The sequence below is a fragment of the Streptococcus pseudopneumoniae genome, from assembly GCF_001073085.1.
Taxonomy (GTDB): domain Bacteria; phylum Bacillota; class Bacilli; order Lactobacillales; family Streptococcaceae; genus Streptococcus; species Streptococcus pseudopneumoniae_M.
Map to the genome: position 1 here is coordinate 1 of NZ_JVFV01000032.1, position 57671 is coordinate 57671.

General features: G+C 38.2%; 52 protein-coding genes (1 of these 52 running past the window's edge). 1 reads left to right on the plus strand and 51 read right to left on the minus strand.

Annotated features, from left to right (window positions below; genetic code table 11):
• Positions 1-6: 6 nt before the first annotated feature.
• The 31 genes from ADH90_RS10860 to ADH90_RS06760 form a co-directional block, all read right to left on the minus strand.
• Positions 7-842 (minus strand): IS630 family transposase gene (locus tag ADH90_RS10860; RefSeq protein WP_152904485.1). Its coding sequence is split into 2 segments (ribosomal slippage): positions 7-536 and positions 536-842, totalling 837 coding nucleotides; the frame shifts between segments, so codons are not numbered across the junction.
• 193 nt (positions 843-1035) lie between these two features.
• Positions 1036-3828 carry an isoleucine--tRNA ligase gene (gene ileS / locus ADH90_RS06615; protein ID WP_049530510.1) on the minus strand — a complete coding sequence of 931 codons (2793 nt, stop codon included), beginning with the start codon at positions 3826-3828 and terminating at the stop codon, positions 1036-1038.
• A gap of 255 nt (positions 3829-4083) precedes the next feature.
• Positions 4084-4869, minus strand: coding sequence for a DivIVA domain-containing protein (locus tag ADH90_RS06620; protein ID WP_049530511.1), 786 nt, complete (start codon positions 4867-4869; stop codon positions 4084-4086).
• Positions 4870-4878: 9 nt separating this feature from the next.
• Entirely contained in the window at positions 4879-5664 is a 786-nt protein-coding gene (locus tag ADH90_RS06625) for an RNA-binding protein (protein WP_049530512.1), read from the minus strand.
• Positions 5661-5924: a YggT family protein gene (locus ADH90_RS06630; RefSeq protein ID WP_000576492.1), complete on the minus strand. Its 264-nt coding sequence runs from the start codon at positions 5922-5924 to the stop codon at positions 5661-5663. Before ADH90_RS06630 ends, ADH90_RS06625 begins: the two co-directional genes overlap by 4 nt.
• Positions 5924-6475, minus strand: coding sequence for a cell division protein SepF (locus tag ADH90_RS06635; protein ID WP_000053353.1), 552 nt, complete (start codon positions 6473-6475; stop codon positions 5924-5926). Before ADH90_RS06635 ends, ADH90_RS06630 begins: the two co-directional genes overlap by 1 nt.
• 9 nt (positions 6476-6484) lie before the next feature.
• A complete protein-coding gene (locus ADH90_RS06640) occupies positions 6485-7156 on the minus strand; it encodes a YggS family pyridoxal phosphate-dependent enzyme (RefSeq protein ID WP_049530599.1) in 672 nt (223 codons plus the stop codon).
• Between the two features lie 5 nt (positions 7157-7161).
• Positions 7162-8418 carry a cell division protein FtsZ gene (gene ftsZ / locus ADH90_RS06645; protein WP_049530514.1) on the minus strand — a complete coding sequence of 419 codons (1257 nt, stop codon included), beginning with the start codon at positions 8416-8418 and terminating at the stop codon, positions 7162-7164.
• 17 nt (positions 8419-8435) lie between these two features.
• Positions 8436-9809: a cell division protein FtsA gene (ftsA, locus tag ADH90_RS06650; RefSeq protein ID WP_049530515.1), complete on the minus strand. Its 1374-nt coding sequence runs from the start codon at positions 9807-9809 to the stop codon at positions 8436-8438.
• A 241-nt stretch (positions 9810-10050) separates the two neighbouring features.
• Complete coding sequence (gene rfbD / locus ADH90_RS06655; protein WP_049530517.1) at positions 10051-10905, minus strand: dTDP-4-dehydrorhamnose reductase; 855 nt, start codon at positions 10903-10905, stop codon at positions 10051-10053.
• A gap of 215 nt (positions 10906-11120) precedes the next feature.
• Positions 11121-12170 carry a dTDP-glucose 4,6-dehydratase gene (gene rfbB / locus ADH90_RS06660; RefSeq protein WP_049530519.1) on the minus strand — a complete coding sequence of 350 codons (1050 nt, stop codon included), beginning with the start codon at positions 12168-12170 and terminating at the stop codon, positions 11121-11123.
• Positions 12163-12711 (minus strand): hypothetical protein, encoded by a 549-nt coding sequence (locus ADH90_RS06665; protein WP_049530520.1) that lies wholly within the window; start codon positions 12709-12711, stop codon positions 12163-12165. The genes rfbB and ADH90_RS06665 overlap by 8 nt, the downstream gene beginning before the upstream one ends.
• A gap of 3 nt (positions 12712-12714) precedes the next feature.
• Positions 12715-13308 carry a dTDP-4-dehydrorhamnose 3,5-epimerase family protein gene (locus ADH90_RS06670; RefSeq protein WP_049530522.1) on the minus strand — a complete coding sequence of 198 codons (594 nt, stop codon included), beginning with the start codon at positions 13306-13308 and terminating at the stop codon, positions 12715-12717.
• Positions 13309-14178 carry a glucose-1-phosphate thymidylyltransferase RfbA gene (gene rfbA / locus ADH90_RS06675; RefSeq protein WP_049530523.1) on the minus strand — a complete coding sequence of 290 codons (870 nt, stop codon included), beginning with the start codon at positions 14176-14178 and terminating at the stop codon, positions 13309-13311.
• A gap of 38 nt (positions 14179-14216) precedes the next feature.
• Positions 14217-15305, minus strand: coding sequence for a non-hydrolyzing UDP-N-acetylglucosamine 2-epimerase (gene wecB / locus ADH90_RS06680; protein ID WP_049530524.1), 1089 nt, complete (start codon positions 15303-15305; stop codon positions 14217-14219).
• A 60-nt stretch (positions 15306-15365) separates the two neighbouring features.
• The gene (locus ADH90_RS06685) at positions 15366-16811 is read right to left on the minus strand and encodes an oligosaccharide flippase family protein (protein WP_049530525.1); all 1446 of its coding nucleotides are present in this window, start codon (positions 16809-16811) and stop codon (positions 15366-15368) included.
• Entirely contained in the window at positions 16801-18735 is a 1935-nt protein-coding gene (locus tag ADH90_RS06690; protein WP_049530526.1) for an HAD-IA family hydrolase, read from the minus strand. The genes ADH90_RS06685 and ADH90_RS06690 overlap by 11 nt, the downstream gene beginning before the upstream one ends.
• A 98-nt stretch (positions 18736-18833) precedes the next feature.
• Positions 18834-19736, minus strand: coding sequence for a glycosyltransferase family 2 protein (locus ADH90_RS06695; protein ID WP_049530528.1), 903 nt, complete (start codon positions 19734-19736; stop codon positions 18834-18836).
• A gap of 7 nt (positions 19737-19743) precedes the next feature.
• On the minus strand, positions 19744-20988 hold the full coding sequence (locus ADH90_RS06700) for a hypothetical protein (protein WP_049530529.1): 1245 nt from the start codon (positions 20986-20988) through the stop codon (positions 19744-19746).
• A gap of 18 nt (positions 20989-21006) precedes the next feature.
• A complete protein-coding gene (locus tag ADH90_RS06705) occupies positions 21007-22089 on the minus strand; it encodes a glycosyl transferase (RefSeq protein WP_049530601.1) in 1083 nt (360 codons plus the stop codon).
• A 24-nt stretch (positions 22090-22113) separates the two neighbouring features.
• Positions 22114-22995 (minus strand): glycosyltransferase, encoded by an 882-nt coding sequence (locus ADH90_RS06710; RefSeq protein ID WP_049530530.1) that lies wholly within the window; start codon positions 22993-22995, stop codon positions 22114-22116.
• A gap of 1 nt (position 22996) precedes the next feature.
• Positions 22997-23821, minus strand: coding sequence for a LicD family protein (locus tag ADH90_RS06715; RefSeq protein ID WP_049530531.1), 825 nt, complete (start codon positions 23819-23821; stop codon positions 22997-22999).
• Entirely contained in the window at positions 23818-24561 is a 744-nt protein-coding gene (locus ADH90_RS06720) for a WecB/TagA/CpsF family glycosyltransferase (protein WP_049530532.1), read from the minus strand. Before ADH90_RS06720 ends, ADH90_RS06715 begins: the two co-directional genes overlap by 4 nt.
• 3 nt (positions 24562-24564) lie before the next feature.
• Positions 24565-25935 (minus strand): sugar transferase, encoded by a 1371-nt coding sequence (locus ADH90_RS06725; RefSeq protein WP_049530534.1) that lies wholly within the window; start codon positions 25933-25935, stop codon positions 24565-24567.
• 21 nt (positions 25936-25956) lie between these two features.
• A complete protein-coding gene (locus ADH90_RS06730) occupies positions 25957-26640 on the minus strand; it encodes a tyrosine-protein kinase (RefSeq protein WP_049530535.1) in 684 nt (227 codons plus the stop codon).
• 10 nt (positions 26641-26650) lie between these two features.
• Positions 26651-27340 carry a CspC family polysaccharide chain length determinant protein gene (locus tag ADH90_RS06735; RefSeq protein ID WP_049530537.1) on the minus strand — a complete coding sequence of 230 codons (690 nt, stop codon included), beginning with the start codon at positions 27338-27340 and terminating at the stop codon, positions 26651-26653.
• Positions 27341-27348: 8 nt separating this feature from the next.
• On the minus strand, positions 27349-28080 hold the full coding sequence (cps4B, locus tag ADH90_RS06740; protein WP_049530539.1) for a capsular polysaccharide biosynthesis protein Cps4B: 732 nt from the start codon (positions 28078-28080) through the stop codon (positions 27349-27351).
• A 1-nt stretch (position 28081) separates the two neighbouring features.
• Complete coding sequence (locus ADH90_RS06745) at positions 28082-29527, minus strand: LCP family protein (RefSeq protein ID WP_049530540.1); 1446 nt, start codon at positions 29525-29527, stop codon at positions 28082-28084.
• 501 nt (positions 29528-30028) lie between these two features.
• Positions 30029-31987, minus strand: a complete 1959-nt coding sequence (locus ADH90_RS06750) for a peptide ABC transporter substrate-binding protein (RefSeq protein WP_049530542.1) — start codon at positions 31985-31987, stop codon at positions 30029-30031.
• Between the two features lie 157 nt (positions 31988-32144).
• The gene (locus ADH90_RS06755; RefSeq protein WP_049530544.1) at positions 32145-34112 is read right to left on the minus strand and encodes a peptide ABC transporter substrate-binding protein; all 1968 of its coding nucleotides are present in this window, start codon (positions 34110-34112) and stop codon (positions 32145-32147) included.
• A gap of 168 nt (positions 34113-34280) precedes the next feature.
• Positions 34281-35891 (minus strand): glycoside hydrolase family 13 protein, encoded by a 1611-nt coding sequence (locus ADH90_RS06760; protein WP_049530545.1) that lies wholly within the window; start codon positions 35889-35891, stop codon positions 34281-34283.
• Positions 35892-36042: 151 nt separating this feature from the next.
• Here ADH90_RS06760 and ADH90_RS06765 point away from each other — a divergent pair, with 151 nt between their 5' ends.
• Positions 36043-37527, plus strand: coding sequence for a DUF1846 domain-containing protein (locus ADH90_RS06765; RefSeq protein WP_049503931.1), 1485 nt, complete (start codon positions 36043-36045; stop codon positions 37525-37527).
• A gap of 573 nt (positions 37528-38100) precedes the next feature.
• Here ADH90_RS06765 and glmS read toward each other — a convergent pair.
• The 20 genes from glmS to ADH90_RS06875 form a co-directional block, all read right to left on the minus strand.
• A complete protein-coding gene (glmS, locus tag ADH90_RS06775; protein WP_049530547.1) occupies positions 38101-39909 on the minus strand; it encodes a glutamine--fructose-6-phosphate transaminase (isomerizing) in 1809 nt (602 codons plus the stop codon).
• A 481-nt stretch (positions 39910-40390) separates the two neighbouring features.
• Positions 40391-42406, minus strand: a complete 2016-nt coding sequence (gene recG / locus ADH90_RS06780; protein ID WP_049530549.1) for an ATP-dependent DNA helicase RecG — start codon at positions 42404-42406, stop codon at positions 40391-40393.
• A gap of 24 nt (positions 42407-42430) precedes the next feature.
• Positions 42431-43534, minus strand: coding sequence for an alanine racemase (gene alr, locus ADH90_RS06785; RefSeq protein WP_049530550.1), 1104 nt, complete (start codon positions 43532-43534; stop codon positions 42431-42433).
• Positions 43524-43886 carry a holo-ACP synthase gene (acpS, locus tag ADH90_RS06790; protein ID WP_049503983.1) on the minus strand — a complete coding sequence of 121 codons (363 nt, stop codon included), beginning with the start codon at positions 43884-43886 and terminating at the stop codon, positions 43524-43526. The genes alr and acpS overlap by 11 nt, the downstream gene beginning before the upstream one ends.
• Before the next feature lie 45 nt (positions 43887-43931).
• Entirely contained in the window at positions 43932-44963 is a 1032-nt protein-coding gene (locus ADH90_RS06795; RefSeq protein WP_049530551.1) for a 3-deoxy-7-phosphoheptulonate synthase, read from the minus strand.
• 1 nt (position 44964) lies between these two features.
• A complete protein-coding gene (locus ADH90_RS06800) occupies positions 44965-45996 on the minus strand; it encodes a 3-deoxy-7-phosphoheptulonate synthase (protein WP_000232201.1) in 1032 nt (343 codons plus the stop codon).
• Positions 45997-46076: 80 nt separating this feature from the next.
• The gene (secA, locus tag ADH90_RS06805; RefSeq protein WP_049530552.1) at positions 46077-48590 is read right to left on the minus strand and encodes a preprotein translocase subunit SecA; all 2514 of its coding nucleotides are present in this window, start codon (positions 48588-48590) and stop codon (positions 46077-46079) included.
• 663 nt (positions 48591-49253) lie between these two features.
• Positions 49254-49847, minus strand: a complete 594-nt coding sequence (locus ADH90_RS06815) for a LemA family protein (protein ID WP_000790850.1) — start codon at positions 49845-49847, stop codon at positions 49254-49256.
• A 38-nt stretch (positions 49848-49885) separates the two neighbouring features.
• Positions 49886-50746 carry a TPM domain-containing protein gene (locus tag ADH90_RS06820; RefSeq protein WP_000760786.1) on the minus strand — a complete coding sequence of 287 codons (861 nt, stop codon included), beginning with the start codon at positions 50744-50746 and terminating at the stop codon, positions 49886-49888.
• Positions 50747-51373: 627 nt separating this feature from the next.
• Positions 51374-51652 (minus strand): DUF5960 family protein, encoded by a 279-nt coding sequence (locus ADH90_RS06825; RefSeq protein ID WP_049530554.1) that lies wholly within the window; start codon positions 51650-51652, stop codon positions 51374-51376.
• Positions 51645-52007, minus strand: coding sequence for a hypothetical protein (locus ADH90_RS06830; RefSeq protein ID WP_049530555.1), 363 nt, complete (start codon positions 52005-52007; stop codon positions 51645-51647). Before ADH90_RS06830 ends, ADH90_RS06825 begins: the two co-directional genes overlap by 8 nt.
• Positions 52004-53419: a Y-family DNA polymerase gene (locus ADH90_RS06835; RefSeq protein ID WP_049530556.1), complete on the minus strand. Its 1416-nt coding sequence runs from the start codon at positions 53417-53419 to the stop codon at positions 52004-52006. Before ADH90_RS06835 ends, ADH90_RS06830 begins: the two co-directional genes overlap by 4 nt.
• Before the next feature lie 3 nt (positions 53420-53422).
• Positions 53423-54109, minus strand: coding sequence for an XRE family transcriptional regulator (locus tag ADH90_RS06840; RefSeq protein ID WP_049530557.1), 687 nt, complete (start codon positions 54107-54109; stop codon positions 53423-53425).
• 146 nt (positions 54110-54255) lie between these two features.
• Positions 54256-54768, minus strand: coding sequence for a GNAT family N-acetyltransferase (locus tag ADH90_RS06845; protein WP_049530558.1), 513 nt, complete (start codon positions 54766-54768; stop codon positions 54256-54258).
• 387 nt (positions 54769-55155) lie between these two features.
• Positions 55156-55719, minus strand: coding sequence for a hypothetical protein (locus ADH90_RS06850; protein ID WP_049530559.1), 564 nt, complete (start codon positions 55717-55719; stop codon positions 55156-55158).
• A gap of 64 nt (positions 55720-55783) precedes the next feature.
• Positions 55784-56044, minus strand: a complete 261-nt coding sequence (locus tag ADH90_RS06855) for a hypothetical protein (RefSeq protein WP_049530560.1) — start codon at positions 56042-56044, stop codon at positions 55784-55786.
• A gap of 112 nt (positions 56045-56156) precedes the next feature.
• Positions 56157-56474, minus strand: a complete 318-nt coding sequence (locus tag ADH90_RS06860; protein ID WP_049530561.1) for a hypothetical protein — start codon at positions 56472-56474, stop codon at positions 56157-56159.
• Between the two features lie 94 nt (positions 56475-56568).
• Positions 56569-56958, minus strand: coding sequence for a hypothetical protein (locus ADH90_RS06865; protein WP_239681992.1), 390 nt, complete (start codon positions 56956-56958; stop codon positions 56569-56571).
• Positions 56959-57047: 89 nt separating this feature from the next.
• Entirely contained in the window at positions 57048-57494 is a 447-nt protein-coding gene (locus tag ADH90_RS06870; RefSeq protein ID WP_049530563.1) for a hypothetical protein, read from the minus strand.
• Between the two features lie 88 nt (positions 57495-57582).
• Positions 57583-57671, minus strand: partial view of a hypothetical protein gene (locus tag ADH90_RS06875; protein ID WP_049530564.1) — the 3' portion only. 256 nt of this gene lie beyond the right edge of the window; the window shows 89 of its 345 coding nt (coding positions 257-345); the start codon falls outside the window, past its right edge; the stop codon is at positions 57583-57585.

Consider the following 57671-nt stretch of genomic DNA (forward strand, 5'->3'; position numbering starts at 1 on the left):
ATATAGTCAATTGAAACAAGAATAAGACGACAGAGACTCGTAAAAAGTATTGCAACTTGGTAATACCTTTTTGAGGTGCTTTTTGATATGAGCCCATTTCTTCTCAATAGGATTGTACTCAGGTGAGTAGGGAGGAAGTGGTAAAAGTTTATGCCCAAACTCTTCACATAAGAGCTCTATCTTACCCATTCTATGGAATCTTGCATTATCCATACTAATAACCGATGGTTTGTTTAATGTTGGTAAGAGAAACTTCTGAAACCAAGCTTCCCAAAATTCGCTTGTCATCATCTCTTCGTAAGTCATTGGAGCTATTAACTCACCATTTGTTAGCCCAACAACCAAAGAAATCCTCTGATATCTTCTTCCAGATACTTTACCTCTTATTAACTGATCTTTAAATGAGCGACCATATTCTCGATAAAAATAAGTATCGAATCCTGTTTCATCAATATAAACAGGTGCTAGGTTCTTTAAACTATTAAAATGTTTAAGAAATAAAGCTACTTTTTCTGGGTCTTGTTCATAGTAGGTGTGGTTCTTTTTTTTCGAGTGAACCTCATAGCTTTAAGAGCATAGTGAATGGTAGTTGGATGACAGTCAAATCCAGAAGCTATTTCAGTCAAATAAGCATCTGGATTGTCAGCAAGATAGGTTTTAAGCCTATCTCTATCAACTTTTCTTGGTTTTGTTCCTTTTACTTGATGGTTTAGATCTCCTGTTTTCTCTTTTAGTTTTAACCAGCCATAAATGGTATTACGTGAGATTTGGAAAACGTGTGATGCATCTGTTATACTACCTGTTTGCTCACAATAAGCGAGAACTTTTTTACGAAAATCTATTGAATTGTCATAAGAAGATTATACCATATTATGTACTGGTTTTGTTTCAATTGGCTATACAATAAGAGAACAACTCAAAATTGAAAAGCTAGAGTTCCACCATTGGGAATCTCTAGCTTTTTTGGTGGCTGAGAACTATTTTGTCCCGTACTCATAAAAAAGAGAGAACATCTGTTCTCTCCAGTATATAAATTTATTTTACTTCAAATCCTTCAGCCACTGCGTTCGCAAAGTTTTCTTCAACGATACTTGCACAGTGGTCACAGATGGTTGCGTTATAGCTACGTTCTGCTGTACTTGGATCGATACGACGGCAACGGTCACATACTTCACCTGCAGCGCGTTCTACTGTGAAGGCTACATCTTCAAAGGCTACTGCGCCTTCTGGAGCTGGTCCTTCTGCGATAGTCAATTCTGAGACGATCAAGAGTTGAGCAACATTGCTATCAACAGCTCCAAGAAGAGTTTTCACGACTTCGTTTGGATAAACTGTCAAGTGTGCTTCAAGTGATTTACCAATAACTTTGGCATTACGAGCTTCTTCCAAGGCTTTTTGAGCTTGTCCGCGGAAGTCCATGAAGGCTGCCCATGTGTCCAAGATTTCCTCTTGGTTAGCAAAGGTTTCCGCTTCTGGCAATTCTGACAATTGAACAAAGTCTTCAGCTTCAAACTCAAGATATGACCAGATTTCTTCTGCAGTATGAGGAAGGATCGGTGTCAAGAGTTTGGTGATTTTCACAAGAATGTCATAGAAGACTGTTTGCATTTGACGGCGTTCGAGTGATTTAGCACCCTCGATGTAGACAACATCTTTGGCAAAATCAAGGTAGAAGGCAGACAAATCAACGTTGATAAAGTTAACAAGTGCCTTGTAGATGGTCAAGAATTCAAAGTTGGCATAAGCATCACGAATGGTCTTAACAAGTTGGTTAAAGCGAATAGTCATGTACTTGTCAACTGAACGTAATTCTTCGTAAGCTACTGCATCCTCAGATGGATTATAATCAGATGTGTTAGCAATCAAGAAACGAAGGGTATTACGGATCTTACGGTAAGTCTCAGAGACTTGGCTCAAGATATCCATAGAGATACGCACATCGTTGCTTGAGTCAACACTGGTTACCCAGAGACGCAAGATTTCCGCACCGAATTGCTTTTCAACATCGCTTGGAGCAATTGTATTTCCAAGAGATTTAGACATCTTCTCACCTTTACCGTCAAGGGCAAAACCTTGTGACAAGATTTGTTTGTATGGTGCTACACCGTGGTTAGCCACAGATGTGATGAGAGATGAGTTGAACCAACCACGGTATTGGTCAGAACCTTCAAGGTAGAGGTCAGCTGGGTATTTGAGCTCTGGACGGTTAACCACAACCCCGTTCCACGAAGAACCTGAGTCAAACCAAACGTCCATGATGTCTGTTTCTTTCTTGAACTCACCATTTGGTGAACCTGGATGTGTAAATCCTTCTGGCAAGAGGTCTTTAGCATCACGTTCCCACCAGATGATGGAACCATGCTCTTCAAAGAGTTGAGCTACATGCTCAATCGTTTCAGCTGTCATGATTGGTGTTCCGTCTTCAGCATAGAAGATTGGAAGTGGAACACCCCAAGCACGTTGACGTGAGATTACCCAGTCACCACGGTCACGAATCATGTTGTAAAGACGGACTTTCCCCCATTCTGAGTGGAATTTCACTTTTTCAATTTCATCCAAGATTTCTTGACGGAATTTTGATACAGAAGCAAACCATTGTGGCACTGCACGCCAGATGATTGGTTTTTTCGTACGCCAGTCAAATGGGTATGAGTGAGAGATTTCTTCTTGAGCAAGAAGGAGATTGCCTAGTTTCTCGATAACAGTTGGAACCACCTTGTCATAGAATTGACCTTCGAACTCAGCGCCAGCATTAGCCATCATGATTCCGCGTTCGTTAACTGTCACAGCAACTTCAAGACCATTAGCCACACCAACATTGTAGTCGTCCTCACCAAAACCAGGAGCTGTATGGACGATACCTGTACCAGAGTCAGTTGTAACGTGGTCACCAAGGATAACGAGTTCATCTACTGCAGTATCCCATGGGTGTTCTGTCACGATATGGTTCAATTCTTGACCACGATAAGTAGCCAAAACTTGAACATCAGTCCAGCCAAATTTCTCAGACAAGCTGTTCAACAATTCAGCAGCAACCACAAACTTACGAGTTTCACCAGCAGGTTGAACCAAAACGTAATCAATATCCGCACCAACAGTCAAACCACGAGAAGCAGTGATAGTAAATGGAGTTGTTGTCCAAACAACGATGTAAGTATCAGTGTCTAGGACACCTTTGCCATCCTTGATCTTATTGGCATAGTACAGTGATGTTGAAACCAAGTCATGGTATTCAATTTCTGCTTCAGCAAGAGCTGACTCAGATGACCATGACCAGTAAACTGGCTTGGCACCACGGTAGATATAGCCCTTGTTAGCCATCTCGCCGAAGACACGAATTTGCGCTGCTTCATAGTCAGGGGTCAAAGTTACATATGGATTTTCCCAGTCACCAGAAACACCTAAACGTTTGAAGTCTTCGCGTTGTTTATCTACTTGAGAAAGAGCGTATTCACGGCAAAGTTTCAAGTATTCAACCAAATCCATCTCTTTGCGTTTAACACCTTGTTTTGCCAAAACTTGCTCGATTGGTAGTCCGTGTGTATCCCAACCTGGGATGTATGGCGCGTAGAATCCTGACATAGACTTAGAACGAACAATGATATCTTTTGAAATCTTGTTCATAGCATGACCAACGTGGATATTTCCGTTAGCGTACGGAGGTCCATCATGAAGAGTGAAGTGAGGTTTCCCTTCATTCAACTCTTGACGACGTTGGTAGAGCTTTGCTTCTTCCCACTCTTTTTGCCAGACTGGCTCTTTGGTTGGAAGTCCTGCACGCATTGGGAAATCTGTTTTCCCTAGATTTAAAGTTTCTTTGAGTTTCATGATATCTCCTTTATGATATAGACAAAATAAAAACCACGACTCGCTAAAAAGGACGAAAATCGTGGTACCACCTTTATTCGGAAAAAGACTCAGTCTTTCTCCCTCTTTTCCCGTAACGTGGGGAACGTCAAATCCTACTAACTTCAGACTTGATAGCTTGAGAGGATAATCTGATCAACAGGGATTGTAGGGCTTCCACCATCTCCTACTCGCTGAAAATATGTTTGATTAGATCTTGTTCTCAGATTTTCTTTCTTATAAAAGATCAATAGATTCCGTCAAGGGTGTTGGTTGAGAATTTTGGTTTGAAGAAACGACTTCTTCTACTACTGAGCTAGCAGTATCTGGCTTTGTTTCTTTTTGTGATTCAGCCAATTCTCGATTAGCTGCTTCAATGCGGGCTTGGAGCTCTGCTACTTCTTCAGGTGAAAACTGACGGGTCATGTCAATCGGCTCTTCATCCTGATAGGTAGAAACATCTTCACCCAAAACTTCTCCAACAACTTCTTTAAAAGCTTCGTCACTGGTTTGTAAATAAGTCGCTGTCGGACGTAAAATTTCTTCCCAGTCGGATGAATCTACAATAGCTAATTGACTCTCAATCGTAGATTTCAAACGTTGATGGAAGACACGGCTCTTATTCTTCAATTCTTCCGTCTCTACGGCAACCTTCTTAGCATTATCCGTAGCTTGACGCAAGATTTCATTAGCCTTATACTTAGCCTCATCAAGCAGACGCTGGGCATCTTGTTCAGCCTGTTTAAGGATATTTTGAGAGCGTTCATTGGCAGCTTGTTTGACACGTTCTGCAGTATCTTGAGCAATCAATACAGACTGGCTCAATGACTCCTTAATCTCATCAAAATAAGACAAACGTTCCTCTAAATTTTTAATGTGTTGTTCTTTTTCGTGATTGCTACGAACAAGTGTTTCATAGTCACGAACAACAATATCTAGAAATTCATCAACTTCTTCAGGATTAAACCCTCTAAATTTGGTACTAAAGGTTTTATCCTTGATTTCTAACGATGTAATTGGCATATTTTCCCCTCACTTACTTAATAATAGTTGAACTATCAATTTTTTCTTATCTTTTTTAGTCTGGCCATTTTCTTTGAGTAAGATCATTCGTCCAAAGCGTCTGACACTTACTAAATCACCTATCTGAACCTGATAATCAGATTTTTCAACCAGATGATAATTTATCTGAACATATTTTCTTTCTAATAAATCGGCTGTCTGGGAGCGAGATAATTTCAGAACATTCGATAAGAAGGCATCCAAGCGCATGCTCGGAACTAAAACTTCTCTTTCCTGATAGTCATTTTTGGATTCTAATAATTCTTCAAAAGGTCTTACTTCTAGTTTTACAGGTAATCTAGCAACCTTTTGAATTCCATCCTGGAAGAGGGAAACAAATTTCCGGTCCACAATGATTTGCGCTCTATTCTCCGTTACTAATATATCACCAAACAACTTGCGATCGATTCCCAAACGATTCAGAACGGTTCCCAAAATCTTGGAATGGGTCAATTGGTCAAACTTACTAGAATAAACAATCTCAAGCAATTCCATTTCAAAATCCATCAAAGTCGGTTTGAAATAATCTGGTGCCAGAAGCACACGACTATACTCGCTAGGCACAAAATCATTGCTTGAAAAAACTTGAATCCCATGATGATTCCCCAATGTCTTTAAAATAAAGACCTGATGGGGATTGATAAAGGGAGTTAGGATGGGAGCGTAATGCTCTTCAACCTGCCTAAGCCACTCCAATCCTTTATCAATGAAAGGAATATCCTCGACTGAGAAATGCTGATAAATATCTTTTCTCATGCTAGTATATAAAGAAAACGGATCAAATAGTTTCCAAGTAAATGAACTAAAATGACAGCCACCCAAACTGAAAAATCAATACCACCAATACTTAGGGGCAGACGTCTCAAGGGTTGAAGGATCGGTTTGACTAAGCTAGTCAACAAACGACCTAGTGCTGTATCATAGGCATTGGGAAACCAAGATAATAGAGCAAAAGCTACAAGTATCCATGAATAGATAGTTGCAGCATTCTGAATAAAACGAATTAGAAAAATCATTACTTCACTCGATTTCTCTTCATATCAAAGTCAAACTCTTCACCGTGAGAACCATCAGGCAAGCGAATGTCTTCAATATTAACCACAACTCCTACTGGTGTCAAAAGGTACATAGTATTTGCGACTTTCCTTAATTCACCAGCCAGCACATAACGAGCACCATCTAAGTAATCTAGACAACGACGTGCTTGTACTTCAGTCATATATTGGAAATCAATTAGAATACTTTCATTTCCTGTTAACAAATCAACAATATCAGTTGCATCTTCGTAGCGGCGAGGATAACGAACAGCAATGGTTACCTTTTCTGCACCTCGGTGACTCTGCATCGCCAATTCTTGTTGACGAGCGTGAAGACGGGTAATATTCTTTTCTTTCGAATTCACTTGTGAAGTTTGTGGTAACTGTTGAGTTCGTGGAAGTTCTTCCTTTGGAGCCGAAACTGAAGTTAAGGTTTGTTCAGACTTTAACTCAGCAACGTTCGGTGCCACCTCTTCTCCATCTTCAGTGAAATAATCTATAAACTTATCAAATTTATCTTTTAGTGACATGGTTATTTCCTATTTAAAAAATGCTGTACCGATTCGAACGAAAGTTGAACCACATTGAATCGCTTCTTTGAAGTCTCGACTCATACCCATACTTAGTTCTGTCATCGGCATATTGGGGAGATGTTTTTCTTGAATGGTTTTTTGCAATTCTTGCGTTTCTTTAAATATCTCTAGTAATTCTTGACTAGTTGCTTCAAATGGAGCCATGGTCATCAGACCCACATACTCAATCTGGTCTAATTCTGAAAGTTCGGGTAAGAGGGCTAACAATTCTTCTTTCGAAAAACCGTGCTTACTTTCTTCCTGAGAAATATTTACTTGCAAAAAGCACTTAATCTTGTGGTCCGCTCGTTTTTGAATTTCCTGAGCTAGCTTTAAGGAATCTAAAGCATGAAAATAATCCACATAAGAAATCACTTCCTTGACTTTACGTCTCTGTAAGGTTCCAATCAAATGCCAGGTAAGATTCTTATCACTCAGAGCATGATACTTGTCAAGAAATTTATCAACACGGTTCTCACCAATGTGTTGCACTCCCTGCGAAACCAAAGCTGAGGCTGTTTCAACATCTACATATTTGGTCACCGCAATCACAGAAACCGAATCGTTTTCACGACCGGCTTCCTGAACTGCATTCGATATCTGTTGAAAAACAAGGTTCGTATTTTCTTTTAAATTCATCTTCATTAACGATTTTTAAAGAATGGTGGTGTTTCCAACTCATCTTCATCTGTTGCCGCTGGAACTTCAAAGCGTTCCACTGGAGAAACAACTGGTTCTCCTTGACGAACAATGGCATCGCGTCTCAAGTCCCAGTCACCAAAGGCTGATGTCTTTGGCGCTTCTTGACGGCGATAACTTGGAGTTGGAATTTCTGCTGTATCAGCCATATCAAAATTACGATCAAAAGTTTTTGCATGGCTAGTTCGAGCAGGTTCACGGTGTGTTGCTTGGCGTGGTTGAGCAGTCACAACTTTTTCAACTTTATCCTGACGTACTCCTGTCGCAACAACAGTCACGCGGATTTCGTCTTTCATTGTCTCATCAATAGATGTTCCAAGCCAGATGTTAACACCATGACCAGCTGCTTGGTTCACAATTTCTGATGCTTCTTCAGCTTCAATCAAAGTCAAGTCCAAACCACCAGTTACGTTAACAATCACATCTTCTGCTCCATCGATAGTTGTTTCAAGAAGTGGTGAGTAGATTGCTTTACGAGCAGCTTCTACAACACGTTCTTCACCGCTACCGATACCAATCCCCATAAGGGCATTCCCTTTATTGGCCATAACAGTCTTAACGTCCGCAAAGTCCAAGTTGATCAAACCAGGATTTGTAATCAAATCTGTAATTCCTTGAACACCTTGACGAAGAACGTTATCTGCTTCACTCAATGCTTCAAGAAGTGGAGTCTTCTTGTCAACGATTTCTAGCAAGTTGTTGTTTGAGATAATCAAGAGTGTATCAACATGCTCACGAAGTTCGTTAATCCCTTCGATGGCAAATTGTCCACGTTTGCTTCCTTCAAAACCAAACGGACGAGTTACAACACCCACTGTCAAAGCACCAAGACCTTTTGCAATACGAGCGATAACTGGTGCAGCACCTGTACCAGAACCACCACCCATACCAGCAGTGATGAAGACCATGTCAGCACCGCTGATTGCTTCTGTCAAAACTTCTTCGCTTTCTTCTGCAGCTTTACGACCAACTTCAGGTTGACCTCCTGCACCAAGTCCGCGAGTCAATTTAGGGCCGAGCTGGATAACTGTCTCAGCTTTTGTACTGCTCAAAGCTTGTACATCTGTGTTGGCTGCGATAAATTCAACGCCAGAAACGCCTTCGTCAACCATACGGTTGATGGCATTTCCACCACCACCACCGACACCGATTACTTTAATTACTGCACCTTGTGCTGCTGCTGTATCAAATGAAAATGTCATATTTATATTCCTCTATTTTATTCGTCAAACATGCTTCCAATCAAGCTACGGAAACGATCCGTTAATTTACCTTTGCTCTTTTCTTCTGATTGAAGTGGAGCTACTGGTTCAACAGATTGAGTTGTTTCAGGCTCAGGAGTTGTCACTGTATTAAATACTGGTCGTGGAGAAACAGGTGCAACTGGTTGAGCTGAACTTCTAAAGTCAATCGGTTGGTGGCGTAAACTTTCGTCACCTCGAATTGCTCGTTGTGCCAAAATATTCACTTCAGTAAGACTACCCGCAAATTCTGACAAGCTGATAACATGGGCAAACGCAGGATTGCGAATACCCACTTGATTTGGTACGAATAACTTAACGCGTACTCCAAATACTTCTTGGGCCAATTCAACGACACCTGGAAGAAGAGCATTTCCACCAATCAAGACAATACCACCTGGCAAGTCTAATAGGTGACGTCTTTCCAAGTCTTGCTTAATTTGCTCAAAAATGTGCTTGATTCTTGCTGAAATAATCTCAGCCAAGTATTCTTCAGTCACTTCAACTGGTTCAACTTCACCGATCACTTCAACTTGGAAAGTTTCCTTGCTAGCTAGTGGTGGATAAGCTTCACCATAGTTCAATTTTAGACCTTCTGCAATTTTCTTAGAAGTCTTGAGAACTTTTGAAATGTCTTTTGTGACATAATCGCCACCCTCTTGGTTGACATTTGTATATTGAAGTTCTTGGTTGCGAATAGTGGCAACAGTCGTTTGCCCACCACCCATGTCGATAACAGTCGCACCAAACTCACGTTCACCTTCATTCAAAACAGAGTGAACCATTGCAAGAGGTGAAATAATCACGTTATCGACTTGAACGCCTACACGCTCAACTGTTTTACGAAGATTGTGGAGGATCGTACGTGGGCCAGTGTACAAGAGACCTCGCATTTCCAAACGCACACCCATCATCCCGCGAGGATCACGAATTCCTTGGAATCCATCAACGACAAATTCCTCTGGAATAAAGGTGATAACTTCACGGTCTGGAGTCATACTTTTAGTCAAGGCTGATTTGACAACATTTTCGACATCTTGATCCGTAATTTCTTTTGTATCTGATGTCACTGGAATCATGCCTTGAGTTGGCTCCACTTGTAGCAAATTAGCTGGCAAACCAACGTTTACAGACTTGATTGAAATTCCTGCTTTTTCTTCTGCTTGAGAAATTGCAGACTTAATAGCAGTCGCCGCTGCCTCGATGTCAACGATAATCCCATCTTTGACACCTTTACTTTTGGCATTGCTTACGCCAATTACATTTACTTCACCATTTACAAGCTCTGCAACCAACACTTTAATAGAGCTAGTTCCGATATCTAAGCCTGTAAAAAAACCATTTCTAGTCATTACACTGCGTCCTCTCTATCTTCCCAGTTTCACACTTCTATTTTTAATAGCTACACCAAGGTATAACTACTCACAAAATATTATAACACAAAAAAAACATTCGTGCTCAAATTTTCTAACATTTAAACAAGCTTTTTCTTGAATTTTTATAATTGTCCGACGATTGCATAGATGAGTAAATAAAAAAGAAAGAGAATCTCTCTTCTCTCTCTTTCTGTATACATTTTGGCCTCCAGCAAGGCTATTTTTTAAGGTCTTGTTTGTAAAATTCTTTCAAGGCATCTTTCCAAGTTGGAATGACAAATCCAGTTGCTTTGGCTTTGGTCAAACTCATAGTTGAGTTTAGTGGACGTTTAGCTTTGGCAGGAAATTGGCTCGAGTCTACTGGCTTGACTTCGACATCTGTATCCTTCAAAATTTCAACCGCAAAGTCATACCAAGTTGTATCTTCTGTCGCATCATTTGACAAATGATAATAACCAAATTCCTTGCGGTTTTTAGCTAGGAAAGTCATGAACTCGGCCAAGGTACGTGTCCAGGTTGGTCGACCATGTTGATCATTTACAACTGTCAAGGTCTTATGAGTTTTAGCTAGATTTTGCATCGTGAAGACGAAGTTTTTGCCGTAATTTCCAAAAACCCAAGCAGTACGAATAATATAGTAGTTTGAAACGTGTTTCTCTACAAGCTCCTCTCCCATACGCTTAGTACGACCATATTCAGTTTGTGGGTCTGGTCGGTCACCGACTTCCCATTCTTGTCCGACTGGCTTCTTACCATCAAAGACATAATCTGTAGAAATGTAGACTAGAGTTGCACCATGCTTTTCGGATGCTTTTGCGACATTCTCTGTCCCTGTAACATTGATGGCAAAGTCCAATTCTTTCCCTTCATCCTCTGCTGCATCAACAGCTGTGTAGGCAGCACAGTGGTAGACTAAAGTCGGTTTCACCTCTTCAAAAACTTTCTCAACCATCTCTGCATCGGTAATATCCATCTCAGCCACATCAACCGCAACATATTCTTCATTACGCTCATCTAATAAATAACGAAGTTCAGTTCCTAATTGGCCATTTGCTCCTGTAATTAAAATCATCTTTCTTCCTTTCACCTGATTCACAATTCTTCGGTATAGCAATAGAGGTTGGGACAAATGATCCCTACCTCACTTTTTATTAGCAATCAAACTTTGACGCGGTAGCTGATTGAACTTTTTGTTCATCTTTTAGACTCCAAAAACTCCTAATCATCTTCGCGGGGCTGGGACTACGAAATCGAGACTTTGTCTATCGATTTCTGTCCCACCGCCTTTTATTTTTCAAGAACCTCTTGTGTCTTAGCGTAGTTGGCTTCAACAGCTTCTTTTTCTCCTTGCCACCATTCTTGGTTATCTTTGTACCATTGAATAGTTTCTTTGAGACCTTGTTCGAAGTTTGTGAATTCTGGTTTCCAACCCAACTCATCACGTAGCTTGCTTGCATCAATCGCATAACGAAGATCATGTCCTGCACGGTCAGTCACATGATCATAGGCATCAGCAGGTTGTCCCATTTCCTTAAGGATTAGCTCCAAAACTTCCTTGTTGTTCTTCTCTCCATCAGCCCCAATCAAGTAGGTTTCGCCGATTTGACCTTTTGTCAAGATTGTCCAAACTCCTGAAGAGTGGTCATTGGTATGAATCCAGTCACGAACGTTCTTACCTTCACCGTACAGTTTTGGTTTAATTCCACTTAGGATGTTGGTAATCTGACGTGGGATAAATTTTTCAATGTGTTGATAAGGACCATAGTTATTTGAACAGTTGGAAATCGTTGCCTTGACTCCAAAAGAACGTACCCAGGCTTTGACAATCAAGTCTGAAGCTGCCTTAGTTGATGAGTAAGGAGAGCTTGGGTTATACTTGGTATCAGCGGTAAATTTCTCACCTGGACCTTCACCATGACCTGGCAAATCTTCGCGTAGAGGAAGGTCTCCATAAACTTCATCTGTAGACACATGGTGGAAACGAATGTCGTATTTGCGAGCCGCTTCCAAAAGAGTATAGGTTCCGATGAAGTTAGTATGGATAAATGGCGATGGATCATTGAGCGAATTGTCATTGTGACTCTCAGCAGCATAGTGAACGATAGCATCTGCTTGAGCTGCCAACTTGTCTACCAACTCCGCATCCGCAATGTCCCCAACAACTAACTCAACACGATCACCTAAAATTTCCTCAATATTAGCGCGGTTTCCAGCATAAGTCAACTTATCTAGGACTGTCACATGAACATCTGGAAAATTCTTGTAAACATAGTGGACAAAGTTGGATCCGATAAAGCCAGCTCCACCTGTCACGATAATATTTTTGTATTCAGTCATTGATTTTCTTTTCTCCAATCTGTGAATAATACTCTGAAATTCTATCAAAGAATATTATCCCAATAAATGTTAATTCCATTGAAATCATCATACTAGTTACTATATAACATACAAAGTTCCATACTAAAGTCACAAAGTATATAAAAATATCAGTAATATTTATTACCAAATAATCTTCTTGAGGTAAATCAAGTGCTTTATTCAACCATTCAAAAAAAACAGGAACTTCATTAAATAAATAATAAAAAACAAAAACTAAAAATGACAAAACAATTGGACTTATAAGAAATAATATTTTTTCCCTCTTACTTTTTTTATTAAAAAGTCCTTTCCAATCATCAAAGTTTTTTTCATTTCCAAACATTCCTACAAAACTAATCAAAAATGCTGACACACCAATTGATAAGCACTCCAAAAATTGAAATGTATTTCCTGAATTAACTGCCCCTTTTATAGTCGCAACCAACGACAAGAGAAAAATTGATAATCCCAGATGTAATTTTATTTTTTTAAATTCTCGAGATTCTAAAAATTCCTTCATACTTTACAAATCTTCTTTTTTCAAAGGTTTTACATCCTTAAGTAGTGGATGATTTTTATCTGCTTCTGAAACCTCTGCTTCTGCAAGATTTTCCCATTCAATGCCAAGGCTTGGATCAGCGTAGTTTACAAAGGCGTACTTGGATTTAAGTTCAAGAGCCCAGTAATCATTGACCAGATAACTATAAGAAACTGTATCTGATAAAACTTGGAATCCATTAGCCACGCCTCGAGGAACAAAAATTCCCTTGCTTGCATCAATTACTGTCTGATAGGTATTCCCAAAGGTTTCACCCTCACGTAAATCAACCCAAGAACCCAGTACTTTCCCATCATCTGCTACAGAGATGTACTTATCCCAAGGCTCTGCGTGGAGGCCACGGAGAACATTTTTGCGTGAGAAGGATACATTGTTTTGCAATTTCCCTTCTGCAAAGAAAGACTCTGGAAAGCCAAGTGGAAGCATTTTTTCCTTTTGGAAATTTTCTTTAAACCAGCCACGATTATCACCATGAACGGGGATATCGAACTCCAACATACCTGGAATAGCTTCAACCTCGCGTGCTGCAAGCGTCTTACCGAAAAAATTATCTGTCATCTATGCTTCTCCTATCAAACGGAGCAGATACTGCCCGTATTCATTTTTCTTAAGTGGTTGGGCTAAGGTCAACACATCTTCTCGACTGATATAGCCCATGCGATAGGCAATTTCTTCCAAGTTTGCTACCTGAACATTTTGCATCCGTTGGACTGTTTCGATGTACTGTGAAGCCTCTAGCAAACTTTCATGAGTGCCCGTATCCAACCAAGCAAAACCACGTCCCATAACCTCAACCGATAAATCTCCGCGATCTAGGTAAGCCTTGTTTACATCTGTAATTTCCAATTCACCACGAGGGCTTGGTTTTATATTTTTGGCAATTTCTACCACATCATTATCGTAGAAATAGAGGCCTGTAACTGCATAATTTGAACGAGGGTGTTCTGGCTTTTCTTCGATAGAAATAGCGTTCATATTTTTATCAAACTCAACAACACCAAAGCGTTCTGGATCCTTCACATGATAGCCAAAGACAGTCGCTCCTGACTCCTTGCTTGCTGCCTTTTGTAGCATCTTCGAAAGGCCAGGTCCGTGATAGATATTGTCACCTAAGATCAGAGAAACGCTATCATCACCAATAAACTCCTCACCAATGATAAAGGCTTGCGCCAAACCATCTGGACTCGGTTGCTCTGCATAAGACAGTTGAATCCCAAATTCAGAGCCATCTTGCAAAAGTTCTTTGAAACGAGGCAAATCTTGAGGAGTTGAGATAATCAAAATATCCTTAATCCCAGCCAACATCAATGTTGAAAGTGGGTAGTAAATCATCGGTTTATCATAAACCGGCATCAGTTGTTTTGATGCAGCTCGAGTCAACGGATATAAACGTGTCCCCGAACCACCTGCGAGAATAATACCTTTCATAATAGGGTACCTTTCTATATTACTTTACCTAGCCTCGCTTAAATTCCGCGTAAAATACGAACTATCTGTTTACTAGCATCACCATTTCCATAAGGATTACTAGCTTGACTCATTTTTTTATATTCTTCGGAATCGTCTAAAAGCATCTTAAAGTTTTGATAAATAGTCTCCTCATCAGTTCCAACCAATTTCAATGTTCCGGCAGCTACTCCTTCTGGTCTTTCTGTCGTATCTCGCATGACCAATACAGGCTTTCCTAAAGAAGGAGCCTCTTCCTGAACTCCTCCTGAATCAGTTAAAATCATGTAACTATGATTCATGAAATTATGAAAATCAAGAACATCCAAAGGTTCAATAATCTGAATACGTTCTGTGTCTCCAAAAATTTCCGCAGCTGTTTCACGCACCAAGGGATTTTTATGAATTGGATAAATTACCTTAACATCATCATATTCATTTAAAACTCGTTTAACAGCTCTAAACATGTGTTTCATAGGTTCTCCGAGATTTTCACGTCTATGAGCAGTTAGTAGAATAAGACGGGTGTCAACGTTTAAATCTAAATCAGGGTGTGTATAATCCTTTTGTACTGTAGTTGTAAGTGCATCAATAACTGTATTTCCAGTTACATAAACATTCTCTCTACCCTCTTTTAAAAGATTTTCTTTAGCCAATTCAGTTGGAGCAAAATGATAATTTGCAATAATAGAAGTCGATTGTCTATTAAATTCTTCTGGGAAGGGACTTTGCAGGTTGTAAGTTCGTAACCCAGCTTCAACATGACCAACCTTAATTCCAAGATAAAATGCTGCTAAAGCTGCTGCATATGTTGTAGTAGTGTCACCGTGAACTAGAACAATATCTGGTTGTTCTTCTTCTAAAACAGGTTTAATTTTTTCTAAAATACTTGTTGTTATAGAGAACAAGGTTTGATTAGCTTTCATTATTTCTAAATCATAGTCTGGTTGAACTCCAAACAATTCCAAAACAGGGCTAACCATCTCCTTGTGCTGACCAGTTACACAAACAACTGTTTCCATATCTGCCTGTTTTTTCAACTCATTCACTAATGGACACATTTTTATCGCTTCTGGACGTGTACCAAAAACTAGCATTATCTTCATGATTTCCTCCTAAATCAATAATTAAATTCTTTATTTGTTTATACATTTCAATTTCTGACCAATTTACTTCTTCTTTGCAATAAGAGAAAATAATTGAATCGTCACTTCCTCCTTTAATAAAAGCAGAATTACTAAATATAATGAAAAGAAAGCAACACCTGCTAGCATTAGAGAATAAAATGGTATAGTTATCGTTATCAGCTGATTCAAAATGATTAGTGGTATTGTAGAAACAACTGTTGCAATTATCACATTAACCAAACTCTTTATCGATATATTTGATACTAAATATTCTTTTGAAAAATGTAGTTGTACCATCATCTGCGACAATTCCGCAAAAAGAGTTGCGACAGAAGCACCAATAATTCCAAACTTAGGCATTAACAGTAGATTCAAAATAAGATTAATCACAGCACCAATCGTTACTGCAACCATAAAATATTTTTCTCTATTCATTGGAATCAATATTTGATTTCCTGTAATATTCGAAAAACCAGAAATAAGTAAAATTGGCATAAGTATTTGCATGGCTAAAGTCGCAGGAAGATACTGACTTCCTCCTAGTAATAAGATACTATCTTTCGCCTCTACAATAAAGAATACCATCAATGGAATCGCAATAAAAAATATAACCGCAGATGACTCCTTTAATATTTTTCTAAAATTCGAGGTGTCATTTTTACTAATATAAAATGAAAGTCTCGGTAGCAAAACTGCACTAATAGATGTAATAAGAGAAAGCAAAATCCACTTAACCTTTGATGCCACAGAATAGTATCCCACAGCCTCATTACCATTAATAAAACCGAGCATAACTGTATCTAAATTAGTATAAATATTTACTGCAAGTAATGAGGCAAATAAATACCACATTGGTTTAAAATGATGTTTAAATTGTAAATTTTTATATAATTTAACATTAATGAAATGTCGGCTATGCCATAGATTTAAGATATTTGAACTTAGAGAAGAAAACAATGAAATACTAGCAAAAACAATATAATCCTCTGGCCTTTTCACAAGTAGAAAAATCAATATTAATGATAGGATTTTAAACACTACTGACCGGGTAGTAGTATAAGTATACTCTTCCATTCCACTATACAACCAATTTAAGGCAAAAGGAGAAGATAAAATTGTCCCACATGTGAGCAATAAGAGTGAAAATTCTTTATTCAATTGTGTTATAAATATAGTCAAAAATAATAGTATTGCAGTTGTTATTATAGACATAGCAACGTTTATAATCATTAACTCCTGCACTACCTTTGACAACTTGTCTCTATCATCTCTAACACTTGCTACTGCTTTGATACCATAAGTTGAAATTCCCAGAGAAGCAAGTAAAATACCATAATTCCCTATTGAACTAAAAAATGAAGTTAAACCTATACCAGTTGGATTCAATATTCTAGATATATAAGGAAAAGTGATTAATGGGAAGATGATATTTGATAGCGTCAGGACAATATTTAATAATGCATTCAACTTTATGGATTTATTCCCCATAATTTTTCAACCTCAATTGCAAATCTAAATATTTCAATAAAAATATAACTCTTGTATATAATTCTGGAATAAATAGGAAATTGACACCACCAAACAATCTATAAACGAAATCAACCCAAAGTAGATCGCTTTTCTCTCTTAATAACGTTTTTAAAGATTTTTTCGTAGTCTTAAGAGTTACTATCTCACCAAAATTTTCAACAACTTTTTCTTTTAAAGATTCAGAAAATGATTGTAACTTAGGTATATAAATACATTCTTTTTTTAGCGACATCATTAGCCATAGATTTTTTTGTTCAAAAGGGAGAAACTTCATTTTCTTATAAGCTTCCAAAATTTCTGAAAATCCAAATACTAACTCTTCTTGATAATCTTTAACTGCCTGATAAATACTCACATGTTTCTTATCATCTTCAAGAATGGGAATAATTTCACTATCTTTTTTATATTTCAAAACTGGACCATGATCTGCTACAAAAATATCTTCATAAAATTCAAAATTTCTACTCACAATATCATAAAATTCCGATTTATTTGGATAATCAGAAAATAATAGACCAGTTTTATCCGTTTTATTTTCTACTGAGTAAACATTGAGCATCAATCCTAGATAATAACCTACTATTCTCTTGTCTGGAAGAGCCTTTTTGATACTATCTTGTATCGTTCCTTTCCAACCCACATCGACTAAATATACTTCATTTTGGTTTTTAGTTAAACGTTCTATATAATCACGTAGTAATTGACTGTCTTTTTTCTCTTTATTGAACTTCGTAATGAACTGAGGATGTTTTTTTAGTTTCTCTAATAAATGATCGTCTACTGTTAATACATATGTTGGTTTCTCTTTTAAATCTTGACAAATCGATGTGATTTCATTATTAGCAAAGTTCAAGTTTAATAAGAAATTTTGTAATGTAATTTTTTTATATTGACGAAAAATCATCTCAAATTCTTCATTCTCTAAAGAAGTAAAAGAAGAATATAATGTCGATCGTCTAGAAACATAAAAATATTCTGTACAAATCTTTTGATTTTTCCCAAAAAAAGTATCTTGATATATATCAAAAAGTCTTTTCAATAACTGTCCTTCTCTTGAGCAAAAGAGTGCTATTTGAACATCATCTTGAATCATCTTTTTATGCAATTTCGAAATAAAGAATACGATGTCAGCTAAAAAAATATTAAACGGTGCTTTTTTACTGTTAGAAAATAAAATTTGATTATAGAGTCTTACCAATTCTTTCTCTGCTACTGTTGTATTTTTATCTATGTATTGTCTGTAAATAGCATTTAATCCTAGAGAACGCGGTACTTCATAATCAGATTTATAATTATCTCCTATCATGGTAATGTCTGTAGGATTTAAATTTAATTCTTTCAAAATTAGCTTATATAAATTTCCTGTGGATTTACGGCAAGCTTTCTCACTCGAAATATAGATAGAAGAAAAATAATCAAAAATTTCAAATTTTTTTAATATAGTTTCTATTAATTCTCTATCAGTATAAAAATCCGAAACTAAGATAATCTGTTTTGAATCACTTTTCAATTTTTGTAAAACTTCTTTAATTTCCGAATCCAAGTAAATATGTTGTAATTCAATTTTCAACTCTAGAATTTTAGCTCTATGAATAAACTCTTCTTTCGATGTATTTTTTATCTTATCTTTAATTTCATTATATATTCCAGACAAAAGATCTAGATAACACATTTCTTCAGTGCCTAACTCTTTATTGTTTTCGACACTTTTTCTGATCTTGTATAATATTGCAGGAGATACATCAAAATTCAGCTCCAAAGCCATTTCCTTAGCCCACTGATACAAAGTTTGCTCAGGATGACAATTCCTATGTACAACAGTATCAAAAAAATCAAATGCAACTATTTTTGTTTTTATTTGAGATATATCAAACACTTCCATGTTTCACCTAACTATTTTAAATTATGATCCTATAATGACCACTCTCTTTGCTTATTTAATCTAATTATCTTAGTGCATCTACAGTTATAAGCAGTAACTTATTCGTTTATGAAAATAAATGGATAGGATGGATCAATTCTATTAAATACACCATCTAAATAATATTTATACTTTCTTCTAGAACAATCTCTTCTCAAGAAACAATGATAAAGTTGTTGCAGGAATAAATAGAACAAGAAAACAGTATACCTTAGTTTACTATTTACATTTCTTCGAACAAATACAACTCTATTTCTTGCCATTAAATATTCTTGAAGTCCATTGACCGCTTTTATAGAGACCGAACCTTTATGATAAACATAACTTTGAGTAAGACATATATTCTTATAGCCTATTTTTTTAGCTCTATAACACCATTCTGTTTCTTCATAAAATAGAAAATAGCTTTCAGGTATATATCCAATAATTTTCAAGATAGAGGTTTTAAACATCAAACATGCTCCCCCAATATAGTCACTTTCGATTTTAGAAGGAAGTTTGTCTCTCTGAGCACCATGATTTTTTAAAGTTACAATTCCTCTATTAATAAAAATATCACCACCTGTAGATTGTACCAAGTTATTATTTTTATATTCAACTAACACTGGACTAACAAAAGCAACAGAGGAATCATCTTCTAGTTCTCGTTTACACGATTCCAAAAAATCAACTTCAATTAGTGTATCGTTGTTTAATATACAAATGTAATCATATCCATTATCCTCAGCATACTTTATTCCAATATTGTTTCCATTCGCATATCCTCTATTTTCTAAACTAGTAATAATCTTAATAGGGGATAGCGCCCTGGATAACTCTTTGACACTATCATTAACCGAATTATTATCTACAATCACGATGTCATACTCATTTGATTTTATAGTACTTCTCAAACTTTGTACACATTCAATCGTATCTTCATAATTATTATAATTGAGAATAACTATACATACTTTATCCATTATACACCTAATTTTCTATGTCATTTTTTAGCCTATAGTCATAGTAGAATATTAATGCAAGAACAATTGCCAATGAGAAACTTCTCTGCGCGCCAAAGATATTTAAAGAAATTGAAGTAATTATTAAATTAGTTAAGAGTGCAATAAAAAAGGCTCGGTCAACTCTATATTTATCATTTGACATTCTTAGAATTAAATTGATTATTTTATAAAATATATAACCATACATAAAAATTGCAGCTACACCAAATTGAACGAATAACTCTAAAAAACCTAAATCATCTAGATACATCTTAACGGCACCTGGTCCAGCCAAAATAAAATTACTATTTATGTTGCTTGATGTTAGAATTCCAACTCCTAGTTTCCATACATCATTAGCTAATAAACCAAGATAGTATTTCAACTCCCAGTATCTAAATCCTAACCCCATATCAAATGATCCAGTATCTATATTTAAATACGCTTTAATATAATCCAATCCACCTCCATAAACGAATACTATAATTACAGTTATAAAACTTAAAGAGGTGAGCAATCTAGAAGTTTTTCTAGAATATACAAACATGAGGAAAATTGAAATCAAAACAGAAACCAGTAGCATTCTTGTCTGATTTACAAATGTTATATACATTAATATCAAGAACAAATAATAAAAGTATTTCCTATTTCCAAATTTAAAATAGAAAAAAGCGGAGATTAGCAAACCTACTATAATTAATGGCGTTCCATCTATTCGTACCGAAAATTCATTTCGATACCACAAATCTCCGAATTCTCTTAAAATAGATGGAAATAATTCAACTTGAAATAATGTATATAAAAACCAAGTGAATGCTCTAATCCCAAGAGAAAACATAAAAATATTGAGTGTATTATCTAAAATTTTTCTCATGTTTTCTTGTTTGTTTTTAAAAAGGTAAATCAATACAAAAAATAGAAAAATCCATATATATTGCCGGGATGCCAGAAAAATATTACTCACACTATAATTATAAAGAGTTTTAGCTCTTAATATCTCATATATAATACATATAGATAAAAAAGTACCATAGATAAAAGCTGATTTAGAAATTCTTTTAGCATTAACAATCAGTATAGGAATCATTAAAAATAAGAGTGCAATAGATAAAATAGTTAATAAGTTTCTGTGCCAATATAAGTTGAGGGAAAACATAAGAAACATTCCCACTGATAGCATCACTGTAAAATAGTATAGAATCTCTATAAATTCAAACTTCTGTCTCTTCATTCATCTCTCCACAAAAAATTACAACTGATTAATCAGCTGATGAATCATCTCCGCTCTTTTTTCCCAAGTATTACTTTTCAAAAAATCTTCTCTAGCTATACTGTCATATTTCAAATTATTATTTTCAATCAATTGCACCAGATTCATTTGGTAATCTGAATAATTTGAATACATGTATACAAATGGTTCAAATCTCAGAATTTCCTTATAACATACCGTAAGTATATTTTTATTAAAATTGATATATTCATATAACTTAACTGGATCCACTGCTTCAACAATATCATTAATTTGAAACGGCATAATCATAACATCTGCATTCTCAATATACTGATAAATCTTCTCGTGTGGTACACTTCCTACATAATGAATTCTATCATGTTCAGGAATAACAGCTTTGCTAATCGGACCAATCAACTTATATTCAATATTATCAAAATCTTCTAAACTTCTTAAAATGATATCAAAATCAAACCAATGACTGATAGTTCCAACATATGCAAGTACAAGCTTTTGGTTATTCTTTTTATGCTGAGTAGGAATGCTTAAGATTTTACCATTATAACCATTTCTAACAACCACTATTTTATCAACCTGTTCTTCCAAGTTATAATCAGAAACAATATTTTCTCTTAATTTCTCACTCGAAACCAAGATTAAATTAGCTCTATTGACCAGTTTCTCTTCTAAATCCTTTAATCGCTGGCGTTCTTCTCTATCTTCTATAAAAGCCACATGATAATCCATACAATCATATATTATTTTTTGCTCTGAATTGTCTACAAGAGAGGCAAACTGCATTGGATTTGTCAAATATACATATTCTGGTTTAAAAGCCTTAACTTTTCTTCGAATATTCCAAGCAACAATTTTATCATTCAGTTTCTTTAGTTTAGGTGACCTATTAACAAAAGGCAGGGCATAAATACGTGATATATTTGTAATGTTAGTATTTCTATCCTCAGTCAACCCTTTTCTATTATACCAATAGCGATACAGAACTAGTATCTCATAAAAATTAGATAAGCTTTCTGCAATAAATTGTGGACGCTGTTTTATCCAATTCCAATCAACATTTGTCACATATAAAATTTTTTTCATCATTTTTTTATTCATTTTTAATAATTACCGACTAATTTTATTTTTCTCCATTAAAGTTAAAAAATAACTAGTGGATTCAAAGTTGCATTTGTTTGAAAACAAAGTTTTTTCTACTAAGTTTGTATAAACCTGATTAGTTGCAACATTTTGATGGTGCAATACCTTAATCTTCGGTGTGTAAATTCTCTTGTATCCTTTTAATTCAGCTTCATAATCTAATATCTCTGTTTCATAGTAGAAGAAGGTGTTAGGGTTAAAAGCATACTCCTCTTTTTCGATAAAATCTCTCGAATATACAATAAACGAACCATGAAGAATTGGATTTTCTACCTGTTTCCTATAGTCTACTGATCCTTTTTTACGTCTATTTTGATAGATTGCTGTTCGAAGAGCTTTACTAGCTTTCAACCAACATTTGATTTTTAAAGCTAGACTAACTTGGCTCCCCTTTTTAAATTTTTCATTTAGAGCTTTAACTTCTTCATAAGTATAATGTGTCAACCGTTTTGGGTTTTGGTGAAGTTGGTAAGTAGTCGAGAAGATATCTGGCCCGAGCAAATGGAATTTCTCCTCACTATAGATATCTGTCACGATTTTTTCAAAATCTTCTGTTTCTATCTCAATATCGTTATTCATGATAACCATGAAATCGGGGTTATACTTTTCCTTAGCAAATTGATAAGCTACATTATTTCCACGAGCAAAACCAGCATTTTCATGGTTAATCAAAACATCAATTTCTGAATCTGATTCATAAAGCTCTTGTAGTTTTTCACCAGTACCATTATTAGAGAAATTATCAATAATAACGATTTGCTTTGCATTAGAATTGCCTTCTTTTATAGATTTAACACAAGAAATAGTTTCTTCTAAGACTTTGTAATGCAAAATAATATAACAAAACAAATTAGTGTCCTCCTAAATGCGATTTCTTTTCATCATCACTAGGCTCTTCGTGAAGATAGTTTTCTCCGTAAAGTCTTTTAAGGTAGCGGTCATACTCCGTTGGAACTTTAAAGAAGGTATCCTCAAAAGGCTTCTCTACTCCTTCTCCCCAAATCTCTACCGGCATAACTTCTTTAGCAAATAAAGAAGCATTGATAGTCCCAGCATACTGCTGCTTTTTCCAATCATACTTTTTATAGAGATTATCCAAACGTCTGTACACATAATTTTGAGGAAATAGTTTTGCAAATCCTAGTTTTTTAAAGAAACCAATAATTAGTTTTTGCTTAGCGGAATGCATATCCACATGGTCGCCAACATAGGTTGTTCCTAAACTTGCTAAAAAACGATACCAGTATACTTTACCAAAGTAAAGCTTTCTTAAAAACGAATGATTTGGAGCACCGTCCAAAGGAATGATATCAATCAAATGCAATCCTAAATTGGTATTTCGTGGCAAGTCCAAACGTTTTCTTTCATCTTCCAAAAGGAATAGGCGAGGAAAGTAGCAATGCAACGTATCACAGTATTGATAAGCAAGAACCTGATATTTGCCTGCGATAATTCTATCCTTAAAAATTTCCGGAAGTCTATCGTAGCCTTCACGAGGTACTGCGATATCCATGTCGTCATCCCATGGAATAAAGCCATCGTATTTGACTGCCCCAAGTACACTACCTCCACGGAGGAAGAAGTCTATATTATTCTCTTTACAAATTTTTTGAAACTCTTTTATAGCATCTAATTCAACTTTTTGAATTAAGCGAATCATCTCTGTCTGGTTCAAAATTTATATCCCCTTTTCGCTTTTAAAACTTTTCCTATGAATGAAACATTCCCTACAAAATAACGCTTAAAAAGACGTTTAGGCTCATTTGCTACACGAAACAACCACTCAAGGTTTGACTTTTGCATCCATAGAGGTGCTCGTTGGATATGACCAGACAAGACATCAAAACTACCACCAACTCCCATAAATACTGAATTGACACCGTTATCCATAAATTTTTGAATAATATATTCTTTTTTAGGAGACGTAATACCAACAAACACAAAATCAGGGTTCTTTTTACGAATATCTTCTTGAATATCTTGCTCATCATCTGCAGAAAAATAACCATTTCTGTGTCCAACAACTATCAAATTAGGATAATCATTCTTAAATGCTTTGAGCATATCTTGTAAAACCTCTTCTTTTGCTCCAAAAAAGTATACTGAATATCCTTTATTATTCGATAACTCTAAAAGAGATTGCATCAAATCAATCCCTGCCACCCGTTCAGGAACAGGTGTTCCTAAAAACTTACTTGCAAGAACAACGGAAGCGCCGTCGGCATTTATGATTCCTGAGTCATTAACAATTTTTTTGATTTTCTCATCTGTATGGCACTGATTAATTTTATCAGCATTAACTCCCATTAAATGTAATGCTCTTTTCCCCAGTACGTATTGTTCAACAGTGTCCACTGTTTCCCTCATCGTAAGAGGATCAATGTTAATACCTAAAACTTTGATTCTATTTGTCATCCCTTACTTCGCTCCATCTCTCATCAACACAACTTTTACAGTTTTTAGCAATATTTCAAAATCTTTCCAGATAGTCCAATCATCGATATAAGCCACATCCAGTTTCACGACTTCATCGAAGTTTGTAATTTCACTTCGACCACTAATTTGCCACAAACCTGTAATACCAGGTTTGAAACTGAGACGACGTTTTTGTTCAGGTGTGTATTTTTCGTACTCATCTACAGTTGGTGGGCGTGTACCGACCAGACTCATGTCGCCAATCAAAACATTCCAAAATTGTGGCAATTCATCCAAGCTAGTTTTTCGGATAAACTGCCCAATCTTAGTCACTCGAGGATCGTTATCGATCTTAAACATACCACCTTGCATCGTATTTTGATCCATCAACTGTTCCTTGATCGCTTCAGCATCGATTCGCATCGAACGGAATTTATAAAAGGTAAAGTGACGACCATTTTTTCCGATACGAGTTTGTGAAAAGATTGCAGGCCCACCATCTTTTCGAATCATGGGAACTAAAAATAGGCTAGCAATCCCACAAAAGATCAATCCAACAATAGCACCACAAATGTCAAGGATTCGTTTAGCAATCACATGGCTCGACTTGTAAAAATTTGTAGAAAATGTCACTACGTTCAAGCCCGCCATCTCATGGATTTGTTTATCTCGACCTAAGTTTTTATCAAAAGCATTGAGATTGACTGTAACATCGATTCCCATCGTTTCAAACTGAGAAATAATAGCCCCGATGTCATAGTCCTCACTTGGAAGATTGACAAAAACTTCATCAACTACCTCGTGCGTTGCATAAGAGAGCAACTGTTCCCTTGGAACAACCGTCACCTTTTCATGAGTGAATTCTGGCATATCTAGGACACATACAGCGACTAGTTCCCCTTGAACATCGTTAGCAGTTAATAATCGGTCCATTACTCTTTCGGTACGAGACATCGCTGTGATCAACAAAATTTTACGACTGCTCTTCAAATTGTGGTTAAAGGTTTTCCAATAACGCTTCACAAAGAAACTGAGTAGATAATTCAAAACACCATACAAGGAAAGCAGATAGAGCATCCCTCGTCTAGAAATCACAAATTTCTCTTTTAGGAAGAAACTTGAAAAACTAATCAACAAGGCATAAAAGAGGATGTATTTGACCGTTTCTACTAACTCAACATACTGACCTCGTTTGAAAAAATCCTTACCGTAGCCACTAATGTAAAAGGCTGCAAAGTGTAGAAAAAAAAGGACAAGCACTGTATTGAGAACAATATCAGTTTCTGAAATTGCAATCAGTATATAAGCTAATAAACTAACAAGAATACTCTGTAAGAATGCCAAAGTTACATTATAGAAACCTCTTCCCTCCATACTAAACTCCCTTACTTCATTTTATTTTTTCCCGTATGAACCATATGAACCGTAAGAACCGTATTTTTCACGTTTAATATTAAATTTGTTCAGAACCACACCTAAAAAGGGCATTCCTGTTTGTTCTAACTGACTTTTAGCTTTTTGAACTTCTCTTCGTTTCGCCACACCAGCTTCTGTGACTAGAATAGATGCATCACATTTTTGTACAATAATAGCCGCATCAATCACGACTCCTATCGGAGCAGTATCAACGATAATATAGTCAAAATATTTACGCAAGGTTTCAATCATACTTCCAAAGTTGGCGCTTTGTAAAAGAGCTGTTGGATTTGGAGAAATTGCTCCTGATTGGATCATAAATAAATTTTCAACATTTGTTTCACAAAGGCCGTTTGACAAGTCTTGGGTGCCAGCCAGATAATCTGTCAAACCAGTGATTTTTTCTCTTGATTTGAATACTCCAGACATGACTGAGTTTCGGATATCGGCGTCGATCAATAGTGTTTTGTACCCTGCACGCGCACAAGCCCAAGCAATATTGGTAGAAGTTGTAGATTTCCCTTCACTAGGATCGACTGATGTGACTGCAATAACCTTTAAGTTATTTCCACTCAGTTGTATATTTGTACGTAAAGCATTGTAGTACTCTTCTGCTTTTTTTACAGAGTTCAGTTTTTGTTGTGATAATTCTAACTTTGCCATAAGTTCTCCCTTACTTTAATTTATTCAGGTCTGGAATGACTCCAAGGAGTGAGATTTTCATAACATCTTCGATATCTTCTGGACGTTTGACACGGTCATCTAGTAGCTCAACTAGTAGAAGCACGACAATCACCAAGCCTGCACCAGCACCGATTCCCATTAAGGTATTACGACGGATATTGGGTGATGAAGGACTAGTAGCTGGATGCGCTTCTTCAAGGGTAGTCACATCTGACACTCGGGTTACAGCAACAATTTTTTGTGCTGCGACATCTCGAAGAGAATTTGCAATACGACTTGCTTCATCTGGTTTATGGTCGCTAACTGAAATAGATACGATACGTGTATCTGCGGGAACTGTTACCTGAACCTTTTTCGCCAATGTTTTTGCATTGATAGTTAATCCAAGATCAGAAACCACCTTCTCTAAAACATCTTGAGAAAGAATGATTTCACGGTAGTCCTTAACCAAGTATGTTCCTGCCTGCAAATCCTGATTTGTCAACGCTTTATCACCTTGAGAACGATTAATGACATAGATGCGAGTGGTACTTTTATATTCAGGTTCAACCACAAAACTACTATATGCAAATGCAGCAGCTCCTGCTACGATGGCTACAAGAAGGATTAGCAGTTTCTTTTTCCATAGCGCCTTTAACAACTGAATAACATTGATTTCAATAGTATCTTGTTCTTTCATTTTAACTCCTATATTATTTGATCTTTAATGACTTTTTCGGGATTTTCCACGAAGAGTTCCCTAGCCTTATCTTGGCCATACCTTTTGCTCACTATCTCGTAAGCTTCTCGCATATAAGGGGGACGATCATCTAGATTATGCATATCACTAGCAACTATATGGACCAAATCCCTCTCTAAGAAATAGCGAGCACGCTTTTTCATGAATTTATAAGTATCACCAAACAATTTTGGTTTGAGGATGTTCGAACTATTGACCTGTGTATAACATCCCATATCGATGAGGTCCCGCACCCTTTTTTCATTATTTTCCAAAGCATCATAACGTTCTATATGGGCAATAACAGGAGTTATTCCCAACATCAAAACATTGGTTAATGCGCTATGGATTTCACGATAAGGGGTATTCATACTGAATTCTATCAAGGCGTAACGGGTGCCATTTAGCTGTGGAATCTGCTGATTCTCTAATTTGTTTAAAGCATCACTACTGTAATAGATCTCTGCTCCATACAAGATGGTTAAGTCGGGAGCAATTTCTTTAGCCAACTCCTTGACAACTTTATAATTTCTTGCAATGTCCTCCTCTGGCGTTTCAAACATCCCCTTCCGACGATGAGAAGTCGAAACGATGGTACGAACTCCTTGAGCATAAGCTTCCTTCAGAAGCGCTATACTCTCTGCCTTATCCTTTGGGCCATCGTCTACATCAAAAACTATGTGTGAATGGATATCAATCATCTTATCTTCCTTCCATAATATCTTTGATCTCTGTTTTGAGTGTCTCTAAGCTATTTGGATCAACCTCTAACATGTAAAGGTTACTATCAGGCATGGCATAGGAAGGAAGATCCATACGACCAGTTCCCTTTAGATCTCGAGTGATGACAGTATATTTTCCCCCACTTGCTAGTTGGTCATTTACTAAGCTAACCATGGTTTCAGGAGGCATATTGGTTTGTACAGAATCTTGCAAGCCTTGCATGATACTATCAAAATTCTTCAAGGCTTCTGCCGAAGTTAGTTTTTGAATAATAGCAGCAATGACTTTTTGTTGATTACGTCCACGATCTCCATCACCATTAGTTAAGGAATAACGTTCACGAACAAAGCCTAGAGCCTGCTCAGAGTTTAGATGAACATTTCCAACAGGGAAATGATAGTTCCCATGAAGTGATGTAAAGTCTTGATCATTATAAACATCGACACCACCTAAGAGATCAATCAATTTCAAGAAGGAAGTGAAGTTGAGTCGTACATAGTAATTCAGATCAATTCCATAGAGATTTTCTAGTGTATGAATGGAAGCATCCACGCCGTAAATACCTGCATGGGTCAATTTATCATTTTGGTTATTACCGCCATCAGCTATGGGCACATAGGCATCACGAGGCGTTGTTGTCAGAAGAATTTTCTTGGTTTCTTGATTGACAGTCATGATGATATTGACATCTGAACGAGAAACGGAGCTAATCGGTCCGTATGTGTCAATCCCACTGATGTAGATATTAAAAGCCTTGTTTTGAGAGACTTTAGGCGCTTCAACGCTCTTGGTTAGCTCTTTTGTATAAATCTTCTTGATCTTTTTGGCATGGTCTGGGTACTCTTGTTCAATCAGATTTTCAAAGACACTGTTCAAAACGATTGCCTTGGTCTCTCCAGCTAAGAGACTCTTATAAGCAGCAAGATAGGAAGCACTCTCTTCAACCGTTAAGTCTTTACTTTGACTTATCTTAATATCATCGAGCAGTTTTTTAATATTTTCTGCATCTGTTTTGGTCGGAGCCGTCACACTGGATAATTCTGAGACATTTCCAATCTCACTATCCGCCAAAACTGCAACACTGATGGAGTAACTAGAATAGTTAGATGTTGCATTTAATTGATTTGCTAGGCTAACGAATTGATGAACTCCAATCAAAGAAAGGGAACTAACAAATACCGACACCAATAGTAAAATCATGGTGAAGATCTTAGCTTTTCTCTTTAGAATCAAAAATAAAGCTATTAACGCAAGCAAGATCATAACAATCGCTATAAGGACATTGGCATAGCTAATTGCTAAAATATGATATCTAAATATTAAAAACAGCAAAAAGCAAGCAAGCACTATATATACAAACAACAAAATGATATTGATGCTTTGTTGAAACTTGCTCGTTTTTCTTTCTTTTGAATGTCTACTCAACTTACACCTCTACAAAGTTTTTTTATTTCCATTATATCACAAAGTAGTACTGGATACCACCAATATATATTAAGTAACCGTTTTTATGCACCGTAAAAACATGAATAGTAAATTCCAATGATGAAATGGCTAAAATGTCGCTTGAAGGAAGTATCTGACCTAAAAAAGACGGGGCTATAAACTGTTAAATCAAACCTCAACTTCCTAGTTCCAAATCTACAATATAGTGGGTTGAAATAGGATGTGAACAAAGGGGCTAGGAAAGTCAAATTAATTTCTAAAAATGTTTTAGAATCTGTAACGTACTATTCTAAGTTCAACCCACTATATTTTAACAATCGACTGGGTTATCGAAGAGTGTAGATAAGAAATACAAGATTTTCCCCAAAAAAGATTTCTAAAATCCGAAAAATTAACAAAAAATCCAACCAGCTGTCACATCGAAAACTTATCGCTAATAAAAAATAAGGCTGGGATGTTTGTCCCAACCTCTTCTTATACTTATTTTACGTGACTTTCAAAGTCTTTTTGACTCTTTTCGACTGCATTTTTGCGTTCTTGTTCCCATTTAGCCTTGGCTTCAGCAAATTGAGAGCTTGTAACAACATCTGTCTGTAATCTCATGTACTTGTAGTTGCTTCCAGTTCCTTTGATACCAACTAGTGAGTAAGCACGTGTAAATGGTGTCACACGAGTCACTGAAGCACTACCACCGTTTGACACAACTGGGATTAGAAGGGAACTATCAATCAACCAAGCTTGGGCATCTGCGTAGTTTTCATAGCGTTTCGCTACGTCTGTATTTTCTGCATCTGCTGTTTTTAATTTTTGAGTATATTGGTCCAAACCTAGACTGGTAATCTTGTTTGCATCCTTGCTTGGATCAAGTCCCAAAATCTTGAGATAGAATCCATCTTCAGAGTTGAAAGGATTGAGGTAAGTCGAAGGATCTTGGTAATCAGCTGACCAGCCATCCAGGTTCAAATCATAGTCATGATCAGCTGGAGTTGGTGCTTGATAGGTAGCATTTGCATAGTCATCTGTCGATACTTGGATAACATCAACCACTACATTTTCAGAACCGAGTGTTGATTCGATTGATTGCTTGATTGAGTTTGTTCCTGAAAGCAAGGTCTTGTTAACTTGGTCTACAGGCAAGTCCAAATGAATTGGGAAGCTCACACCTTGAGATTCTAATTCTTTCTTAGCTTCTGCAAACTTGGCTTGTGCTTTATCTTTATTGAAATAACCGTCTTGAGCATCTTCAAGATTCATATTTGACCATTGTGTGCCATAGTTGATCAATTTTGAAGCAACTGTTTCACCAAAAGTCTTGTCTCCAACTTGTACGAAAGTTGGTGGTACAAGCGAGTTACGAAGAGTGTTTTTAGCTGCTTCTTCACCGTTTGATTGAGCTGAGTATGCTGTACGATCAATGGCAAAGTTAATTGCCTGACGGAAGTTTTTGTTCAAAACTGCAGCTTGAGTTGCTTGCTTTTGCTCATCGCTAGTCTTAGCTGTATGATTGTATGCTTGGCGGTTAACGTTAAAATTATAGTACCAAGAAGTTGCGTCCTGCAAGCTATAGACGATGTTGTCCTTATATTTTTCCTTAGTCTTTGCAAAGTTTGAACTATTTGGGTAGACACCAGCAGATGAGTAAGCACCACTTTCAAAATTACGGATTGTCAAGTCTTGGTCTGAACCGTCAAAGTAGGCCAATTTTACCTTTTCAATCGTTACTTTTTCTTGGTCATAGTAATGTGGATTTTTCACATACTCGATAGATGATTTAGATGTAAAATCTTTTAACAAATATGGCCCACTATAAAGGATGCTATCAGGTTTCAAGGTTCCGAAATCTTTTCCTTTAGAAGCTAGGAATTCTTCATTAACAGGGAACAAAATACTGTTGGTTGTCTTAGAGTTCCAGAATGGCTCTGGACGAGTCAAGGTATATTGTACAGTATAGTCATCTATGGCTTTGACACCAACATTTGAAAAGTCAGTATTTGCACCTGTTACATAATCGTCCAAGCCCTTGATAGAGTTCTGAATCAAGTCTAAAGCTTGTCCTTTGTTGTCAGCAGCGTACTTGATACCAGTTACAAAGTCTTGTGCTTTAAGAGGAGCGTATTCTTCACCGTCAGCTGTATACCACTTGGCATCTTGGCGAAGTTTGTAGGTATAAGTTAAACCATCCTTAGAAACACTCCAATCTTCTGCAAGAGCAGGAATGAGATTTCCGTAGTTATCATTTTCAAGCAAACCATCTACCAAGTTGGTTACAATAGCAGTATTATCACCAGCGTAGTCCAAGAGATAGTTGAAGGTTGTCGGATCTGCACCAAAGGTAGACGAGTATGTTTTACCGTCTGGTGCTGACTGGCCACATGCTGTCAATAGGACCGCAGCAGCAAGTGTCAAACCTGCTCCAATCAAACGTTTTTTCAGTTTCATGTTTTATTTCTCCTTTTATGTTAGCTTTTGTGACATGAAACTATTTTATCAAATTTTGACCTAAAAGTAAAGTTATATACTAATCGATCTCTCATCGGCAATAAAACAAAAAAGAAATCCAGCTTAAAAACTGGATTTCTTTACTCATTGGCAAAGGCTATTTAACGTGGTTTGCTAACTCTTTTTGATATTTAGCATTTGTTTCAATCTTCTCTTTTTGCCATTTTTTGAGAGCTTCTTCGTATTCTTTAGCTGTTACAATATCATTTTGTAATTCTAAGCCTTTAAACACAAATGGATCTCCCTTGATACCAACTTGAGAGTATGCTTTTGTGAACGGCACTGTACGACTAACTGTCGGAGAACCACCTGAAGAAGCTACAGGGATAAGGAGTGAGCTATCTGAAACCCATGCTTGTGCTTTGGCATATTTTTCATAGCGTTTGTTGAGATCGCTCGTTTCTGATGCTGCATCATCCAAGAGTTTCTTGTACTCATCAAGTCCAACTTGAGCCATGACTTCTGGATCTTTTCCTTTTGTGATACCCAAGTGTTTAAGGGCAGAACCCTTCTTAGCATCTAGGATATTGAGGTAGGTTGCCGGGTCTTGATAGTCTGGCCCCCAACCAGTTCCATTCAAGTCATAGTCTTTTTGAGAAGGAACTTTAGCTTGAGATGTAATGCTCATTTTCTCATTGTCAGTCATTTGAAGTACATCGATGACAACATTTTCACTTCCAAGCGCTGCTTCGACAGACTGTTTGAGAGAGTTGGTCTGCTGTACAGCAATGACATCAGTTTGTTCAACTGGAATATCCAAATGGATTGGGAAGGTTACACCTTTAGCCTGCAATTCTGATTTTGCTTTTTCAAAGGCTGCTTTTGCTTTTGTCGGATTGTAAAGGGTATCTTTACCATCTGTCAAAGCTACATCCTTCCACTGGTCTCCGTATGTTACCAATTGTTCTTGAGCCAACTCACCGAAGGTCTTTTCACCAACCTGAACATAGTCATAAGGCACAAGGCTGGTACGGATAATCTTGTCTGCACCTTCTTCGCCATTCATCTGTGCAGAGTAGGCATGACGGTCAAGAGCGAAGTTGATTGCTTGACGGAAGTTTTTATTGAGAAGCGCTTCTTTAGTTGATGTTTTTTGGGCATCATCTGTCTTAGCTGTTTTATTGTAAGACTGACGATTTACGTTGAAAGTAAAGTAATAGCTTGTCGCTTCTTGTGGACTATAAACGATCTTATCGCCGTATTCTTTCTTAGTTGAATCAAAGCTTGAGCTAGTTGGGAAGAGGCGAGCTGTCGTATATGAGCCTGACGCAAAGCTACGAATCAATGATTCTTGGTCAGATCCATCGTAGAAAGTAAGCTTGACATGATCAATCTTCACATTGTCTTTGTCCCAGTAATTTGGGTTCTTTTCGTACTCGATCACTGATTTTGAAGTGAAGTTCTTCAAAATATACGGACCATTGTAGAGAATCCCTGAAGGAGCTGCTGCACCGTAATCTTTACCCTGAGAGTTTAAGAATTCTTCATTAACAGGAAGCATAGTCGCTGTTGTCACCTTAGAATTCCAGAAGCTTTCTGGTTTGTTCAAGGTATACTCAACTGTGTAATCGTCAACTGCTTTGACACCGACTGTTGAGAAGTCATTTGTTTCCCCGCTAACATACTCTGCCAAACCTTTGATAGAGTCTTGGAGAAGTGTTAGGCCATCTGATTTACCATCTGCAGCATGTTTCAAACCAGTCACAAAGTCTTGGGCCTTGACTTCAGCATACTCTTCTCCTTCAGAAGTATACCATTTGACACCTTTACGTAGCTTGTATGTGTAGGTCAAACCGTCTTGTGAAACAGACCAGTCTTCAGCAAGCGATGGAATCAAGTTTCCATATTTGTCATTTTCCAAGAGTCCGTCGACCAAGTTGGCAATGACGTCTGATGTTGAACTTTTACTAGTAACGCTATAGTCCAATGTTGTTGGATCAACGGCATATACGTATGAATATGTTGTTGGAGCATCTGCTTTTTTCTCAGTCTTACCACAAGCCGCCAAAAGAAGAGCTGCGCTCATCGTTATCCCTGCTACTGCGAGCCACTTTTTCGATTTCATAGGTATTCTCCTTTAAAATACTATTTTTCACCATTATACCCTATTTTTATATAAAAGCAAGGGTTTTCAGGTGATTTTTTAGAAAATTCAAACTAATATTTATTAAAGAAGTTTCTACACTTATTTTAGAAAAAAACTCAAGCATCTTGGACACTTGAGTTTATGGGTTTATTTGGCTAATTCGATACAGAAGGCATCCCATGGAGCCAAGGTCTGTGTAGCTAAAGCTGCTTCTACTGAGGTATTTTCAATCAAGACAGATGTGATTGATTCTTCAACTGCGAACTCTTGCTTTTGGTTGGACAAGTTAGCCACAACTAGGAATCGACGGTCGCCATCTTTACGGATGTAAGCAAAGACTTTTTCAGCCGTTTCAAGGAGTTCAAAATCAGCTCTCACCAACCAGCTATTTTCCTTACGAATGTTTACCAATTTTTGATAAGTATAGAAAATAGAATCTGGGTTTTCCAGTGCTTCCTGAACGTTGATTGCTTCGTAGTTTGGATTAACAGCCAACCAAGGTTGTCCGTCTGAGAAACCAGCATTTTTTGTCTCATCCCACTGCATTGGAGTACGCGCATTGTCACGTCCAATCACACGAATGCTGTCCATGATTTGTTCTAGTGGAACACCTTGTTCAAGCGCTTCTTTAGCGTAATTGATAGATTCAATGTCTTCTACTTGATCTAAGCTTTCAAATGGGAAATTGGTCATCCCAATCTCCTCACCTTGGTAAATATAAGGTGTTCCTCTCATAAGATGAAGCAAGATTGCATACGCTTTGGCGGATTTTTCACGGTATTCTCGGTCATTTCCCCAGATAGAGACGATTCGAGGGAGGTCATGGTTGTTCCAGAAGAGGGAATTCCAGCCATCCTCAACTCCTAATTCTGTCTGCCATTTGTTGAAAATCTCTTTTAATTTCCCAACATTTAGCTCTTTTTGGTAGTGCCACTTTGGTTGTCCTTCCTGATACTGAAGACAGATATGTTCAAACTGGAAGACCATAGACAGTTCTTGTCCTTTTGGATCTGAATAGAGTTTTGCGATTTCTGGTGTCGCTCCCCATGTCTCCCCTACTGTCAAGAGCTCTTTGTCGCCGAAAGTAGCCTGATTCATTTCCTTGAGATAGGGATGGAGCATAGGACCATTGTTGACAATCTTCTGATCAGGTATCTTCCCAATCATATCAATAACGTCCATACGAAATCCACCGATCCCTTTATCAATCCAGAAATTCATCATTTCATAGATTTTTTGGCGTAGTTCTTCATTTTCCCAGTTAAGGTCTGGTTGTTTCTTACTGAAAAAGTGCAGGTAATATTGACCAGCCTTTTCGTCATATTGCCAGGCAGAACCACTGAAAATTGACTCCAATTCGTTAGGTTCATCACGCCAGATATAGTAGTCTCGCTCAGGACTATCAGGATTTTCACAAGCTTCGATAAACCAAGCATGCTCATCTGATGTATGATTGACCACCAAATCCATAATGATTCGGATATCTCGTTTTTTAGCCTCAGCAATCAGCTCATCCATATCTTCCATGGTTCCAAAGATAGCCGCGATATCTTGATAATTTGCAATATCATAACCATTATCATCCATAGGGCTGTCATAAACAGGAGAAAGCCAGATCGCTGTGATCCCTAACTTAGCTAGATAGTCTAGCTTACTGGTAATCCCAGGTAAATCACCAATCCCATCTCCATTGCTATCCTTAAAACTTTTTGGATAGACCTGATAAACAACGGCATTGTGCCACCATTTTTCTTGCATCTTTTTACCTCTATTTAAAATTGACTTTACTCCATCATAGACCTTTTCTTAATTTCATGCAAGCGTTTGCTTCAATCTTTTTCCTTATTTCGAACCTCCGTTGTTTCTTATCTTCTATTTTTTTTATATAATAGAGGTCAGAGGTAAAAAAATGAAAAAACAAGCTTTTAGTTCTGAACAATATTTAAATCTACAACGCGACCATATCTTGGAGCGCATCAACCAATTTGACGGCAAACTCTACTTGGAGTTTGGTGGCAAAATGTTAGAAGATTTCCACGCTGCTCGTGTCCTTCCTGGATATGAACCAGATAACAAAATCAAACTCTTGCAAGAATTGAAAGAACAAGTCGAAGTTGTCATTGCTATCAACGCTAGCAATATCGAGCACTCAAAAGCTCGTGGAGACTTGGGCATTTCTTACGACCAAGAAGTGCTTCGTTTGATCGATAAATTCAATGAACTCGGTATCTTTGTCGGTTCAGTCGTCATTACTCAATATGCAGGCCAACCGGCAGCTGATGCCTTCCGTAATCAATTAGAGAAAAATGGTATCGACTCTTATCTCCACTACCCTATCAAGGGGTATCCGACAGATATGGATCACATCATTTCTCCTGAAGGTATGGGGAAAAACGACTATATCAAAACTAGTCGTAACTTGATTGTCGTGACTGCTCCTGGGCCTGGTTCAGGTAAGTTGGCAACTTGTATGTCTAACATGTACCACGACCAAATCAATGGTATCAAGTCTGGTTATGCCAAATTTGAAACCTTCCCAGTTTGGAATCTCCCACTTCATCACCCAGTCAACTTGGCTTATGAAGCTGCTACAGCAGACCTAGATGATGTCAACATGATTGACCCATTCCATCTCCAAACCTATGGAGAAACCACAGTCAACTACAACCGCGACATTGAAATTTTCCCTGTCCTTAAGCGTATGCTGGAACGTATCTTGGGGGAGTCTCCTTATGCATCTCCAACTGACATGGGTGTCAATATGGTTGGCTTTGCAATCACTGATAACGACGCTGCCATTGAAGCATCTAAACAGGAAATTATCCGCCGCTACTATCAAACTGTTCTTGATTTCAAGGCTGAAAAAGTCGGTGAAACTGCTGTGAAGAAGATTGAGCTTCTCATGAATGACCTAGGTATCACACCAGCTGATAGAAAGGTTGCTGTTGCCGCACGTCAAAAAGCAGAAGAAACAGGCGGACCTGCTCTAGCTCTTGAATTACCTTCTGGTGAAATCGTTACTGGTAAGAACTCAGAACTCTTTGGTCCAACAGCCGCTGCTTTGATCAATGCAATCAAGAAATCAGCTAACATCAATGCTGAAACAAAATTAATTGAACCAGAAGTGGTGAAACCAATCCAAGGTTTGAAAATCAATCACTTGGGTAGTCGCAATCCCCGACTCCACTCAAATGAAATCCTTATCGCACTTGCAATCACAGCTATGCAGAATCCTGATGCAGATCGTGCCATGAAAGAACTCGGAAATCTCAAAGGAAGCGAAGCTCACTCTACAATTATCCTAACAGACGAAGACAAAAATGTTCTTCGCAAACTAGGAATCAATGTAACCTTTGATCCTTACTACCAATACGATCGTTTATATCGCAAGTAAAATACGACACTCACTCCTCTAAGAGTTGGATCCTTATCGTCCAGCTCTTAGAGTTTTTTTATAGCTTTCCGGTCTTTCACAAGCATAGCTTTCAAAAAGAATTCTAATTTTAATAGAAACTGGGATAACATTTAATTTTAGATTTATTTCTCATGAATTCTTAAAAGGAGTGATACTCAATGAAAATCAAAGAGCAAACTAGCCGCAGGTTGCTCAAAGCACTGCTTTGAGGTTGTAGATAGAACTGACGAAGTCAGTAACATATATACGGCAAGGCGACGTTGACGCGGTTTGAAGAGATTTTCGAAGAGTATGAATCAATCCTCTTCAATCTTGACTTGAACTATCTTGGCTGAGATCTTGATCCGTTTTCTCTACAATATCAAATTGGTATAATGAGACTGACTGTGTCACTCTTATCTAGAACCTCAAAGCGATGCTTGGAGATATCTACACAAGAGAACTAGTTTAGTCATTGATTTTCATTAAGTATACAAAAAAAGTGAACAAGACAGCATTCTGATTTCCAGAAAACTATTTAGTTCACTTTTTCTTATGATTTAAACTTTGGGTTTATTCTACCGTTACTGACTTAGCAAGATTACGTGGCTTGTCCACGTCGAGTCCACGGTGTAGGGTTGCAAAGTAAGCGACCAATTGTGTTGGTACGACCATTGAGATTGGTGAGAGGTAAGGGTGTACGGTCGTAAGGACAACATCATCGGTATCTTTAGCAACATTTTCTTCTGCAATAGTAAGGACCTTAGCGCCACGTGCTGCCACTTCTTGGATATTTCCGCGAGTGTGATTAGCAAGAACCGGGTCTGACAAGAGGGCCAATACAGGCGTTCCTTCTTCAATCAAAGCAATAGTTCCGTGCTTGAGCTCTCCAGCCGCAAAACCTTCACATTGGATGTAAGAGATTTCTTTGAGCTTGAGACTGGCTTCCATGGCTACGTAGTAATCTTGACCACGTCCGATATAAAAGGCGTTACGTGTTGTTTCAAGAAGATCACGCACCTTGCTATCAATCAATTCTTTTTCTGAGAGAGTTGATTCGATAGACTGAGCCACGATAGACAATTCGTGAACCAAATCGAAAGCTTTGGCTTTTTCATTGCCATTTGCTTCACCGACCGCTTTCGCAAGGAAGGCAAGAGCTGCGATTTGGGCTGTATAAGCCTTAGTTGACGCTACGGCAATTTCAGGACCTGCGTGAAGAAGCATGGTATGGTGAGCTTCACGTGACAGAGTTGATCCTGGCACATTTGTCACTGTCAAGCTTGGAATTCCCATTTCATTGGCCTTGACCAATACTTGACGGCTATCAGCTGTTTCACCAGATTGGCTGATAAAGATGAAGAGTGGTTTCTTGCTGAGAAGTGGCATACCGTAGCCCCACTCAGATGAGATACCAAGTTCAACTGGCGTATCTGTCAATTCTTCCAACATTTTCTTAGAAGCAAATCCTGCGTGGTAAGAAGTCCCAGCTGCTAGAATGTAGAGGCGGTCTGCCTCTTGAACAGCCTTGATGATAGCAGGATCTACCACTACTTGACCAGCCTCATTAGTGTAGGCTTGGATGAGTTTACGCATCACCGTTGGCTGCTCATCGATTTCCTTGAGCATGTAGTAAGGGTAAGTTCCCTTACCGATATCTGATAAATCAAGTTCAGCAGTGTAGCTAGCACGCTCACGACGATTTCCATCATAGTCTTGAACTTCAATGCTATCAGCTTTCACGATTACCAACTCTTGGTCATGGATTTCCATGTATTGGTTGGTTTCACGAATCATGGCCATGGCATCTGAGCAGACCATGTTGTAACCATCTCCAAGACCAATCAAAAGTGGTGATTTGTTCTTAGCCACATAGATGACATCTGAATTTTCAGAGTCGATCAAAGCGAAGGCATAAGAACCACGGATAATGTGAAGAGCTTTTTTAAAGGCTTCAAGTACTGACATGCCGTCTTCTTCAACAAATTTTCCAATCAAGTGTACAGCGATTTCTGTATCTGTTTGTCCCTTGAAGTGGTGTCCTGCAAGGTAGTCTTCCTTGATTTCAAGATAATTTTCAATCACCCCATTGTGGACCAATACAAAACGTCCTGTCTCAGAGCGATGTGGGTGAGCATTGTCTTCTGTTGGTTTACCGTGAGTGGCCCAACGAGTATGTCCAATACCAGTTGTCCCCTCAACGCCAGCAGTCTTAGCAGACAATTCTGCAATACGACCAACAGCCTTCACCAAATGGTTTTCAGCACCACCTAGGACAAAAATTCCCGCAGAATCATAACCACGGTATTCGAGCTTTTCAAGCCCTTGAATCAAAATATCAGTTGCATTTGTGTTTCCAACAACACCAACAATTCCACACATAGTATATACGACACAGACAAGCTGTGCTTTCCCCTTAAATTGGTATAGTCTAATTCTCGCTTTGCAGAATCAGCAAAAACAGTATATACTTGTTTCTTTTACTTGTCAAGAATAAAAATTGGTATAGCGTGATTCTGCCGATTCTATCTACTAAAAATCTAGCATATTTCGCCTAATACTCAATGAAAATCAAAGAGCAAACTAGAAAGCTAGCCGAAGGCTGTACTCTAGTACGGCAAGGCGAAGCTGACGTGGTTTGAATTTGATTTTTGAAGAGTATAAAGCAAGTATTTAAAAAGGGCTCTATCGCCCTTAATAACTACTATTTTGTAGCAAGCTTGTCTGCCTTTACTACTTCTTGAAATTTTTTTTGATAATTTACTTTAATCGTCATTGTCATGTGAGAGTCCTCGTTTCTTTTTGATGACTCTAGTATAGGCAATAACCCTAAAAGCAAACTTAAGATTTTCTTAGAGAAAGCTTAATCTAAATGTTCTTTCTTTTCTAGATTTAGGACAATCATATGCCACTCTGGGTCCTCCTGCCAGTTAGGAAGAGAGCTGATATAACCAGCTACCTTACGCGCTTCCTCAAGAATCGGAAAATCTTCGATAATATCAGCCACTTGAAACTCTGGTAGACCTGACTGTCTGGTTCCAAAAATCTCACCAGAGCCACGCATTTTCAAATCTTCCTCTGCAAGGACAAATCCATTAGTCGTTTCCGTCATGATGCGCATGCGATCCTTTCCAGAGTCAGTTTTGGGATTGGCTACAAGTACCGCATAGGACTGCTTATCCCCACGGCCTACACGACCCCGAAGCTGATGGAGTTGACTAAGCCCAAAACGATCAGCATCCATGATAATCATAACCGTCGCATTTGGCACATTGACCCCAACCTCGATAACCGTTGTCGAAACCAGAATATCTGTTTTTCTCTCTTTGAAATCCTGCATAATCTGGTCTTTTTCATCACTCTTCATCTTACCGTGTAAGAGAGCAACTTTTGCTTTTTCTGCAAAATGAGCCGTCAATTCTTCCGATAAAGCAATAGCATTTTTAAGATCCAGGGCTTCAGATTCTTCAATCAGGGGCGAAATGACATAGGCTTGGGAGCCTTTCTGAATCTCACTCTCTAACCAAGTCAAGACCTGGGGCAGTTGTTCATGCTTGATCCAGCGTGTTACGATTGGTTTTCGTCCCGCTGGCATCTGGTCAATAATGGAAACATCCATATCTCCAAAGGCGGTGATGGCTAAGGTCCGTGGAATCGGAGTTGCCGTCATCATGAGGACATCTGGATTTTCTCCTTTTTCCCGTAAAATACGCCTTTGTCCCACACCAAATCGGTGTTGTTCATCGATGATTATCAAACCAAGTCGAGCGTATTCCACCCCATCCTGTATGAGGGCATGGGTACCGACGATCACATCAACCTCGCCCTTGGCAATCGTTTCCAAAACCGTGCGTTTTTCTGCAGCTTTCAGTGAACCTGTTAGGAGGGCTAGTTTCAAATCTGGAAAGAGACTTTCTAGACTTTCAGAATGCTGCTCTGCAAGGATCTCTGTTGGAACCATTAGAGCCGCCTGATAACCAGCCGTTACAGCCGCGTACATCGCTAGACCCGCAACCACTGTCTTCCCACTACCAACATCCCCTTGTAAGAGTCGATTCATGTGTTGGTCCGACTTCATATCTGTCAGGATTTCTTGTAGGCTTTTTTCTTGGGCTTTGGTTAAGGCAAAAGGCAATTTCTCTTTAACGGCAGTTAGTTTTTCCTGGGACCAATTCAGGACCAATCCACTTCCGTGAATCTTATTTTCAGACTTGAGGGTCTGTAATTGCATTTGGAAATAAAAGAGCTCCTCAAACTTGATTCGACGAAGGGCCTGTTTGTATTCTGCTAAATCCTTAGGAAAATGCATGGCACGAACAGCCTGACAGCGAGACATGAGTTTGTATTTATCGAGCAAGGACTGAGGGATATTTTCCTCTATCAAGAGATCTAGACCCTGGTCAAAGGCGGTTTTAATGACTTTAACAAGGCCTGCTTGACTAACTCCTTGTGCGAGACGATAGACCGGTTGGAGATCATCCTCCACTTGGGCTAAAACCTTCATGCCTGTGAGACTAGCTTTAGCACGATCCCACTTTCCAAAGACAGCCAAGGTTGCTCCTAGTTCAATCTTGTCAGCTAGGTAGGGTTGGTTAAAGAAGTTAACCGCAAAAACAACCTCTCCCTGTTTAAGGCTAAAGCGAAGACGATTGCGCTTAAATCCATAATACTGAACACTAGCTGGCGTTACTACCTGACCAGACAGAACCGCCTTCTCGCCATCTTCTAGTTCTAGCACCTGCTTGGTCTTAAAATCTTCATAACGGAAAGGAAAGTAGAGCAAGAGGTCTTGCAGATTTTCAATTCCTAGTTTGGCATATTTTTCTGCTGATTTAGGTCCTACTCCTGGTAAGACATGCAAGGGTTGATGTAAATTCATGCTACTCTCCTTTCCTTCTGTTTTTTAATAATATTCTCTCGGAATTCGATCACTGAGGAGACAAACTACCTCATAATTGATCGTTCCTCGGTAGACTGCTACATCTGTTGCAGTAATTTCTTGATCACCATCTGCACCAATCAAGGTTACCTTGGTACCCAATGGATAAAGCTTAGGCAAACGAACCGTGATTTGGTCCATGGATACACGTCCTACGATGGGGCACAATTGTCCATCTACCAGAACTGAGAAATTCTGCATATCTCGTGTCCAACCATCTGCATAACCTATCGGTACCGTTGCAATGACTTGCTCACCGTCTGCTTGATAAGTTGCTCCGTAACCCATACAAGCCCCAGCTGGGACTGTTTTAACATGAACAATAGCTGACTCCAAAGTTAAGGCTGGTTTTAGTTCATAAGGCAATTCCAAAACTTGTCCACTTGGATTGAGACCATACATGGAATCTCCCATGCGAACAGCACTGAAAATAGTTTCTGCATGCCATAGAGTCGTTGCGGAGTTACTAGCATGAACCAATTCTGGTACTTCTTGCAAGCCAGCAAGTATTTCCTTGAAACACTCTAACTGTTCCTTAAAATAGCTATCCGACTCTTCATCAGCAGTTGCAAAGTGTGTAAAGATTCCCTCAACATTTGCTCCATGCTCCTTGAGTAAAGTTTGAGCTTCTTCAGCCTCGCTTGCACTTCTAAAACCAATCCGTCCCATACCTGAGTCAATTTTAAGGTGAACAGTTAAACCTGATAAGTCTGACTCTGTGGCTATGAGTTTCTGGATCCATTCCACCCCAGCCACTGTCAAGGTAATATCAAAGTCCTTAGCCAATGAAAGAGATTCAACCTCAGATACTCCTAAAATAAGAATCTTCTTAGAAATTCCTGCCTGACGAAGCTCGATGGCTTCATCGATATTAGAAACGCAAAAACCATCAACGTCATCCTGGATAGCTGTTGCAACAGCAACCGCTCCGTGTCCATAGGCATTGGCTTTTACAACTGCCCATTTGAGGGTATCTTGGGGAATGTGCGCTCCCATTTGTTGGATATTGTAGCGAATTGCTTCTAGATGAATAAGGGCCTTGGTTGGTCTATGTGGACTAGTTTTCATAATCTTCCTCCAAAATAACACTAGCTGTCACAAACTGATCTGTATGGCTGATAGATAGCCAAACTTTTCCTGAAAACGGGGATTTGCTGAAGTAGGGAGCACCTCTTTCATTGTTCAAGATTTCCAAGTCTTGAAAGCCCAACTTCCCAATTCCCGTTCCCATAGCCTTTGAGAAAGCCTCTTTAGCTGACCAACGACCAGCCAAATACTCAATCTGTCTACGACCTTTGAGACTGACAAAGCGCTTCAATTCCTTGTCTGTCAAAACACGCTGCGCAAAGCCTTCTCTTTTTTCAACTGCATGTTGTATGGAAGCTAATGCTTCGATATCGATTCCGTGTCCAACTATCATTTTCGTCAAAAAGAGTTGAGGTTCCCCCAACTCCATCCTTTTCACTTATTTTGTTAAGGTAGTATAGATTTCTTCTACCAAGGCTACTGTGTTTTCCCATCCTAGACATGGGTCTGTAATAGAACAACCAAAGATTTCTGGTTGATTTTGGCGACCATCTGCCAAGTAAGATTCAATCATGAAACCTCGAACTGTCTTCTTGATCTTTTCATTCCAGTCACGATTGAGCAGAGCCTGACGAACAATTCGAACTTGCTCCATATATTGCTTGCCTGAATTATCATGGTTAGTATCAATCATGATAAAAGGATTTTCAAGCCCCATAGACTCGTAACGGCCGATAGCATCTAAGAGAGTTTCATAGTAGAAGTTTGGTTCATTCTTCCCATATTCATTCATAGCTCCACGAAGGATAACGTGGGCCAGGGGATTACCTGAAGTCTCAACTTCTTGTCCATGGTAAAGAAATGTTTGCTTGTTTTGTGCAGCATAGATGGCATTAAACATAACAGATAGATTTCCTGAGGTTGGATTTTTCATCCCCACTGGTGCATCAATCCCTGAAGCTACAAAACGGTGTTCTTGGTCTTCTACTGAGCGCGCACCCACGGCATGGTAGCTTACCAAGTCGTCAACTAAAACTAGATTGGATGGATAAAGCATTTCATCCGCTGTAGTCAATCCAGTTTCTGTAATTACCCGATAATGAAGCTGACGAACAGCCTGCAAACCATTAATCAAGCTTGGAGCTTTAGAAGTATCTGGCTGATGAACCAAGCCCTTGTAGCCATCTCCATTGGTACGTGGTTTGGCCGTGTAAACACGCATAACCATGAAAATCTTATCTGCCACTTTTTTCTGCAAGTCTGCCAAACGACGGGCATACTCTAGGACTGCTTCTTCATTATCAGACGAACAAGGCCCAATGACCAAAAGGATACGATCATCCTTACCTGAAAGGATATCTGCTAGTTCTTGGTCTCGGCTTTCCTTATGTTGCAAGGTTTCTGCAGATAGCCGTGTTTCCGCCTTAATCGCTTCAATATCGATTTCTTGACCTTTTTCAATAAATGCCATATTATTCTCCTAGTCTTTGGTAGATTTCGCGCACAAGAGCCTCAGTATTTTCCCATCCTAGACATGGATCGGTGATAGATTTTCCAAAGACCTCTGGTTCATTTTGACGACCGTCTTCTAGATAAGACTCAATCATGAATCCACGAACATATTTTTTAATCTTTTCATTCCAATCGCGGTTAATCAAGGTCTGACGAACGATGCGAATCTGATCCATATACTGCTTTCCTGAGTTATCATGGTTGGTATCAATGATGATAAATGGATTTTCAAGGCCCATCTTTTCATACTGGGCAATGGTATCCATCAAATTATCATAGTAGTAGTTAGGGATATTTTTCCCGTATTCGTTGAGGGCACCACGGAGAATGGCATGGGATAGAGGATTTCCAGTAGTTTCGACTTCTTTTCCTAGGAAAAGGAAACTCTGCTTGTTTTGCGCTGCATAAATACCGTTGAACATGACATTGAGATTTCCAGACGTTGGATTTTTAAAACCTGTCGCAAAATCCGCTCCACTAGCTACAAAACGGTGTTGTTGGTCTTCAACCGAACGAGCTCCAACAGCCATATAAGAAATCAAGTCATCTACCAGAGGAAGGTTTTCTGGGTACAACATTTCATCCGCTGTCGTCATTCCTGTTTCAGAAATAACACGGTAATGCAGGTGACGAACCGCCTTGATCCCATTGATGAGACTAGGTGCTTCTTTGGCATTTGGTTGGTGAATCAAGCCCTTATAGCCATCACCATTAGTACGTGGTTTAGCAGTGTAGACGCGCATGACCATAAAGACGCGGTCTTTGACTTCTTCTTGCAGTTTTGCCAAACGCTTAGCATATTCGAGAACTGCTTCTTCATTGTCAGATGAACAAGGACCAATCACCAACAAAATGCGTTGATCTTCACCACGAATAATCGCTTCAAGTTCTTGATCGCGTTGTTGTTTATTAGCCAGTGCTTGTCCTTCTAATTTAGATAAACTACGAACTTCTTCAATATTAATTTTAGGGCTTTTTGCTGTAAATACCATTATTCATCTCCTTATAAAGCAAACGGACGCCAAGCGAAAATTCACTTTTCACTAGGCATCCGCCTGAAAATTAGTCAATTTTAACGTCGTTTACCATGACAGTTTTTAAATTTCTTACCAGAACCACATGGGCACAAGTCGTTACGCTTAACTTGGCTAAGATCCAAATCTGCAGGAAGCTCAGTCTGTTGCGCAGCAATATTACGAGTAGCTGTCGTACTGATATGACGCTCTGCTTGTGGACGCTCTTGTTCATGAATTTGTGCTTTCATCATCAAACGGGTCACATCAAACTCAATGGAACCAATCATATCATTAAACATACGGAAACCTTCTGCTTGATACTCAACGACAGGGTTATTCTGAGCATAACCACGGAGACCAACAGCATTACGCAACTGATCAAGAGCATCGATATGGTCTGTCCACTTGTTATCTACAACACGTAGGATCAAGACTTTTTGGAATTCTTTAACAGCTTCCTCATCACGAAGTTTAGCAACTTGACTATCGTAGACTTTCAAGGCACGTTGGTAAAGTTCATCTTTGATCGCTTGGTCTGACAAACCTTCTAGGTCTGAAAGTGAAATTGAATCTTCTGGAAGCAAGTTATATCTTGCAAAATTCAAGATAGCTTCTAGTTTTTCATCTTGTTTAGCACGCGCATGATTATCAACAACACGATTAATAGTGCGTTTAATCATTGCATGAATCTCAGGAGCCAAGTCGCGATCAGCAGTGATGACATCGTAACGTTGTGAGTAGATAATCTCACGTTGCTCACGCATGACATCATCGTATTGAAGGACTTGTTTACGTGTGTCGTAGTTGTTTCCTTCAACACGTTTTTGTGCTGCTTCAACCTGACGTGTCAACATACGAGATTTGATCGCTTCGTCTGACATATTGAGACGTTCAAAGACACCCTTCAAGCGCTCTGAACCGAAACGTTTCATCAAATCATCTTCCAGAGAAAGGTAGAATTGTGACTCCCCTGGGTCTCCTTGACGTCCTGAACGTCCACGAAGCTGGTTATCGATACGACGACTTTCATGGCGTTCTGTACCAATGACACAAAGTCCACCAAGTTCACGAACACCTTCACCAAGCTTAATATCAGTACCACGACCGGCCATGTTGGTTGCGATAGTGATCGCACCACGTTGACCAGCATTCATGATGATTTGCGCTTCTCTGTAGTGGTTTTTAGCATTCAATACTTCGTGAGGTACGCCTGCTTCAACCAATTTCTTAGAAAGAAAATCACTGGTTTCAACGGCAACAGTACCTACCAAGACAGGTTGACCTTTTTGGTAACGCGCCTTAACATCTTCTACCACAGCCTTGAATTTTGCATCGAGACTAGCGTAAAGAAGGTCTGAATGGTCAATACGTTGGATCGGACGGTTAGTAGGAATTGGAATAACACGAATGTTGTAGATTTCGCGGAATTCTTCTTCTTCTGTTTTACCAGTACCTGTCATACCTGCCAATTTTTTATACATACGGAAAAGGTTTTGGTAGGTAATCGATGCTGATGTTTTGGTCTCATCTTGGATTGGCACACCTTCTTTAGCTTCAATCGCTTGGTGCAAACCATCAGAGTAACGACGACCTTCCATGGTACGACCTGTAAATTGGTCGACAATCAAGATTTCTTGTTCTTCGCTGACCACATAGTCAATATCAAGAATCATAATGTAGTTAGCACGAAGGGCATTGTCGATAAAGTGAGTCAAGGCTACGTTTTCGATATCGTAGAGATTTTCTAGTTTGAAGTAGCTTTCAGCCTTGTCAATACCAGAATCAGATAAACCAATTGTCTTAGACTGAATATCAATGATATAGTCATCCTTATCCAAAGACTTCACAAAATGGTCCGCCATATGGTAGAGTTGGCTAGTTTCAACTGCATTGGCTCCTGAAACGATCAAAGGAGTACGAGCTTCGTCAATCAAGATAGAGTCTACCTCATCGACCAAGGCGTAGTTGAGTGGACGTTGAACCATATTCTCCGCACGAACAACCATGTTATCACGGAGGTAGTCAAATCCGATTTCTGAGTTGGTTGAGTATGTGATATCACACTCATAAGCTTCTTTTTTCTCCATTGGAGATTTGGCTGCCAAGTTGATCCCTACTGACAAACCAAGCCATGAGTACAACTCACCCATCTCAGTCGCGTCACGTTCTGATAGATACTCATTGACCGTAACTACGTGTACACCTTTACCTGAAAGGGCGTTTAGGTAAACAGGCATTGTCGCTGTCAAGGTTTTCCCCTCACCAGTACGCATCTCAGGAACGTCACCATGGTGAAGAACGATTCCCCCCATAACCTGAACCTTATACGGGAAAAGACCAAGAACACGCTTAGCTCCCTCGCGTACAACAGCAAACGCCTCATACAAAAGTTGGTCAAGAGTCTCACCATTTTGATAGCGTTGCTTAAATTCTTCTGTCTTAGCTTGCAACTGCTCGTCTGTCAAAGCAGCCATTTCATCTTCGTATTTGAGGACTTTATCAGCCATCTTTTCTAGGCGGCGAAGTTCCCCTTTATCATTTTCGATGATTGTTTTTAGTAAATTTGCCATTTTTTTCCTTACTTTAAATTCTGAATATTTTAGAATGTTCTTTTTATTGTAGCATATTTGCCCATTTTTTTCAAGAAATATTCCGTTTTCCCTTAGGGCAAAAAAGGGCTAATCAAGGTGATTAGTTCCCTTAAAATTCCTATTCCGAGTCTAGTTTTCTTCATTAATGCTTCTAGCTAGTTTATCCATGAAAAAATTGCCATCATTTTCTATTAGGTAAAAGCTTGCCCATTTCTTTCAAGGAAGACTGGATTTCTTCTTTTCCAATCGTAACTTATTCATAAATTTTAGACAAGTATAAACTATCCAGTCATTGAGTAAGGATAAAAAGACTAAAACTATCCATATCAACCACCTAGCTAAATCCTTGGGTTCTAGTAAAATAAAGTTAAATAAGACTAGCGAAAAAAGAGTGAAAGCTAGACTAAACAAGGCCATGAGAGGTAAATAAATCCAGTAAAAATAGTAAAGGAATGAAAAGTGTTTTCTTCCTGGTCGTGCCTTCCTTTGCCAACTAAAAAAGAAAAAATAGGGCACTAAAATCAACAATTGTAGCAACTTCTCCATCTCATCACCTCCAGAACTGTTTCCTATTTTTATTATAGCAAAAAGACCTGGAAAGTAGTTTCCAGATCTTGCAATTCTTAGAAATAAACGGCCCCTCTACTGTTTTGATGTAGAAGTACTAAAATCAACCTTTGGAGCTGTCTTGGCTTCTTCGCTTTCTTTGAAGGTTTCTGCTTCTTTAAAGTTCATCATATTAGCAAAGAGAACAGTTGGGAAGCTTCTTAATTTTTGATTGTAGTCAGTTGCTGCCTGGTTGTAATCCTTGCGGGCTACAAAAATACGATTTTCGCTTCCAGCCAACTCCGTCATGAGTTGTTCCACATTTTGATTGCTCTTAAGCTCAGGATAGTTTTCTGTCAACACAAGCAGGCGTGAAATAGCTGAACTCAACTCACCTTGAGCCTCTTGGTTTTCCTTTGAAGTAACAGAGCCATTCCCAATTTTTGCACGTGCTTCTGCAATCTGGGTGAAGACCTCTGTCTCATGGTTCATTTGTCCCTTTACAGACTCTACCAGATTTCCAATCAAGTCTGAACGACGTTGGAGGGCTGTCGCTACATTTGCTTGAGCTTGTTCTACCTTGGTCTGTTCGGAGACAAGACCGTTATAAGTACCTACAACCGAGCAACCTCCCAGCAAGATAATGGCTAGTAAAATGCTCAATACATAAATGATTCCTTTATTTTTCATATCTAAACCTACTCATTTCTTTAAATTTTATACTAACATTACCAATCATCAGAGGAACCTCCACCGTCAAAGCCTCCGCCGTCCCAGCCACCAGAAGAATCTGAACCTGAGTCTGACCAAGATGAATCTGAATCGGATGAGTCACTAAACCACCAGCCACCGCTAGACGAGTCACCGTTACGAGAACTTCCACCTCCTCTGATAACGGCAATAATGACTCCAATGATATATACCACCATCATGAATCCAAAGAAATCTTTTATGGGGTCATTTTTTTGACTGTAATTTGAGGAACTGCTTCTATTTCGACTCGATTTTTTACCACTGATGCTATCGGAGTAACGTCTGATTTTGGCGGAAGCATCTGCAAACGACGTTTCATCAGATGAAAAGGTTCCACTTCCCTTATAAAACTGATTATCCAAAGCTTTGGCAATCGCTAGAATCCCCTTACTATAGTCCCCATTTTTAAAATCTGTACGACTGGCTGCCAAGATCTGCTTGGTTTGATAGTCTGTTATCCTGATAGCAGTGTTATTACTGGTTTCAATTCTTGATTTTCGATCTTGAACAGCTACCACAATCAAACTTCCAAAATTATCTCCTGAATAACCTATCTTCCAGGCTCTAGCAGTCTCATTAGCTACTGTTTCAATGCTTTCTCCTTCTAAACTGTCCACGATATAAACTCCCACTTGAAGCTTTTCTGCCTTTTTACTATTAGCTTCATTCAAATCACGAATTTGTGTGATAGTGTCCTCTGTCAAATAGTGATTTGGATCGTAGATACCATAGTCTGGTTTTTCAGGTGCTGTGAACGCTGATAGGAAGAGAAATACCATCAGCAATCCAAGGATACGCGCCAAGAAACTTTTCTTTAACAATCTATATTTTTTCATAATAACCTCCCTGTGCAAGGAAAATTGTTTAGAGAATTATAGCATTTTGATTTTTATAAAAAAAGTACATTTTCATTACAAATCTATGACAAGAACTAAGAAAATGATGTTGTTTTGATGACAAATCTGACTCTCTATTCTGCATTAAATGGTCTAAATTTCCACCATATTGACTGCAATCTCTAGAAGGAATAAGCAGAGGCACTCGAAACCAATCTTAGATAAATTTTGGATCTGTTGGCAAGCCTTATTTCTTGGCATTATAGTTCATAAGATTTGCATTTCTTGATATTCAACAACTCATGACAAAAGAGAGGCTTTGAGAGGGAGGAATTCCTCTGTACTACACCCCCGAAAAATTTAACTTTCGGGGTCTATACATTCTTAAATCTACTAGTCTTTGTATTCTTGTGGAGAGAAATTTTTATTTTACAATATGATAAAAAATATAGTCATCGATATATTTATCTACTGATCAAACATTTTTTACGTTTTTTCCGTTATTCTCAAAATTTTCAAATCACTTGATGAATTTATAATGTTTTAGCACTCTCTGTTAGGGGTGCTATTTCACTGGGTAATTTATTTTCAAAATAAATATAGGCTTCATCTGTCATAGCGTTCAAATTATCTATTCACATGCTTTTTATAGTGAAAACTTCTACATCCTACGCGATAATCTATCTCAAAATAATAATAATGATCTCTGCCATCTTTGGCATTTTCCTTGTTTAAAACAAAGTAGTTCTTTTGGTTGATGGCCATGGTCCGTAGGATATCATCAATGAGAAAGGTCAGGGGTACATTCATGGTAGAGTACTTTTGAAAATCTTCTTCAAAGCGGATGTAATCATCTGAGAAGTAATCCATCTGCAATTTGTTTTCATATAACTCTTTTCTAGTCATCAACTTCCTCCTGACAAAGTTGGATTGTGAGAATATCATCTACCTTTATTAATCGATAACCTTCATCCGTTCTAACAGAGATTTCTTGAGGAGATAATTCTCTTACTTCACCCAATATCGTGCTTTTATAATTTTTCTCCTTGACCACAAAAGAGCCTTTTTGTCGTCCAACGTAGAGCTGGGAAAGCCACAACAATTTCTCAACTGGATTCAAATCAGGCGATACATCGACACGATTTTTTTCTGCACTGAGTGAACTGGTATGCTCCGATAAGAAAAATCCCATCCACTTCTGCATGCCTGGATCCTGGTAGTCCCTCGCGGATTGAAAAGGTAAGTAAGAACGATCAATCATTTGAGTCCATCTAATCCTCCAGCAGAATGCCCTCCGATCAGCTTACTTCTGGCAATACTTCTCGATGCATCCTCTAAGGCAGTCGCCTTCAAGAGAGAAGTAAATCCGAATTGTTCTCGAATGGAATCAATGGCAGTCTGGAGCCTTTCTTCTTTTTCTAGCTTGTCAACATCATCAAAAAGGGAAATTAAAGCAAAGGACTCGTCCACAAATCCTGAATAACTAACGGCAACACTTCTGACAGCCCCAGAAGTATATTTGCTATGGAATAATTTCAGTACATAACTGACTAAAAGACTGGTATTATTGGTCGGCTCAACCTTCATCTGGGTATGGATGGAGCGTTTTTGTTCCTGCTTAGAAAAACTAAGATGGATAGACACAACTGTCGTCTTCTTTCTGGCCCGTCGAAGCCTGATAGCCACCTGCTCAGCCATCTCTCGGAAGATAACTTCGATATCTCGCTGCTTGACATAGTCTCTCGGTAAAATTTGCGAATTGCCTAAGCCGTGAGATTTTGGCTTATAAGGCTTATGAACATTACTCTCATCTATTCCATTGGCATGAAACCACAAGCGTAGTCCAGCTTGGCCAAGCTCCTTCTTCAGGACATCAGGATTGCTATTGGCTAATTCCTTAATCGAATAGATTTCCAAGCTATTCAAGCGCTTCTCCATCCGATGCCCAATCCCCCAAAAGTCGGTCATCTTTGGAATGGACCAGACCTTATCCTCCACATCTTGGTAAGACCAATTGGCTCGCATAGTCGGTGTGTGCTTAGCTTCATTATCCAAGGCCAACTTAGCAAGCAGAGGATTGGCATTCGACATACCGACTGTCGAGTAAATCCCGGTCTGCCGCCAGATATCTCTCTGGATACGAGCCGAAAGCATGTCCAGCTTATCTTTACGAGAAATCTGCTGGTCCGGAACAAAATAATTGAGCGAACTGGTTAGATCAATAAAGCCTTCATCAATTGAATAAGGATAAATATCATCTGGACTGCCATAGTTATGAAAGATTCGTTGGATTTCCATATTGACTGCAATATACTTATCCATCCGAGGAGGAACAATGACGGTCACTTGAGCCCAATCCTCGATAAATTTCACATAAGCTGAATCCGTAGGTAGGCCTTGTTTCTTAGCATTGTAGTAGGAAAATTTGCGCGTCTTGATATCAAAAGGCATATCATGAGCTCGACCAACATTTGCTTTCCCAAACACCTTTTTAAACATAGGCGAGGAGGCAAGAATAAGCCCAACAGAATTATCCGCCCGACTCATGACACAAAGGGAGGTTTTAAGAGGATGAAGCCCTCTTTCCACACACTCAACACTGGCATAAAAGGACTTCATATCGACAAAGGCAATATCACTTTTGGGCTCTCTGGAATAATCAAAGTAGCCCATAGACTATCCCTCCATTGGCACAAAGTTACCCACGATAATGCCTACAATCCTCGGATCTTCCTCATAGGAGATGAAAATATCCTTGTATTTAGGATTGATGGAGACTAGACGTAAACCTTCTGCCTCTCGATAGACCCGTTTGATATAGGTCTGGTTATTGCAAACCACTGCATAGACTGCCCCGTCATAATCAAATCCGGTCTCTCGAATCAGAGCCACGGAACCGTTTTGATATTTAGGTTCCATAGAATCCCCTGATACCCAGGAAGCAAAATCATGAGCCAGTTCCTCATTGAAATAAACCGTATCAAAGTTGCGATCATCATAAACTGAAGCTCCGATACCGGCTGACATACGTTCGTAGACATGATACTCGAAAAGTTTTTCTGGCATGGTCGTTACCTTCTTGGCTTGTTCTTCTTGAACCAGGTTGCGAGCATAAACTACCACCTTTTCTTTCCCTTGATTAGAGAGGCTATTGTAGAGACGGACAATCTCAATTTGGGTGAAATAGCCTTTTGGTACTTTTAAGATTTTCTCTAGCTGACTAACCTTTTCTTCGGAAGGCTCCTTGACTCCACGCTCCCAAGCCGAATAAGCCTGAAAACTAATGCCAAGCTGCTCTGCAATCTCTTTCTGTGTTAATTTTAGCTCTTTTCTCCGAGCCTTGAGTTTCTCTGGTTGGTACATATTTTACCTCCTAGCGTGATGTTTTCATCGTAGGTTGATTCTATTTTAAAAATTCAACCATTTTGGTTTATTTTTATTATATAAAAAAAGTAGACGAATGTCTACTAGGAATGTTGAGTTTTGGCAAACGACTGGTAATGATGATGCTATAGATTCCTTATCTCAAATATCGCCGTATGAATCCACTCGTTATTCATTTGAAAGTCATTTTCTATGATTTTACTAAAGGTGAAACCGTTTTTTAAAAGCACTCTCTGAGAGGCCAGATTGTCCGTTGCCGTCCCTGCGATAATCTTATGTAAACCATAAGTAGTAAAGGCCTTTTCTAAAACGAGTTTAACTGCTTCGCTTGCATATCCTAAATTAGTAACATTTTCTCCAATCCTATATCCAAGTTCTGCTGTTTTTCGATCATCCTCTAAGACACTTAAATTGATTCTTCCGACCATAGTACCTTGTGCATCTCTAATAAGATGCATGTAGACATCATGATTCTCTTGTTCCCTTAACAATTCCCTTGTAATTTCTTTAAAACCTTCTGAATCAAAATAGGTAGCTGATCTAGGAGGTAAATTCCGCTCAAAATACTCTCTATTTTCTTTTTCAAAAGAATAAACATCTATGCTATTTTCTTCAGACATCAACTCTAAACTTATCATTGTAAACCATCTCCTATCATTCTTTAAACTCAAATTTACTCATGTTCATACAAAGTGATATTTACAAAATTTAAAGAGATATCTTAATTTTTTCATATCGTATCTACATTATAACACAACATACTATGAAGAAAAATAATATCCATCAAAGTCCTCATAAATTCCAACATCTTGCTAAACAGGCTGGAATGCCTATGGAAGCTATTTTAAAAGCACTAACCCACAGCGATACATGCTTTCCTATCAGAGCAAATACGACTCTTATCCTGGCATTTAGTTACAGATCAAACTCTAACTTGACATCTAGAAATTCCAATCGTGGGTTTAGCATATTTCAAAGTAAGATGAAGTTTTCAAGGGTGCGACCAGTTATCTTTGTAAAAACATTTAATAAAAGTCACTCGTCCAGAAGGGTACTTGCTTATATTCTTTTAAAGCTAGAGAAAGTTTCCTATTTCCAAATTCAATCTCAAAATAATCGTATAAGTCTTTGCCATAGTAAATAATATCTAAATCCACTACTGATAAAATCGGCATCTCCTGATTCTCATAACTAGGGAGAAAACGATGCCCATATAAGGGGATTAAGCGAGGTGCTGATCCTAATATTTTCCTGATTTGTACATTTCTGTCCAAGAGTGTAGTCGGCTCGATTCCCCAAGATGCATCCCACACCAGTTCATCCAAACTTTCCAAAATTCCATCATAGGGAGCAGCTAGGTTCCGTTTTATATGTTCTATATTTTCAGCTGAGAAATCTCTCCAGTTATAAAAACCTTCTGAAATAGGCAACAATTGTTGATAGACTGCCAACCACTGCTCAGGAAATTCAATTCCATAGATTGTCTCAACTTTTTGTATTTCTTCATCACTTAGACCTGGTTCCAAAGAAATTCCATTCTCGAGCAATAGCATCTTAATCCTATCGATTTTCAAAAGATCTCCAACCATTTCCTCTCCTCCTATTCACTCCCTATTTTATGGAGATTAGAGCACATGTCACATCTTAGCTAAATTAAAATGACTTCAAAAAATCAACAACCCCATCATGTAATTGTATATTCTTATTTAAAACTTCCTTACTCTCTTTATCAGATAACTCTAAATTCATATTACGATAGCCATCCAACAATTCCATCATCAAAACCAAAGTATCATAACTAACATTAAAAAGCAGTTCTTCTTTAGTTAAATCACTCTGATGGATATTCATATTTACAGCTTGCTCCTGGATGATTTTTAGTTCTTGTAAAAATAGTGCTTGCTTATCTGTCATGCTTTATCTAGTCTTTCTATTTTTATTATGGGTATATTGAACTTCCTTATCGCACAGGCCTGGAGATTCAAGTTACCAAAATTCTCTCTTTGACAAATGAAGATTGTTCCTGTCATAAGATAAATTTCCTGAATAATTCTGGAATTCCACCTTCCTGTGTCAATAAAGTCTTTACAGCAAAATCATTATCGCAAAAAACGATTTCTTGAAAGACATTATCCATTCTCCACTCGATTTCCGTATAAGAAATATTATCATTTTCTACATTAACAATTTTAAACCAACCTATTGTCACTCCATAAAAAATAATCTCTTCCAATATCTGAGGCGAATATCCTTTATTTTTAATAAAAAACAAAAATAAAGTCGAAATAATAGCATCTTCTTCAACTATCGAGAGTAAGAGTTCTCTTAAATCCTCAAAAATCATTTTATTTACCTCCAGTCAGCTCCTCACTGATCTCATCTCTTTTGATTTCTACCAAAGTATTACGTTCGCTAATCTTATAATAGCCTATCAAATCTCAATACTCTTCACAGATAACTTCAATGTCCTTATCTGAAATAGTTCGATTAGATTTTAGGATAAATTTTTTAATACTATTTATATCCTCATCTGTCAGATGTTCAACGCGAAATTCAATGATAAAATCGACGATATCGCTATTTCCTGAAATAATAATCATCGCATCTTCAACAACTCTTCCTACAAATATTTGCCTCACATGCAAATATCCAGTAGCTGGACTCGAAAAATACCGCTCCCACTTTATAGCACTTGAATAACTTAGTTCCTGGTCCTTATAATAAAAGTGAGAAGTAACAATCTTCTGGCTAACATCTAATAAATTCAATAAGCTATCTATCATGGTTACGTCTGCTACCGCTATTCTCAATTCAACACTTAACATCATTTCATTCCTATTTATCAATACTCAGTAATAAATTACACGTTTTTTGTTGTTCTTCGATCCGTTATGATAACCGTTTAGGTACACTTTACTCATTCTACAGTTTCACGATCCTGCCAAAAGAACTGAGCATCCTTTAAATCAAGATGTTCTATCTGAATATCGCGGCAAACAATTGTCATTTGCAACAAACCAATATCAACCATACACTTCACAAAATCAGGATTCTCCTCATAAATTTGTAAAGAAATTTCTTGACCATGATGATGCAATTCCCCTCTAGTCATATCTTTGACATGTTTATCTTTTCTCCACTGGATGTCTAAAGCATCATTGCTATACTCTACTTTTGCGCATACTAAAAACTTAATTTCCCAGTATTTTTCTTTGTTATGATAATCTTCTATGCACAAAGAAACCTCATCTCCAAAATAGGATATCTTTAAATCTAGTATTCCCATTTCCCAATAATCTAGTTCTTCAAGCTCTTTTTGCTTGGTAGATAAATCAAACAGCAACAAGATTTTTCTCCTTCCCATTTATCTCCAAATAAATTCCTCAGATATTTATAGATGACTATTTTCATCAATAGCGCTAAGCTCTACCAAGGTTCAGCCTAACACCAAGTCACCGTCTATCTTGAAGATTACACTCCTCAATGTATTCTAACCAGGCATCAATAGTGGGAAACACTTCTCTTTGCTCCCATCCTATAT

What these genes read in the sequence shown, in the direction of transcription:
- ileS (WP_049530510.1), bottom strand. Translation starts at nt 3,828, where the DNA reads ATGAAACTCAAAGAAACTTTAAATCTAGGGAAAACAGATTTCCCAATG.
- ADH90_RS06620 (WP_049530511.1), bottom strand. Translation starts at nt 4,869, where the DNA reads ATGCCAATTACATCGTTAGAAATCAAGGATAAAACCTTTAGTACCAAA.
- ADH90_RS06625 (WP_049530512.1), bottom strand. Translation starts at nt 5,664, where the DNA reads ATGAGAAAAGATATTTATCAGCATTTCTCAGTCGAGGATATTCCTTTC.
- ADH90_RS06630 (WP_000576492.1), bottom strand. Translation starts at nt 5,924, where the DNA reads ATGATTTTTCTAATTCGTTTTATTCAGAATGCTGCAACTATCTATTCA.
- ADH90_RS06635 (WP_000053353.1), bottom strand. Translation starts at nt 6,475, where the DNA reads ATGTCACTAAAAGATAAATTTGATAAGTTTATAGATTATTTCACTGAA.
- ADH90_RS06640 (WP_049530599.1), bottom strand. Translation starts at nt 7,156, where the DNA reads ATGAATTTAAAAGAAAATACGAACCTTGTTTTTCAACAGATATCGAAT.
- ftsZ (WP_049530514.1), bottom strand. Translation starts at nt 8,418, where the DNA reads ATGACATTTTCATTTGATACAGCAGCAGCACAAGGTGCAGTAATTAAA.
- ftsA (WP_049530515.1), bottom strand. Translation starts at nt 9,809, where the DNA reads ATGACTAGAAATGGTTTTTTTACAGGCTTAGATATCGGAACTAGCTCT.
- rfbD (WP_049530517.1), bottom strand. Translation starts at nt 10,905, where the DNA reads ATGATTTTAATTACAGGAGCAAATGGCCAATTAGGAACTGAACTTCGT.
- rfbB (WP_049530519.1), bottom strand. Translation starts at nt 12,170, where the DNA reads ATGACTGAATACAAAAATATTATCGTGACAGGTGGAGCTGGCTTTATC.
- ADH90_RS06665 (WP_049530520.1), bottom strand. Translation starts at nt 12,711, where the DNA reads ATGAAGGAATTTTTAGAATCTCGAGAATTTAAAAAAATAAAATTACAT.
- ADH90_RS06670 (WP_049530522.1), bottom strand. Translation starts at nt 13,308, where the DNA reads ATGACAGATAATTTTTTCGGTAAGACGCTTGCAGCACGCGAGGTTGAA.
- rfbA (WP_049530523.1), bottom strand. Translation starts at nt 14,178, where the DNA reads ATGAAAGGTATTATTCTCGCAGGTGGTTCGGGGACACGTTTATATCCG.
- ADH90_RS06685 (WP_049530525.1), bottom strand. Translation starts at nt 16,811, where the DNA reads ATGGGGAATAAATCCATAAAGTTGAATGCATTATTAAATATTGTCCTG.
- ADH90_RS06690 (WP_049530526.1), bottom strand. Translation starts at nt 18,735, where the DNA reads ATGGAAGTGTTTGATATATCTCAAATAAAAACAAAAATAGTTGCATTT.
- ADH90_RS06695 (WP_049530528.1), bottom strand. Translation starts at nt 19,736, where the DNA reads ATGGATAAAGTATGTATAGTTATTCTCAATTATAATAATTATGAAGAT.
- ADH90_RS06700 (WP_049530529.1), bottom strand. Translation starts at nt 20,988, where the DNA reads ATGAAGAGACAGAAGTTTGAATTTATAGAGATTCTATACTATTTTACA.
- ADH90_RS06705 (WP_049530601.1), bottom strand. Translation starts at nt 22,089, where the DNA reads ATGAAAAAAATTTTATATGTGACAAATGTTGATTGGAATTGGATAAAA.
- ADH90_RS06720 (WP_049530532.1), bottom strand. Translation starts at nt 24,561, where the DNA reads ATGACAAATAGAATCAAAGTTTTAGGTATTAACATTGATCCTCTTACG.
- ADH90_RS06725 (WP_049530534.1), bottom strand. Translation starts at nt 25,935, where the DNA reads ATGGAGGGAAGAGGTTTCTATAATGTAACTTTGGCATTCTTACAGAGT.
- ADH90_RS06730 (WP_049530535.1), bottom strand. Translation starts at nt 26,640, where the DNA reads ATGGCAAAGTTAGAATTATCACAACAAAAACTGAACTCTGTAAAAAAA.
- ADH90_RS06735 (WP_049530537.1), bottom strand. Translation starts at nt 27,340, where the DNA reads ATGAAAGAACAAGATACTATTGAAATCAATGTTATTCAGTTGTTAAAG.
- cps4B (WP_049530539.1), bottom strand. Translation starts at nt 28,080, where the DNA reads ATGATTGATATCCATTCACACATAGTTTTTGATGTAGACGATGGCCCA.
- ADH90_RS06750 (WP_049530542.1), bottom strand. Translation starts at nt 31,987, where the DNA reads ATGAAACTGAAAAAACGTTTGATTGGAGCAGGTTTGACACTTGCTGCT.
- ADH90_RS06755 (WP_049530544.1), bottom strand. Translation starts at nt 34,112, where the DNA reads ATGAAATCGAAAAAGTGGCTCGCAGTAGCAGGGATAACGATGAGCGCA.
- ADH90_RS06760 (WP_049530545.1), bottom strand. Translation starts at nt 35,891, where the DNA reads ATGCAAGAAAAATGGTGGCACAATGCCGTTGTTTATCAGGTCTATCCA.
- ADH90_RS06765 (WP_049503931.1), top strand. Translation starts at nt 36,043, where the DNA reads ATGAAAAAACAAGCTTTTAGTTCTGAACAATATTTAAATCTACAACGC.
- glmS (WP_049530547.1), bottom strand. Translation starts at nt 39,909, where the DNA reads ATGTGTGGAATTGTTGGTGTTGTTGGAAACACAAATGCAACTGATATT.
- recG (WP_049530549.1), bottom strand. Translation starts at nt 42,406, where the DNA reads ATGAATTTACATCAACCCTTGCATGTCTTACCAGGAGTAGGACCTAAA.
- alr (WP_049530550.1), bottom strand. Translation starts at nt 43,534, where the DNA reads ATGAAAACTAGTCCACATAGACCAACCAAGGCCCTTATTCATCTAGAA.
- acpS (WP_049503983.1), bottom strand. Translation starts at nt 43,886, where the DNA reads ATGATAGTTGGACACGGAATCGATATCGAAGCATTAGCTTCCATACAA.
- ADH90_RS06795 (WP_049530551.1), bottom strand. Translation starts at nt 44,963, where the DNA reads ATGGCATTTATTGAAAAAGGTCAAGAAATCGATATTGAAGCGATTAAG.
- ADH90_RS06800 (WP_000232201.1), bottom strand. Translation starts at nt 45,996, where the DNA reads ATGGTATTTACAGCAAAAAGCCCTAAAATTAATATTGAAGAAGTTCGT.
- secA (WP_049530552.1), bottom strand. Translation starts at nt 48,590, where the DNA reads ATGGCAAATTTACTAAAAACAATCATCGAAAATGATAAAGGGGAACTT.
- ADH90_RS06815 (WP_000790850.1), bottom strand. Translation starts at nt 49,847, where the DNA reads ATGAAAAATAAAGGAATCATTTATGTATTGAGCATTTTACTAGCCATT.
- ADH90_RS06820 (WP_000760786.1), bottom strand. Translation starts at nt 50,746, where the DNA reads ATGAAAAAATATAGATTGTTAAAGAAAAGTTTCTTGGCGCGTATCCTT.
- ADH90_RS06825 (WP_049530554.1), bottom strand. Translation starts at nt 51,652, where the DNA reads ATGACTAGAAAAGAGTTATATGAAAACAAATTGCAGATGGATTACTTC.
- ADH90_RS06830 (WP_049530555.1), bottom strand. Translation starts at nt 52,007, where the DNA reads ATGATTGATCGTTCTTACTTACCTTTTCAATCCGCGAGGGACTACCAG.
- ADH90_RS06835 (WP_049530556.1), bottom strand. Translation starts at nt 53,419, where the DNA reads ATGGGCTACTTTGATTATTCCAGAGAGCCCAAAAGTGATATTGCCTTT.
- ADH90_RS06840 (WP_049530557.1), bottom strand. Translation starts at nt 54,109, where the DNA reads ATGTACCAACCAGAGAAACTCAAGGCTCGGAGAAAAGAGCTAAAATTA.
- ADH90_RS06845 (WP_049530558.1), bottom strand. Translation starts at nt 54,768, where the DNA reads ATGATAAGTTTAGAGTTGATGTCTGAAGAAAATAGCATAGATGTTTAT.
- ADH90_RS06850 (WP_049530559.1), bottom strand. Translation starts at nt 55,719, where the DNA reads ATGGTTGGAGATCTTTTGAAAATCGATAGGATTAAGATGCTATTGCTC.
- ADH90_RS06855 (WP_049530560.1), bottom strand. Translation starts at nt 56,044, where the DNA reads ATGACAGATAAGCAAGCACTATTTTTACAAGAACTAAAAATCATCCAG.
- ADH90_RS06860 (WP_049530561.1), bottom strand. Translation starts at nt 56,474, where the DNA reads ATGATTTTTGAGGATTTAAGAGAACTCTTACTCTCGATAGTTGAAGAA.
- ADH90_RS06865 (WP_239681992.1), bottom strand. Translation starts at nt 56,958, where the DNA reads ATGATGTTAAGTGTTGAATTGAGAATAGCGGTAGCAGACGTAACCATG.
- ADH90_RS06870 (WP_049530563.1), bottom strand. Translation starts at nt 57,494, where the DNA reads ATGGGAAGGAGAAAAATCTTGTTGCTGTTTGATTTATCTACCAAGCAA.